The organism is Aporhodopirellula rubra, from assembly GCF_014192335.1.
GTDB lineage: Bacteria > Planctomycetota > Planctomycetia > Pirellulales > Pirellulaceae > Rhodopirellula > Rhodopirellula rubra.
In genome coordinates this window covers 230686-288356 of the sequence record NZ_JACHXU010000006.1, presented here as the reverse complement: position 1 = coordinate 288356, position 57671 = coordinate 230686, and the positions used below count along the sequence as shown (strand labels likewise).

The 57671-nt window shown below is 56.3% G+C and carries 46 protein-coding genes and 1 tRNA gene (2 of these 47 only partly in view); 17 read left to right on the top strand and 30 right to left on the bottom strand.

Translation table 11 applies throughout. The annotated features are described in order from the left end of the window. Both FHS27_RS10740 and FHS27_RS10735 read right to left on the bottom strand, forming a co-directional pair. On the bottom strand, positions 1–276 hold the 5' end (the start) of the coding sequence (locus FHS27_RS10740; RefSeq protein WP_184304946.1) for a cysteine desulfurase family protein. It extends 906 nt beyond the left edge of the window; 276 of the gene's 1182 nt are visible here — the first part of the coding sequence; its start codon is at positions 274–276; the stop codon falls past the left edge of the window. Between the two features lie 85 nt (positions 277–361). Continuing rightward, positions 362–874: an SET domain-containing protein gene (locus FHS27_RS10735; protein ID WP_184304945.1), complete on the bottom strand. Its 513-nt coding sequence runs from the start codon at positions 872–874 to the stop codon at positions 362–364. Between the two features lie 435 nt (positions 875–1309). Between FHS27_RS10735 and FHS27_RS10730 the strand changes: the two genes are divergently transcribed. After that, a complete protein-coding gene (locus FHS27_RS10730) occupies positions 1310–2125 on the top strand; it encodes a sugar phosphate isomerase/epimerase family protein (protein WP_009104283.1) in 816 nt (271 codons plus the stop codon). A 49-nt stretch (positions 2126–2174) separates the two neighbouring features. Here the strand turns inward: FHS27_RS10730 and FHS27_RS10725 are convergent, their stop codons facing one another. Together FHS27_RS10725 and FHS27_RS10720 are read right to left on the bottom strand one after the other, a co-directional pair. Further along, positions 2175–4556, bottom strand: coding sequence for an efflux RND transporter permease subunit (locus FHS27_RS10725; RefSeq protein WP_184305038.1), 2382 nt, complete (start codon positions 4554–4556; stop codon positions 2175–2177). Positions 4557–4629: 73 nt separating this feature from the next. Next, positions 4630–5280 (bottom strand): signal peptidase II, encoded by a 651-nt coding sequence (locus FHS27_RS10720; protein ID WP_184305037.1) that lies wholly within the window; start codon positions 5278–5280, stop codon positions 4630–4632. Positions 5281–5689: 409 nt separating this feature from the next. Here FHS27_RS10720 and FHS27_RS10715 point away from each other — a divergent pair, with 409 nt between their 5' ends. The 6 genes from FHS27_RS10715 to FHS27_RS10690 all read left to right on the top strand — a co-directional run bounded on the left by FHS27_RS10715 (position 5690) and on the right by FHS27_RS10690 (position 13001). After that, on the top strand, positions 5690–7597 hold the full coding sequence (locus tag FHS27_RS10715) for a sulfatase family protein (RefSeq protein ID WP_221225008.1): 1908 nt from the start codon (positions 5690–5692) through the stop codon (positions 7595–7597). Positions 7598–7746: 149 nt separating this feature from the next. Then, positions 7747–8469 (top strand): 1-(5-phosphoribosyl)-5-[(5-phosphoribosylamino)methylideneamino]imidazole-4-carboxamide isomerase, encoded by a 723-nt coding sequence (gene hisA, locus FHS27_RS10710; protein WP_184304943.1) that lies wholly within the window; start codon positions 7747–7749, stop codon positions 8467–8469. Positions 8470–8763: 294 nt separating this feature from the next. Further along, positions 8764–9828, top strand: coding sequence for a potassium channel family protein (locus FHS27_RS10705; RefSeq protein WP_184304942.1), 1065 nt, complete (start codon positions 8764–8766; stop codon positions 9826–9828). A 772-nt stretch (positions 9829–10600) separates the two neighbouring features. Continuing rightward, entirely contained in the window at positions 10601–11323 is a 723-nt protein-coding gene (locus FHS27_RS10700) for an N-acyl amino acid synthase FeeM domain-containing protein (protein ID WP_184304941.1), read from the top strand. A 23-nt stretch (positions 11324–11346) separates the two neighbouring features. After that, a complete protein-coding gene (locus FHS27_RS10695; RefSeq protein ID WP_315854523.1) occupies positions 11347–12039 on the top strand; it encodes a class I SAM-dependent methyltransferase in 693 nt (230 codons plus the stop codon). Next, positions 12036–13001, top strand: coding sequence for a hypothetical protein (locus tag FHS27_RS10690; protein WP_184304939.1), 966 nt, complete (start codon positions 12036–12038; stop codon positions 12999–13001). Before FHS27_RS10695 ends, FHS27_RS10690 begins: the two co-directional genes overlap by 4 nt. Here the strand turns inward: FHS27_RS10690 and FHS27_RS10685 are convergent. Then, the gene (locus tag FHS27_RS10685; protein ID WP_184304938.1) at positions 12949–14019 is read right to left on the bottom strand and encodes a helix-turn-helix transcriptional regulator; all 1071 of its coding nucleotides are present in this window, start codon (positions 14017–14019) and stop codon (positions 12949–12951) included. The two genes, FHS27_RS10690 and FHS27_RS10685, sit on opposite strands and share 53 nt — an antisense overlap. Before the next feature lie 456 nt (positions 14020–14475). On the opposite strand from FHS27_RS10685, the gene FHS27_RS10680 reads away from it, so the two are divergent. Then, entirely contained in the window at positions 14476–17997 is a 3522-nt protein-coding gene (locus tag FHS27_RS10680; protein ID WP_246419436.1) for an NACHT domain-containing protein, read from the top strand. 281 nt (positions 17998–18278) lie between these two features. After that, positions 18279–18830: a hypothetical protein gene (locus tag FHS27_RS10675; protein WP_184304937.1), complete on the top strand. Its 552-nt coding sequence runs from the start codon at positions 18279–18281 to the stop codon at positions 18828–18830. Between the two features lie 257 nt (positions 18831–19087). On the opposite strand, the gene cls is transcribed toward FHS27_RS10675, so the two are convergent. The 4 genes from cls to csrA form a co-directional block, all read right to left on the bottom strand. After that, positions 19088–20620 carry a cardiolipin synthase gene (cls, locus tag FHS27_RS10670; protein WP_246419433.1) on the bottom strand — a complete coding sequence of 511 codons (1533 nt, stop codon included), beginning with the start codon at positions 20618–20620 and terminating at the stop codon, positions 19088–19090. Positions 20621–20699: 79 nt separating this feature from the next. Further along, on the bottom strand, positions 20700–21959 hold the full coding sequence (locus tag FHS27_RS10665; protein ID WP_246419427.1) for a PQQ-binding-like beta-propeller repeat protein: 1260 nt from the start codon (positions 21957–21959) through the stop codon (positions 20700–20702). A gap of 455 nt (positions 21960–22414) precedes the next feature. Beyond that, positions 22415–22487: transfer RNA gene (locus FHS27_RS10660), tRNA-Glu, on the bottom strand. A gap of 330 nt (positions 22488–22817) precedes the next feature. Further along, the gene (gene csrA, locus FHS27_RS10655) at positions 22818–23021 is read right to left on the bottom strand and encodes a carbon storage regulator CsrA (RefSeq protein WP_009104248.1); all 204 of its coding nucleotides are present in this window, start codon (positions 23019–23021) and stop codon (positions 22818–22820) included. A 208-nt stretch (positions 23022–23229) separates the two neighbouring features. Here csrA and FHS27_RS10650 point away from each other — a divergent pair, with 208 nt between their 5' ends. The 4 genes from FHS27_RS10650 (at position 23230) to FHS27_RS10635 (ending at position 26258) form a co-directional block, all read left to right on the top strand. Next, positions 23230–23607 carry a hypothetical protein gene (locus tag FHS27_RS10650; RefSeq protein WP_246419423.1) on the top strand — a complete coding sequence of 126 codons (378 nt, stop codon included), beginning with the start codon at positions 23230–23232 and terminating at the stop codon, positions 23605–23607. 287 nt (positions 23608–23894) lie between these two features. Beyond that, a complete protein-coding gene (locus tag FHS27_RS10645) occupies positions 23895–24110 on the top strand; it encodes a hypothetical protein (RefSeq protein WP_009104244.1) in 216 nt (71 codons plus the stop codon). Positions 24111–24196: 86 nt separating this feature from the next. Next, complete coding sequence (locus FHS27_RS10640; RefSeq protein WP_184304932.1) at positions 24197–25951, top strand: TlpA family protein disulfide reductase; 1755 nt, start codon at positions 24197–24199, stop codon at positions 25949–25951. Between the two features lie 61 nt (positions 25952–26012). Next, positions 26013–26258, top strand: a complete 246-nt coding sequence (locus tag FHS27_RS10635) for a hypothetical protein (RefSeq protein WP_236625123.1) — start codon at positions 26013–26015, stop codon at positions 26256–26258. Between the two features lie 171 nt (positions 26259–26429). Here the strand turns inward: FHS27_RS10635 and FHS27_RS10630 are convergent, their stop codons facing one another. The 7 genes from FHS27_RS10630 to FHS27_RS10600 form a co-directional block, all read right to left on the bottom strand. After that, positions 26430–27725 carry a glycosyltransferase family 4 protein gene (locus tag FHS27_RS10630; protein WP_184304930.1) on the bottom strand — a complete coding sequence of 432 codons (1296 nt, stop codon included), beginning with the start codon at positions 27723–27725 and terminating at the stop codon, positions 26430–26432. Between the two features lie 123 nt (positions 27726–27848). Beyond that, on the bottom strand, positions 27849–28667 hold the full coding sequence (locus FHS27_RS10625) for a FliA/WhiG family RNA polymerase sigma factor (protein WP_009104237.1): 819 nt from the start codon (positions 28665–28667) through the stop codon (positions 27849–27851). A gap of 132 nt (positions 28668–28799) precedes the next feature. After that, entirely contained in the window at positions 28800–29039 is a 240-nt protein-coding gene (locus FHS27_RS10620) for a hypothetical protein (RefSeq protein ID WP_009104235.1), read from the bottom strand. Positions 29040–29322: 283 nt separating this feature from the next. Further along, positions 29323–30516: a flagellar biosynthesis protein FlhF gene (gene flhF, locus FHS27_RS10615; protein WP_184304928.1), complete on the bottom strand. Its 1194-nt coding sequence runs from the start codon at positions 30514–30516 to the stop codon at positions 29323–29325. Next, positions 30516–32567, bottom strand: a complete 2052-nt coding sequence (gene flhA / locus FHS27_RS10610) for a flagellar biosynthesis protein FlhA (RefSeq protein ID WP_009104231.1) — start codon at positions 32565–32567, stop codon at positions 30516–30518. The genes flhF and flhA overlap by 1 nt, the downstream gene beginning before the upstream one ends. A 329-nt stretch (positions 32568–32896) precedes the next feature. Beyond that, positions 32897–33871, bottom strand: a complete 975-nt coding sequence (locus tag FHS27_RS10605) for a hypothetical protein (RefSeq protein WP_184304926.1) — start codon at positions 33869–33871, stop codon at positions 32897–32899. 190 nt (positions 33872–34061) lie between these two features. Continuing rightward, a complete protein-coding gene (locus FHS27_RS10600) occupies positions 34062–35849 on the bottom strand; it encodes a serine/threonine-protein kinase (RefSeq protein WP_246419420.1) in 1788 nt (595 codons plus the stop codon). Positions 35850–36120: 271 nt separating this feature from the next. Here FHS27_RS10600 and FHS27_RS10595 point away from each other — a divergent pair, with 271 nt between their 5' ends. Beyond that, positions 36121–37077, top strand: a complete 957-nt coding sequence (locus FHS27_RS10595) for a 3'-5' exoribonuclease YhaM family protein (RefSeq protein ID WP_246419418.1) — start codon at positions 36121–36123, stop codon at positions 37075–37077. Beyond that, positions 37065–37775 (top strand): 7-cyano-7-deazaguanine synthase QueC, encoded by a 711-nt coding sequence (gene queC, locus FHS27_RS10590; protein ID WP_184304924.1) that lies wholly within the window; start codon positions 37065–37067, stop codon positions 37773–37775. The genes FHS27_RS10595 and queC overlap by 13 nt, the downstream gene beginning before the upstream one ends. Positions 37776–37916: 141 nt before the next feature. Here the strand turns inward: queC and FHS27_RS10585 are convergent, their stop codons facing one another. From FHS27_RS10585 to FHS27_RS10550, 8 genes are all read right to left on the bottom strand, one after another. After that, entirely contained in the window at positions 37917–39476 is a 1560-nt protein-coding gene (locus tag FHS27_RS10585) for a bifunctional GNAT family N-acetyltransferase/carbon-nitrogen hydrolase family protein (RefSeq protein ID WP_184304922.1), read from the bottom strand. Positions 39477–39737: 261 nt separating this feature from the next. Beyond that, positions 39738–40703 carry a hypothetical protein gene (locus FHS27_RS10580; RefSeq protein WP_184304920.1) on the bottom strand — a complete coding sequence of 322 codons (966 nt, stop codon included), beginning with the start codon at positions 40701–40703 and terminating at the stop codon, positions 39738–39740. A 57-nt stretch (positions 40704–40760) separates the two neighbouring features. Next, entirely contained in the window at positions 40761–41669 is a 909-nt protein-coding gene (locus FHS27_RS10575) for a UDP-N-acetylmuramate dehydrogenase (protein ID WP_184304918.1), read from the bottom strand. Between the two features lie 110 nt (positions 41670–41779). Beyond that, positions 41780–43390, bottom strand: coding sequence for a polyamine aminopropyltransferase (locus FHS27_RS10570; RefSeq protein WP_184304916.1), 1611 nt, complete (start codon positions 43388–43390; stop codon positions 41780–41782). 5 nt (positions 43391–43395) lie between these two features. Then, the gene (locus FHS27_RS10565) at positions 43396–43689 is read right to left on the bottom strand and encodes a DUF350 domain-containing protein (protein ID WP_184304914.1); all 294 of its coding nucleotides are present in this window, start codon (positions 43687–43689) and stop codon (positions 43396–43398) included. Positions 43690–43792: 103 nt separating this feature from the next. Further along, on the bottom strand, positions 43793–43960 hold the full coding sequence (locus tag FHS27_RS10560) for a hypothetical protein (RefSeq protein WP_009104210.1): 168 nt from the start codon (positions 43958–43960) through the stop codon (positions 43793–43795). A 1-nt stretch (position 43961) separates the two neighbouring features. After that, positions 43962–45581 carry a DUF4178 domain-containing protein gene (locus FHS27_RS10555; protein WP_184304912.1) on the bottom strand — a complete coding sequence of 540 codons (1620 nt, stop codon included), beginning with the start codon at positions 45579–45581 and terminating at the stop codon, positions 43962–43964. Further along, entirely contained in the window at positions 45578–46006 is a 429-nt protein-coding gene (locus FHS27_RS10550; protein WP_184304910.1) for an S-adenosylmethionine decarboxylase family protein, read from the bottom strand. The genes FHS27_RS10555 and FHS27_RS10550 overlap by 4 nt, the downstream gene beginning before the upstream one ends. A gap of 266 nt (positions 46007–46272) precedes the next feature. Between FHS27_RS10550 and FHS27_RS10545 the strand changes: the two genes are divergently transcribed. Both FHS27_RS10545 and FHS27_RS10540 read left to right on the top strand, forming a co-directional pair. Next, the gene (locus FHS27_RS10545; protein ID WP_184304908.1) at positions 46273–48333 is read left to right on the top strand and encodes a thioredoxin domain-containing protein; all 2061 of its coding nucleotides are present in this window, start codon (positions 46273–46275) and stop codon (positions 48331–48333) included. Positions 48334–48449: 116 nt separating this feature from the next. Beyond that, positions 48450–49472 carry a hypothetical protein gene (locus FHS27_RS10540; protein ID WP_184304906.1) on the top strand — a complete coding sequence of 341 codons (1023 nt, stop codon included), beginning with the start codon at positions 48450–48452 and terminating at the stop codon, positions 49470–49472. A gap of 24 nt (positions 49473–49496) precedes the next feature. On the opposite strand, the gene FHS27_RS10535 is transcribed toward FHS27_RS10540, so the two are convergent. The 6 genes from FHS27_RS10535 to FHS27_RS10510 form a co-directional block, all read right to left on the bottom strand. Continuing rightward, positions 49497–50228: a YebC/PmpR family DNA-binding transcriptional regulator gene (locus tag FHS27_RS10535; RefSeq protein ID WP_009104202.1), complete on the bottom strand. Its 732-nt coding sequence runs from the start codon at positions 50226–50228 to the stop codon at positions 49497–49499. Positions 50229–50255: 27 nt separating this feature from the next. Then, complete coding sequence (locus FHS27_RS10530; RefSeq protein WP_009104200.1) at positions 50256–51398, bottom strand: hypothetical protein; 1143 nt, start codon at positions 51396–51398, stop codon at positions 50256–50258. Between the two features lie 69 nt (positions 51399–51467). Further along, complete coding sequence (rbfA, locus tag FHS27_RS10525) at positions 51468–51950, bottom strand: 30S ribosome-binding factor RbfA (protein WP_184304904.1); 483 nt, start codon at positions 51948–51950, stop codon at positions 51468–51470. A 231-nt stretch (positions 51951–52181) separates the two neighbouring features. Beyond that, positions 52182–55142, bottom strand: a complete 2961-nt coding sequence (infB, locus tag FHS27_RS10520) for a translation initiation factor IF-2 (protein WP_184304902.1) — start codon at positions 55140–55142, stop codon at positions 52182–52184. Positions 55143–55455: 313 nt separating this feature from the next. After that, a complete protein-coding gene (gene nusA / locus FHS27_RS10515; RefSeq protein WP_184304900.1) occupies positions 55456–57006 on the bottom strand; it encodes a transcription termination factor NusA in 1551 nt (516 codons plus the stop codon). Between the two features lie 216 nt (positions 57007–57222). After that, positions 57223–57671, bottom strand: partial view of a hypothetical protein gene (locus FHS27_RS10510; RefSeq protein WP_246419414.1) — the 3' portion only. Its footprint extends 1876 nt past the window's final position; only the last 449 of its 2325 coding nucleotides appear in the window; its start codon lies beyond the right edge, outside the window; the stop codon is at positions 57223–57225.

Genomic DNA, 57671 nt, shown 5'->3' with positions numbered 1-57671 from the left:
GGGTTCGCCTCCGGCGTGGCACAGCATCGCGGCGCCGAGCACGCCGAGGTTGTTCGCCTCGGTCCCGCCGCTGGTGAAGACGACCTCAAACGGGTCGCATCCGAGCAACATGGAGACGCCCTCGCGAGCGTTTTCGACCGCTTCACCGACGGCCGATGCATGCACATGTGACTGCGAAGGCAGCATGAAGTGCGTGGACCAGAAGGCCTGCATCGACTCCACGACCGAAGGGGCCACGGGAGTCGTTCGGTTGAAGTCGAGGTAGATCAGCGACACGGGCGATTTGCAATGCGGAATCGGAATTTAGATCCTAGAGCCCCCAGGTTAACTCCGCCGCGTCTTTGTTCCAGCCGGTTGGACCTCAACGAGGCTTCTTTTTTCGGTTCTTGGCCAGCCGCTTCATTTTTTTGACCTCGTCTTCGGCTACCACCCATCCGCGGCAATTCCTTGCGCCGCATTGGCAGCGCGGGTTCCAGTCGAACGCTTCCCATGCGTAGTCAAATGTCAACTGAGTGTCGGCTTCGATGTTGCAAATCGCGACAACACCGAGCGAAGTTTTGGTCAGTTGAATTAATTCGCAGTTTGGACTGCAGGAATGGTTCATGAAGGCCCCCGGCGTGCTCGGTTCGAGATACCATTTGGTATCCAGGTCCATCACGTACTCGCTGCCCTCGTAGCCTTTTTTGCTGATCAGTTGACCGGTGACTTCCATCACCAGTTCGCCGGGCAGGAATTGGCGGGCGGCAAATACACCGTATCCGCACTTGCCCGTCGCACGAACTTCCACGTCATCGTCGTAGTACGAGCGATAGGAGTAATCCTTGTCGACGACGGCTTGTAATTTTTTTCGGCGTTGTTTGTCCAAGGTGATCATGCAGAAGTATCGAAGGGAGAAGCGGCGATTGCGAAACGCATGCCAGGTGCGGTTAGTGCCATGGGTACCTTTCCATACCACGTGGGCATTGCGATTGGACCTTTCCGGACCAAAGCCCCCTTGTGAACGAAACTTTTCGAGGACAAAAGGGATGGCTGTGGGCGACGCGTTCGATACGTGTGGGGTGCGTTCGAGTCGCCAAGCCGGTTCCGACGGCGGATTCGCTAGTTTCACTAAACGATTGCCAAGCGTCAACGCAACAATTTCCGGATTTGTGGAATTGACGACTTTGAAAACAAATCTTTACATGCAACGAACTTCTCGGCATACTCCCAAACATCTCAGTGCATCGCGATTGCCGCTCGACATGGAGCGGCTTTTTTTGTCGCGACTGCGTCGTTGTTATTGCTTCATTCCAAGTGATCCGAATTGATAATGAACACCCTCGCGGTCAATCAGTTGTCGACGTTTCGGTGGGACCTGGAAGAAGATGCTCAGGCGTATGCGGCCCACGGGTTTGCTGGTATTGGGTTGTTTCGTCCCAAACTCGATGACTTCGGGATCGAACGCTGCATCGAGTTGTTAGACGAAATGAATCTCGCAGTGACCTCGCTCAGTTGGGCGGGTGGTTTCACTGGCAGCGACGGTCGAGGATTCGTCGACGCGATTCGTGATGCGATGTCGGCGGTGACCGACGCCGCCAACCTGCGTGCGGATACTCTCGTCGTTTTGGCCGGAGGACGTAACAACCATATTCGACGGCACGCGCGGCGAACTCTATGCGAGGCTCTCGCTAAGATTTCAGTTTTTGCCGAAGAGTTCGGTGTGCAGATCGCACTCGAACCGTTCCACCCCGGGTGTGGCAATGAATGGTCGTTCGTCAACGATCTCGAATCGACGATGCAGATCATCGAGATGGTCGGCAGTCCCAACCTTGGATTGGTATTGGATACCTATCATGTCGGGATGGACGACGACGTGTTGCGATGGCTGCCGCACGTCAGTGAGCACGTGCATCTGCTACAACTCGGTGACGGTCGACACAGTCCGCTCGGTGAAATGAATCGCTGTTTGCTCGGTGAAGGTTGCGTGCCCATCGAAGCAATCGTTCACACGCTACTCGATCACGGCTATCAAGGGCCGATCGAAGCCGAAGTGATCGGCGAAGATGTCGAGCCGCTCGAATATGAAATGGTGCTCGACCACACGCGACGCTATCTCGATCAACTAACCGGATCGAAGGTTCACTAGAAACCTGCGCGTCCGCGTGTTCTCCGGGACGTGTTCTCCGGAACGTGCTCTAAGTGGTCTCGGTGTTTCCCGGTTTCGACCGATCCATCCACACCACCAATGCGGGCAGAAGCGTAAGGTTGGCGACTGCGGACAACGCGAGTGTCGCCGCCACCAGCAATCCGAACGTCGCCGTTGGTATGAACGGACTGGTGACCAACACGGCAAAGCCGATCACTAGTGCGGCACTCGCTAGCAGGATCGGAGCACCGAGGTCCGCGGCGGAATTAATCGCCGCCTCCGATGACGATGACGCGCCGATCAATCGACGTTGGTAACCGCTCAAGAAATGAATCGATCCGTCGATGGACAGTCCGATCGATACCGCTCCGATCGTTGCCGATCCCAAATCCAATTGTCCACCGAATAGCCCCATCAACGACAACACGACTAGGATTGGTAGCGTGTTGACGATGAGCGCCGCGATCATCAGTGTCCATTGACCGCTAGCAATCCAAATCAACAGTCCGACGACAACCAGAGCAACAGCCAAAGCTTTCCATTGGTCACGGATCAAACTCGCGACCAATCGTGACATGAGTACCGAGTAACCGGTGACGATCTTCTCGGATGGATGCGTTTGTTGCGTAGGGTGATTTTCGATCACACCGGCAGACCATAGCTGCACCACGCGCCGTACCCGGCTCATCAACGCCGCCTTGGCTCGGCCGGACAGGGACTCGTCGCTGCGGAGCATGATCCGCAGACTTCGCGTCGTAGTGGCGGTCTCATCGAGAGACGTTCGTCCGGATGTTGATGACGACGGGGGGCCGTTTTCGGGGATGTTGGGGAACGTCAGCAAGGCTTCGGCAAACGTCGGAATTGCCGCTCGCATGCCGGCCAAACGGACGTCCGGAGTCACAAACGAAAGCACCGTCACTTGGCGAGCAACTTCGTCGGCGTCGGCAAGACTGAGTACCTTGCTCAGGCGTACTGTTTTTGCGGGGAGAGGATCGCCAGATGGATCGGTCGCATTGGTCACTTTGATTTCGATCTCCCGAAGTTGCGTTTCGAGTTCACGAACACGTATGAAGTATTCCGGGGTAATCGTCGTCGGTGCCGGTAGGATCACATCCCAAACGCCGGCGCCTCCCAGACGTTCTTCCACTCGCGAGTAAGATTCGACAATGGGGCTGTCGCTTCGGAAGTTATCCAGGAAGCTCGAGTTCGTTTCGAGTCGCATGACATAGCCGCACGTTGCGACCAGCCCGAGGATCGATGCGAATCCGAGCACGACGTGATGCTGAACACTGAACGCAGCCGTTCGTCGCAGGACGCGAGACGGTAGGTTGTGCTGGCTTCGTGAGGCCGGCGCGAATCTTAAAAAGCGTTCCGGTAAACTCATCACCATAGGCGAAAACAGGGTCAACGAAACGAGCACACAGCACGCGGCCGTTGCGGTCATGAATCCGAACTCGATCACCGGTCGCACTTCCGAAACCATGAGAGACGCGAAACCTGCCGTGTCGGTTAAGCATGTGCAGGCAATGGGGATCGCTAACGACGCGATTGTGCCGACCAACGTGACGCCGGCTTGGTGACATCGGACAGCGATGTGCATGATCGCGGCGACCACGACCACAGCCACCAACGCCAACAAGATTGCCGACACGAGTGAAAGTTCGACACCACAGGCGACCATGATTGAGCGTGTCGCGACGGTGGACCAAACGATGCATGCAGCCGATAAAACCACCACGCGGAGGTCTCTGAGTGTGATCAGAATCACCAAACACAACAGGCTGATCGTGCCCACTGCCAATCGCTGACCATCCGCCAAAATCAAATCGAACGCGTCTTCGAGCAGTACCGGTTCACCCACCAACATTGCGTGAGACGAAGCGGGGAATTCTGACGCCAAAAGACGCAGTCGAGACACGGTTTCGCTGATGTGACTCGATCCGTTTTCGTCGACAGGTTTGAGCATCACGACAATCGCCGCGGTCTTTTCGTCGATGCTGTGCGTGTATCCGGAAAAGAGTCCGCGAAACTGTTCTGCAATTTCGTCGTCCTGTCGAAACAGGGCGATCGGGTTTTCGGATGACGCGGCCGACAGTGAGAACGAGAAATCCGGACGCAGATACTTAAACGCGTCGACTAGTTTTGCGACCGATAACACACCCTCTACACCGTCAATGCTCTCGACTTTTTCTGTCCACCCGCGGTTTCGATGGAGGCCATCGGCGGTCATCAGTTGGTCGTCGTCATAGACCAACATCACCACGAGATTTCCACCAAACGTGGATTGCAGATGTTGGTAGTCCAGTAGAGTTTCGTCATCGTCGGAAAACATTGCCGCGAGCGAGCGGTTCATCGTCAGGCCCGACTGGTAGTAGGCCAGCGGCAGAAAGCTGAGACAGCCGATAAGCATCCACAACACACGCGTTCGCATGAGTCGTTCTGCGAAACGATCGACCGTTTGTGCGAGCGGGGATAGGCTCGTCTTCGATGGCGGAGAAGGCGTGTTAATCTTCGTCGCTGTTTCCTTTTTGCGATGTTTTCTCATCGGGAGCGGGGAGCATGGCCGCAGGAGGAAAGAAGATTGACTGCACGAACAGCATGATGGCACCGGTCACTAACAATGAGTCGGCAATGTTAAAGTTCGGCCATTTCCATTGTTCGGATGCCTGCCACAGAATCCAATCTCGCACACCGCTGCTCCACGCCTCGGGATAGTTTGGTTGCCACCACATTCCCAATCGATCGTAGAGGTTTCCGATGATGCCGCCGGTGATGCATCCGAGTGCAAAGGTCAGCCATGCCGACTCGGCAGCACGGAATCGAAACAGCCAGACCAGGATGGCGACTAACGCGACGACAGATATCGCGGCGAATACGAGGCCTTTGCCAGCGCCGATTCCGAAAACCGCACCGATGTTGACAGCCGTTTCGATCCCAAAATAGCCGTCGATGACCCAGTAAATGTCACTTTCGCCGGGTAGCCCTCGCCACGCGAAGACGGCCGATTTTGACCACAGGTCAATCGCCGCGCCGAAAACGGCGAGACAGCCGAAAAGCACGTAGCGTGATAGACCGACCGCGGAATGGCCGTGCTCGAGTGGGCCGCTGGATAACGAACCGGCGTCACTCTGCGTTGGGGGCGAATTCGATGACATAGGGGTAGCAGAATTGTCGAGCGAGAACTGGCTGACCGGCGACCGACCGCGTTCGCCGTTGCCTAAAGTTTCAGTTTGGAAGAATTTACGCAAGCCCACCTGCAATCGGTGATATCCGCGTGCCATTCCATAGAGTCATTTTGAAAAGATCAAATCGCTCCGTTTCGCTCACAAAATCGCCCGGTCGCCGTTTTCGCAGCCTCGGCTTCGTCGTAGACTGTCGAGCCAGTTGCACCTCACGAACCAGAGTGGCATTGCCGCCTCCCCATCACACGCACCCGTGCATGTTCAGGGACAAGCACGGTGTGTTGTCAGTCCTGTTTTCCAGGGCAACTGGCGTCGTCCGAACGGCCCCCCAAACCTTCCATTTTTTTGCGGTGACGAATTGTTTGTCAAACAGTGTTTCGTGATGTTGACCTCGGTCTCGTCGGTTCAGTTTTCTTTGGCCGTGTTGTTTCTGACGGCGATCGCTTTCGAGATGCCTGCCAAGGCAGAGCCTCCACGTCCCAACATCGTTTGGATCATGTCGGAGGATAACTCCAAGCACTACCTCAAGCACTTCGATATTAACGGTGTGGCAACACCCGCGATCGAATCGATGGCCAAACACGGTGTCACGTTCGATCGAGCGTTCTCAAACGCGCCGGTTTGTTCGACTGCTCGATCGACACTGATTACCGGATGCTATGGACCGCGGATTGGAACGCAGTATCACCGCCGCAGCCAGTTTGTGCCGTTGCCCGAAGGCGTGGAAATGTTTCCCGTTTACCTTCGTGATGTCGGTTATTACACGACCAACAACAGCAAAACTGACTACAACGCCTTGATCGGCGAAGAACCGTGGGATGAGTCGAGCAAGAAGGCCTCTTGGAAAAATCGTCCCGAACCGAGTACTCCGTTCTTCCACGTTGAGACCCATGGGCAATCTCACGAGGGGCAATTGCATTTTAACGAGGCCGCAACCGAAAACCCGACATCGTTTTCTCAAGAGGATGTTCATGTCCCACCATACCTGCCCGATACGAAACTGACGCGGTTCACGGCGGCCTATTACCGCGATCGGATTTCGATTATCGACTCGAAGGTCGAACAGACACTCGCTGATTTGAAGGCGGCTGGACAACTCGAGAACACGTTCGTGTTTTACTTCGGTGACCATGGCGGTGTGTTGCCGCGATCGAAAGGCTACGTTTTCGAGAGCGGTTTGCACGTTCCGTTGGTCGTTCGTGTTCCTGAAAATTATCGCGATCTCACGGATCGAGAACTGGGGTCACGCACGAACGGGTTCGTGTCGTTCATTGACTTCGCGCCGACCGTACTCAATCTCGCCGGCGTCGAACCGCCCGAATCAATCGATGGAACCGCTTTCCTCGGTGAGGGCGTTAGTTCGGTCGTGGTGGATACTCGCGATACGACGTTCAGCTATTCCGACCGGATGGACGAAAAGTATGACCTCGTGCGAGCGGTCCGCGTTGGGGATTGGAAGTACATCCGCTACTTCGAAGCTCAATATCCCAACAGTTTGGAAAATGAGTATCGCTACAACATGTTGGCGTATCAGCAGTGGAGAAAGATGGCGGCGGAATCGAATCTCACGCCTGAACAACTCGCGTTCTTTCGACCTCGTCCGGTTGAGGCGTTGTTCGATTTGTCGAAGGATCCTGATGAAGTCGAGAATCTCGCGTTGTCGGGTGAACACGGCAGTCGGTTGATGGAGATGCGTAAACGCCTGCTCGATCATTTGAAGTCGACGAACGATTTAGGATTTTATCCCGAGGCGGTTTTCTTGCGAGAAGGACGCGACAACCCGGTTCAGTTCGGTGTCGAGAATTCGCAAAAAATTGCGAAGTACATCGACACCGCCAACATCGCGTTGCTGCCGTGGGATCAAGCGACGTCGCCATTGATCGCGGCAATGAACTCGGGCGATCCGTGGGTGAGGTACTGGGCGTTCTGCGCCGCCAGTGCCAAGGTGGCCAGCGATCCGGCCGCGCGAACGTCAGCGACCTTGGATGACTCACTGCTGAAGTTGGCGTCGCGTCAAACACTCGACTCCGAACCGCTCGTCGCCGCACGTGCGGTCGAGTTTCTCGCGATCCTTGGCAAAGTCGATCCACGCGAAGTCCTGAACCGTTGTGTGAAACGCAGCCAGGACGAAGTCGAGACGCTGCAGATCCTGAATATCGCCGCGTACTTTCATGCCAACGGGGACAGTGATTTCCCGATCGATGCGGACGCGTTGGAGTTCAACTTTCCGATTGATCCCAAGGGGGAAATCAAACGCCGACTCAATCACTTCGCGAATCCGCCACGATAGCCCTACTGCGGTGAATTTCGCTCGGTTAGGCGGGTGAGATTTTTTGTGTGACTTGAAATTTCATCCGCTTTGGATCATGGTTCCTCGCAAGCAACGCGTCTGGCAATGATGCGTTTTTGCAAGAACCCACTTCTTAACGGAACCGACGGATGGAAATTTGGCCCGCGATCGATCTACGTCATGGCAAACCCGTGCGGCTTCGCCAGGGCGATTATGACCAACAGACCACCTTCGGGGATGATCCCGTTGACTTCGCTCGTCGGTGGCAAGACGCGGGTGCCGATCGACTGCACTTGGTCGATCTCGATGCCGCTCGTGGCGATGACCCCGAAGCCAACCGTGCGGCGGTTCGGCGGATCGTGGAGGCGACCGGGTTGCCGTGTCAAATGGGTGGCGGAGTTCGTGATGAGGAAACGATCGTCGCGCTGATCGACGCGGGCGTTTCGCGATTAATCGTCGGTTCTCGGGCGTTGAAAGATCCCGAGTGGTTTACCGCAATGTGTGACACGTATCCGGGCAAATTGGCCGCCGGGATCGATGCCCGCGACGGGCTCGTCGCAACGCAGGGTTGGCTCGAAACGAGCGAAGTCACCGCGATTGAGTTGGCTAAAACGCTACGCGAGAAAACGGCCAACATCGCCGCAATTATCTACACCGACATCGCCCGTGATGGCATGATGCAGGGGCCCAATTTTGAAGGGCTCGCCGAGATGGCCGCTGCGACCGACATCCCACTCGTCGCGAGCGGGGGAGTGACCACGTATGAAGACGTTGAAAAACTCGTTGCAATGAAGATGCCAGCCGCGATCATTGGACGTTCGCTGTACGACGGTGTTATGGATTTGACTCGCGTGCTCGCGATTGCTGAGTAAGATGCAGACCGCGACCGGTGACTGTGGGATTCGCTCTGCCCGCCGTGTTGGCCGCACGTGGGCGCCATTTTTCTCGGTCGTGATGGAGTAATCGGTCCTCCGCTAGCACGTGGGGGCAAAATGGGCCATTTTAGATAAGGCGATAGGCGGACGAATCGCATTCGGCAGCGCTCATGGTGTTGCCGTCAAATGGGGATCCCTCCCACCCTGAAAACCGGAGGCAGGACTCGAGAGATGTCAATTCTCGAGAGTGTCTGAGATCCACGTTCGATAGTCGACAACAAAGTCTCGACGATGCCGCCTTCACCCTTTCGCCGCATTCTCGCCGGGTTGATCGTTTTTGTATCGATCTGCGTGGTAGCGTCGTTCGGTTACGTCCGCGAAGGATGGACTGTCGGTGACGCATTCTACATGGTCGTGATCACGATCTTTGGCGTCGGATATGGTGAGGTTCATCCCGTTGAGACGACGTCTCTTCGTGTTTTGACGATCCTTGTAATCGTGTTTGGATATGGTGCTGCCATCTATACCGTCGGCGGCTTCATGCAGTTCTTGATTGACGGTGAATTACACAGCGCTTTCCGGAGTCGAAAAGTGAGTCAGGGCATTGCGAAGTTGCGAGACCATACCATCCTCTGTGGTTACGGTCGGATGGGATCAATCGTCGCCAACGAGTTGAAAGAACGCGGGCATCCGTTCTTGGTGATTGACGAAAACGAGGCCCGTGTTACCGAAGCGCATGATGCCGGTATGCTCGCGATGATCGGCAACGCGACCGAAGAGGAAACACTCAGGGAGGCCGGTATCGAGCACGCGAAATCGCTCGCGACCATGCTGCCCGATGATGCCCTCAACGCATTCATTTGTGTTACCGTTCGGGACCTGAATCGCAGCGTCGAGGTTGTCTCGCGAGGGGAATCGCAATCGGCTGAAAAACGTCTGCGACGATGTGGGGCCGACCATGTGGTGATGGCGGCCGCCATCGGTGCGAAACGAGCGACTCAGTTACTTGTTCATCCGTCTGCGGAAAGTCTTTTGAAATCGGATGACGCCACTCACCAACTCAAGGATGAGTTGTCGATGATCGGTTTGCAGATGGACGAACTGCAAATCGGCAGGACTTCGGTGCTCGTTGGCAAGAACCTGCAAGACATCGAAGTACGCGGTAATCGGGGGTTCCTGATCGTCGCGGTTCGTTCAGTCGATGGCACCGTGGATATGAATCCATCGGGATCACGCACCTTGGCCGCCGGAGACAAGGTGATCGTCGTCGGGCATCGCGACGATCTCGCGGAACTCTGCTCCGCACACACATTGAAGCGACAGCAGATTACTTACCGAGGGGCAACGTTGTCCTAGCAGGCAATGTGAACTTACCCCCTCATCTTTACGAGGCACCCCGAGGGCAATCCTACGCTCTCGACTGAGCGGCCAGGTGCCGAAAAACAGTCTGGGTTGCCGGTGCGTCAGCAAGCAGGGCGCCGATGACGCCGAGCTGCGCAATCTCGGTGACTTTGTCTACTGGTGGATGTTGCCGGGGTCGTATTTGGGGGCTTTAACGCCCGATGGACCAGGATCGAAAAGGCATCATTTTCCACGTTGGCCGGTTCGAGTGCGGTAAACCGGCGACTTGCCCAAAAGACCCTGCGCAGAAGGCTGTCCCAGGGGGGATCGAGAGGGGCATTTCCCGATCCAGACCGAAGTCTGACCCCTGAAACAGCGTCTTCATTCTAGCAAACCGATCGAATGCAGCTATGCGGGCAACCCATAAAAACCGCAACTCTTCTCAAAAGGGACAAGAGACGTTTGGTTGACGTGAGCAAAAGATTGTCGGTTTTTCTGTCCGCCCATGCGAGGGGGGGTGAGGCCCGGCGGTGGCGTCCCGTGTGGCGGGCGCGGTGCGGCTGAGGATTGGTTCGGACGCACTTGATGGGCGGCCGCGTTCGGTTCGACGACAGCGATATGGCCGGGACATCGATCTGTCTCGGCCGTGTCTCGCCGTGTCACTTCCTGCAAAGGGTGAGCGGCGATCGATCATCCTTCCGTGTCGATAGCCTCACGACGTTGATCCGAATCAACCGTCTGCTCTGGAACGATTGCGAACGGAAGGTGATACCACCATGTGATCAACATGCGGAACGGATCCCAAGTCGCGTCACCGTCATTTCGTTTGCTCTTGGATGATCCCGAAGACGGATTGTCAATTCAGCGAGACTTCGGAACCGAAAATCGATTGTACGAACAAATCTGTTCGGTCCGGTTCGGAGTCGAAGGCGAGCAGGCGGCGTTTGACTTTGACCGCTACAGCTACCACTACGGTTTGTTCGTTGACGATCAACCTGTCGGAACGATGACCGCGACGCGGCTGTCCGATGGCGAGATCGATTGTGCACATGCCTATCCACCCGATGTGATGCGGGTGTTTCATGACGAAATCTACTCCACGTGCAAGTTCCGAATTCAACGCAGTCGGTGTTCATCAATGAGGACCTTGCGTGCGATGGTCCGAGCCGTCTGGCAGGATCAACTCACGTTGGGATCGAGGTTGGTTTTAATCAACGCGGAACAGAATCTCGTGCCGTTTTATCGACGTATGGGATTCCACTTAATCGCAGGTTCAGATTTTGTGCACCCGGTTTTAGGGACGCAAAGCGTCGCATTGATGATGTCGGCTGACCCGACACGTCGTTCCTTCTTCACAGATCAATTTGAAAATCTGTGTGACCCTCTTTGGTTGGACATCGTGTTGCAGCAATGTGATTCCGAGGAGAACGATCGTTTAGGATCGAATCGCGAACAAGCGTTTTCGGTTGAGGCTGTTGAAACGCCGCGATCACATGGAGGCATTCAGTGACGGTCTATCATTGGAAAAATTGCGTGTCCAAAAAACCGGTTGTCAATCAGATTCGCGACTACTACGACTCCGTTTATCGGTGCCATGAACTCGCGTTGCAAACGCTATTGCGGGAACCATGCGAAGCGGCATTGGATATCGCGTGCGGACACGGTGAATCGACGAAGAACCTCGAAACCTATGCCTGCTCGATCGTGGGGATTGATCAGTCTGAGGATTTGATCGACATCGCCATTGCACAAAACGAACATCCTCGAACACAGTACTACTGTTGCGATTTTCGCGATTTCGAAGTCGAAGCCGGATCGTTTGATTTGGTCAGTGCGGCTTGGTATTGGAATCACGTTCATAGCGAAGATGAACTGGAGAGTGCGGCGCAAAAGATTTGTTCGTTGCTGCGTCCAGGAGGATGTGTCGCTTTCGTGGTGCCGGGAGACGCATTCACGTCGCGGCGAATCCAGGACATCGCCCGTCAAGATTTCCAATGGAGTCAGGCTTGGACGCATGAGCGACCTGAGTCGACCGAAGGTGTGTTTGCCTATGACGAGACCTGGGTCCGTACAAAAATATGGCAGCCGTTCTTTCTGCTCCGCAAATTCAGTCGGTGGTTTGATCTTTCTACTTGGGACGTGAAGGCAACGCTTGTGCGTGAAGGACGTTTGCCGAACCTCTGTTCCGAACCGCCGTTCGAAATTCTGTACGGGAGAGTGAGATGATTCGGCCTGGTGTTCGCGGCGTCGATTTGGGCGCCAATCAATTGTCTTATGCTGCCGGGTCGTCCTCGTTGACGCCCGACGGGTTTCGTATTCTCGGTGAATCGGATCGACGTCGTCTGGGCCAATTGGTGGGGACCTTTCCGGCGCTTTCAGGGTGGCTCAATGAAGATTCACTGATAATCAGTGCCTATCCCGCCTCGTTGGGGCTGCAAGGTTTGGCGCCATTTGTGGACACCTATCTGCATCCGCCGACGTTCATTCGATCGATGCGTTTGGCGGCATTGGATTTTCGTCCGGTCGTCATGGCGGCACAACCGCTCGTCGGCGCGGAGATGATTTTGCGGACGATTACGGCAGGTTTGGAAATGCCGAAGGCGATCCTGTGGGCTGTCGGCGGGTATTACCTGCCCGGGTCTCTGGAGTCATTTATTGCCGATGAACTGGCACAGTGCGGTTGTCGATTGGAGGTGCTGCATTGTTACGGTGTTGCCGAAATCGGGCACACCTGTTTTGCCGCGATGAATCGGTTCGAGTCAGGGGAGCCACGCTATCAACTCGTCGCCGATGATGTCTTCTCGACCATCCAACGTGAGAGTGGATGCTTGGAACTGCGACGCGGTGATCGCACTCTCGTTACCGAGGACCTTGCTGAGGTCGTCAACGGCGACTGGAAGATTCGCAACGGTAAAGGCCGAATGTGTCCCGACGTGATGCGAGATTTAGAATCGTGGTCTGCGACCGATTGGCAACGACGTACCGGTTACCTGCATGCAGACAAAACGCGTGTGATCTACCAACTGCGGGAATCGGCTGGGGCGAGCACGTCAACCGTCGAGATGAGGTACTATCGATTCTTGGAACGCTTTGGAGGGTCGCTCCAATGCAAACCGAAGTGGCATCGAAAGGAACTTACGCGACGTGTGAATCCGAACTGTTCGTCGCAACGTGCCGCATTGGCTTAACGGCCGGTTGCATCGCACGCAAGACGTGTGTGAGGATCCGCCGTTTCGCGCTAATTCGAGACGGTGCTTTACAGAATCTTTTGAACAGGTGAGCGTAGTGGGTTGTCGTGGTTGACTGCACATACGTGCCATCGGATTGCTCGTTCTGATCAACTGAAAAGTGACAAATCGGATACTGGAATTCGGGCATCGTGCTGCCGGAATCTTGAAAACCGATCGAGAACAAACGTTTGATATTCAGGGGACTGGCGCCGAACGAAATCATTCGGAAGTCGTCTGCCGTTGGGTCGATCGACAGCATCGCGATTTGGCAGAATACGGAGTAACTCAGGCTTTCGGTAAATCGGTACCAGGCGGGGTTCCCGGTTCCGCAAAACTCAACGGCATGATCCAAGACGAGGTTCTGGCTTTCGTACAACACGTCTTCCTCGGTCAGATCCATGAACGAAACCTCACCGTTGTAAAAACGTTCGTAGGCATCGTCGGTCACGGGTAAGACGACGCTCGCCCCGCGACGTTCATCGCCGTGGGTGGCGAGCATGAGAGTTGCTGGATTCTTGTTCCAGATGTCGAGATAGCGTTTCTCATACCGAAAGTAGTGCTTGTTGAGCTGTTCATCGGCTTCAAAGAAAATGTCTTCATTTTCTTCGGGGGTCGTGTTGCCTAAGTGAACACTCCAACTCTCTCGCATGAGTCCGAGGACGGCTTGCGTGTCAGCTTCGTCGCGACAGAAGGCTTCGTGACTGGGGGCGACCCGTTTTCGGATGAACCGGGACATGGACCACGGCAACTTGTCAAAATCGTCTTCTGAAAGCGCTTCGTCGTGGTAGCAGACATCCTCGAGACATAGTCCGAGGGCATCCGCAATCCGTTTGAGGGTCTTGTCGGAAACTTCGTCTTTACCGCCCTCGGCCAACTGTAACGTACGTACACCAACTCCCGCATTGAGGGCGAGTTGAAGCTGCGACTGGCCGAGCTTTTTTCTCGCAGTCCGAATTTTGCTGCTGCCACGAGGCATTGAAGTTCCACTTTTTACGAAATTGCGACAGGATTTTACTGAAGCTGCGCTTTTCTTGCGCACATCGAAATCACATTAACATTAATTTTTCTCTCTCAAGGGGCCGGACGGATTGAGACGGGTCGATGACAGGTCTTTTGGGACCTGGTTTTGACAACTCGGGGCATCTTCTCAACCGTTCGGTTTCCTTTTTTTACCCGCCTGGGGTAAACCGTCTAGCGGCAAAGGTTCTCTTTGCGAGAGGCTCATCTAATGTAGTTGGACTTCGGAGGGATTGGGCAAAATAGGTTGCCCCTGATCTGCCTGGACATTCGTACTGGGGCCATGCACTGGGGCCAGGAATGCGTATTCTTAGGTGCGCCGCGGTTTTGATACCGCCGGAGGAGTGAGCCCATATCCACGATGGATTTCGGGGCTGAGTGACGATTGATTGTCCACGACACGTAGCAAAAGGATTTGGCCGCTTCTGGATTTGCAGACCATCGTGTCGACGAATTGATGCCGGTCGTTGAAGGAAACTTCTTGCGGTTCGGCGACCAAGGACGCAACGGTGTCGACGCAAGATCACGTTCGGCGTGCCCCGCTGACATGAACACCTCAAAAAAAATTGCCCTCGAGCAGGCGTTCGTATTTTTGGCTGGAATCGAGACGGGAGAAGCACCCGCTTGGGAGGGGCCAAGTGATGAGAGCTCGCTCCGAATTCGAGTCGAGACTCTTGCTGTTCTGCTCAATTTGATACCGCCACATTGTTGCGACGAGGTGGATGCGATTGCGGATCATTGGTCGGAGCAATTTGGAAACGACGAGCGTCCTTCGGCTGTTGATTTACGAGAGAGTGCCCGCCGTTATTTACGGAGCAAATTCGCACTTCGCTCGACCGTCAACGTTCCCGCCGCAATCGCACGTTTTCTTCAGGGGGATCTGGTCCTGCAAAGTGATTTGGTGGACGTTTGCGAGAGTGGTTCGGCGGACCCTTCTTCCGAGCGATCCGGCGATCTCGATTCGAACCGCCATTTTGAGATCGGGATCAAATGCTGGCTCGAGCAATTGTGTACCAGTAGCCAGTGGACACATCTGCCATCTGCCGTCCCCGGCGAATTGGCTGAGCCACTCGATCGGATGTACGTCGAGCTTTTTGCACGTGAGGAGGTGGTGGACGCGGATCCGAAGTGGATCCAACCACGTGTTGATATCCCGAGTATTGTTGCACGTACGTTTCGGCGCAGCGTCGTGGTAGGTGGCCCGGGTAGCGGGAAATCAACCCTGATTCAATGGTTAGCCGCCGCGGTAACGCGAGGCAGCGTTCGTGATTTTGACATTCCGGTTGTGGTGGATCTCGGTGAATATGCGGCCTGTTTGGCGGAACACCCGGAGTGTTCGATCTGCGAATTCTTCTTCGACTCGCTTGCGTATCCTGGTTTGAACGGATCCATCGCGGCAGAGCGGTTTCGTGAATTGTCGTCGGAGCATGAGCGGTTTCTGTTGTTGCTCGATAGTTGGGATGAAGTTCCTGAAACACTTCGGCCCATTATTGCCGAACGTATCGAAGAGGAATCACGGCATTGCGTTACGCTCATCACATCCCGCCCATCGGGTTTGCCACGTTTGCTGTGTGAGGAGCCGCACGTTGGTGTTTATCGCCTCGATTGTCTCAATGTGAAGGAATCTGAGACGTTGGTTGGAAACTTGCTTCGCACACGTTTCCCCTCTCGGTCGCCGCAGTCGATACTCGATTCGATTCGTTCTTCCCGGCAATTGGATGAGTGTACCACCAACCCATATCTGCTTGCGTTGTTGGTGATGTATCTGGCCGATCACGCTCCCAAGTCGGTGCCGATCAATGAGGGAACGGCTCTGCAGCAAATCGTTGCTTGGGTTCGCAAACGCGAGAACTCAAAACCGTCTACGGTCGCAACACTGACAACCGAACACGTGCGTGCGATCAGCCGGATGGCGTATGAGACTTGGTTTAAGTCGCGCTCCGATCGCGACGTTTACTTCGGATGTGACTTGGAGTGGCGCGTTGAAAAAGTTGGCCTCAGTGAAACACCGATCTTACGGAGTCGTTTTCTCAACCGCGCCGACACGGTCGTGGATGAATATCGATTTCTACACGATTCTTTTCAAAAGTTCTTTGTCGCGTTGTACGTGGTCGAAGAACAGAGCGAGGAAGAACAAGCGGAATTCTTTGACCAATCAATCGTATCGGTCAGTCAGTTTGAGATATTGCGGTACGCCGCCGCACTGCCGGGGACTTTCCGCGAGGTCTGCTATCGATCGGTAGAGCGATGGTTCGGCAAAGACGATCGGTTCCATCAAATTGCCATTCGGTTGGCGCACGTTGCTATTGCGGCAGGGTGGAGAAGAGATCAATCAACGGGTTTAGTTTCGTCAATTTGTGAGCGTCTCTTGCATCTTGTTCTGCGAGGGACTTCATCACCGATCGGAGTTCAAGCTCTCAAGGCGCTCTCCGAGTTGGACGCTGATTTCCTGTTGCGGGCGGCTCACACGCGTCGTGATCTCGACGTCGAGACTCTCCGGCAGATTGTGAAGTACGCGCCGTTAGAGCTCGTGTGCGAGTATGGCCTCAATGAGTGGGTTTCCGAACACAATTGCGACCGGGACGCCAATGTTGATTCGACCGAGACGCTGAGTTTGTCTTCAAAGAGTATCCCGTTGTTGGCGCCACGCGAGCGAGATCGGATGGTCCGTTGGATCGCGTCGGTTGACCCGGGAGATCCTGGTCTCGTCGAATATTTGCAGCGACTAGAGGGACAGCCATTTCATGTGGGTGCCACCGTCATTTCACAGCTCGCTCGCTCCGAACACGTGCCCGCGTCGACGCGAGCTGCCGCGGTTGGTGCGTTGTTGTCCGCGTCGGTACGTCCGCCGATCGAGTCGCTCGCCCGTCTCGTGGACGTTCCGCAAAATTCGCTGGTTGCCAACGCCGTGGTTCAGTTGTCTGCGGTCCGTTCGGTTTGGCTTGATCGAGCGTGGTTGGAGAGGCGAATCAAACGTGCGGACGACTCTCGCGACCTGCGTCTGGCACTGACGGCGTATTGCCAAAGTGTTTCGAGGCGGTCGCATGAAGAAATGCAACGGAAACAACGTTTTCTCGCTCAATTAACGTTGGACGCCCTGCAGCGTTGTGATTGTATTTTGTTGAATGAGATCGCCGCGGTCGCGCGGTCCTCCACGGGCGTCGGAACAGGTTTTTTGGCTGATCATCATGTTATCGATGAGTTGATGCGTTACATGAACCGCTTTATCAGTCAGGTTGATTCGCCCGTTGAAGATTGTTTGTTACCGGCGATCAGGTTGTGCGGAGAGGGAACCTCTCCGAACGAGTTGCTGCGATGGACGACGTTATTTGAAGAGGCATTGTCGGCCACAAACGATGCCGCTGATGCGGTGCGAGATCGACATCTGGATCTTCTCATCGAACACCTTGGTGAGCGATTGGCGAGGTGGGATGCGGGGCAACTGTTGCAGCGGAGTGTCGAGTGTGAACGGATCGATTCCGTTTTGGAGATAACCTCATTTCGGCACCAGTGGCTTGTGTTTGGTGATCGGATTGTGAATTCAGATGGCAATCAGATCGCCTGCCGATCGAGCGATCCGCTTTCGTCCGTACGGTTTTCAACGCCGGAAGCAATTACTGAAATTGCTCAACAACTTCCGCCCCGACAACGCAGTGATTTCTTGAGCTATTGGCATGTGGTTTCTGAAGCGGGACAGGGACGCGAGTTGGCCGACCGAGAGACGATCCATCGTGCGATTTGTGCGGTGATGGAGTCAGAGTATGAAACTTCGCTCGGTGAATCGTTGAACGCGTGCTACGAAAACGGCCAGCCGCCTAGTTTCAGTTCATGGAAGAAAAACTTGGCTCGTGTTGTCGAACGCTATCGTCATGACCCCGAGCTGCTCGCTCATTTGCAGCAGATTGGGCTCGGAGCAAAAAAAACAAAGCCCCGCTAAAATGGGGCGTGGGATGCGGCGGTGTGCCGAATTCTATAAGGCGTCTGGGATGCCTGGGTAGAGCCTACGAGATCGTTTCGGTCTGGAATTGCATGCAATGGATCGTTCGCGTGAGTAGCGTCTTTTTGCAGATTGTGTGCTTCCAGATTGCTGCAAGGCGATCTAGTCTTGGTGAAATGAGGAGGCGGGCAAGGCTAGCCGGCTGCAGAGTTTTTCGGTCGAGAGTGCACGTTGTCGCCTACCTTTTTTGTAACAGTCACGCTCGCATTCAAGGAATTGGAATGATGTTGAAGTCAGAACCGCTGTTGGTCGTATTGATGATTTGTTTTTGCGTGGTCGGTTGTTCCAGCGATTCGCAAGACGGCGATTCGGCAGAGACCGCCTCTGACGAACTCGTGATCGATGATCTTCCAATGTTGACGGAGGAATCGGGGCATCCCGAACATGGTCCTCATGGAGGGGAATTGGTCGAACTCGGCAAGGAAGCATTCCACATCGAAATGTTGCATGGCAGCGATGGGGTGCAGTTGTATGTGCTCGACAGTGCTGCAACGGGCACGGTTGCGATCGAGGCCGACCAGTTGACCGTCAGCCTGAAACACAACGATGAAGTTAAATCGTTTGAGTTACCCGCGCAGTCACTCGATGGCGATGAAGGTGGAAAGGCATCGTTGTTCAGTTCGGAGGATCCGCAGTTGAACGAGTGGCTCGAAAGCGGAGCCGAGGGGGCGGTCACGGTTCAGATTCAAGGGAAATCCTTCACCGGGAAGATCATGCATGACCATGACCACGAAGGACACACCCACGATGATCATGCAGGTCATGATCACTGATTCGCGTCTTCATGACGCAGTTCGATATTTGCGTCGTGGAAATCGGCAATGGTTTGGGCTGGTATCGGTGTTTGCTGAATATTTTGACGGCATTCTCTCCAGCCCGAGCCGAGTTCTTAGCGGTGACGAAGTGCAGACGCTTTGTTAAATCTCGATTCAGTGTTTTTCAAATTAGAACGTTCGCTGACTGCTGGTGAATAGCTCTGCAACGGCGCGAGTCGTAAGGTCTCGTTCGAAGGTTAAAACGCTGTAAACCGCTAGAGAATCGGGCTAAATAAGCGAGCGATCACGGTTCCGGCACGGACGTACCATGGTTGCAAGTGTGGGCCGCCGGTGCCGGTAACTGTCGACGCCGCGAAGTCGTCGGTCAGCATTTCAGCGACTTGGTGTACGAAATCAGAATCATCGATTGCGAGCATCATTTCGAAATTCAAATAAAGCGATCGGTTGTCCAAGTTGGTGGATCCGATCATTGCTAGTTTGTCGTCGACCAGCACGCACTTCTGATGTAAGAAGCCATCGGTGTAGCGGTGGACCGCGATGCCGAGCGATTTTAATTCGGCTTCGTAATGGTACCCGGCTAAGTAAACCAGCCATTGGTCAGGCGTATTGGGAATGATCAAACGGACATCGACACCTCTGGCGCGGGCCATCGAAAGTGCCGTGAGCGTGGTGTCGTCGGGGACAAGGTAAGGTGTGCTGATCCAAATCCGTTCCGTCGCGGCGTTCGCTGCCGCAGCGAACATCATCGTCGCACGGGCTCGGTTGTCGGCAGGCCCTGTCGCACACAACGCGGCCTGCCCGCCGGCGCTAGACGGCGATGAGTCGCCGGGCGACAAATCGACCGAAGCGAAAGCCTCAGATGAAGTGTTGGAAGAGGTCGCTTCGGCGTTTGATGGGGGTGGTTGCCACTGTGCTTCCGGGAGCCCCTTTCGTTCGGCCCAGTAGTAATCGGCCGCGAAAACGGCTTGGATTTTCCGTGCGGCGTTTCCTCGGATCGCCACGGAGGTGTCCCGCCACCGCGTCACCCAGTCGTGGTTGCCGAGGTATTCGTCCCCGATATTCAGCCCACCCATCGTCGCCTTCTGTCCGTCAACGACCAGCAGTTTTCGGTGATTGCGAAAGTTCAGTTGAAACCGGTTTACCCAACCCTGACGGGTGTTGAATGGTTTGGCATCGACTCCGCCCTCGTTGAGTCGTCGAAGATAGGATGCCGAGAGACTCAGGCAACCGACTTCATCGTAGAGCAGCCGAACCACCTTTCCTTCCTTTGCTTTCGCGATCAACGCATCAGCAAATCGGTTTCCAAACTCGTCATCGCGGATGATGTAGAACTCGGAGTAGACGTAATGTTGGGCGGAATGAATTTGTTCGAGCAACGCGTCACAAAACTCGTCGCCGTCGATCAACAAGCGAAATTGGTTGTTGTCACTAATTGGAGTGTCGAGAACGTCGGCAACTTGCTCGAGCGGGGTGGTCAATGACGTGGTGCGTGTGTCCGGGGGCGTGCGCAGTTCACGCTCGATGCAGCCCACCGACTCACGATGCTGGCGATCAACGCTGCGAATGGCCTCGCGGTATCCGGCAAACCGACTCCGCGCCAAAATCCAGTACGCGGGCAGGACAAAGTACGGCAACGTGAGCAGCCCGACCGTCCAAGCAACCGCACCTTGGCTGGTTCTCACGTTGCGAATCGCATGAAGCGAGGACAGCACCGCGAACGCTTGGATCAGCAGGAAAGTCGCGGGGATCAACACTCCCCACCAATCGGTGAACGTTTGGATCAGCATTGGCGCCATTGATAGCCAAGTCAGCGTTGGAAAGATTGGGAGATTCCGGCGTCTCTAGGATACGAGCGGCATCGTTTTGCTATTGGTTGAGTTCAACCGCGATCAATTCGCTCTCGGTGGAAGAGAGGTTTCTGCGGCAGTAAAGCGTGCCATCGGAAAATGCCGGCAAGGCTCGGTAGGTACCGGCGGGCAAGTCCATCGTGGCGAGGGAGCGAAACGCTTTTGGTTCAGCGGCGAACAGTTCGAGTTGGCCGCTCACACGCTGCGCCAGTATTTTGTTTCCGAGTCCCATCAGATGTGCGGTTTGAAAACCGGGGCGACGCCACGCGACTTCACCGTCGGACCAACGCACGCACAAGAGTTCACCGGTGCCGAAGTCTTCTCGCCCAGTGATCGCGTACAGCCACTGGTCGATTAAGACAGGCGTGACGTATTGGCTGCTGATGACATCGTCGGAGTTCCAGGTGTTTTTCAATGGCGTGGAGTTCATGTCGAGCATGCGGCATCCGACACCGTAGGACGCGGTTAAAAAGAGTTTGCCATCTCTCGTTATCGGGGTCGCGGCATTGACGGTCGGGCCGCGCTGGCCGAAATCGAACTCGCCGAGGATTTTGCCCGACGCTGGATCGATCATCACGGTTTGAAGTCGAAGGACGGCAACAATGCGGGTTTGGCCTTCGATTTCGATGGCTACCGGCGACGCGTAGGCGGCTTCTTGGTCGACCGCCGTCCAGCGGGTTTTGCCGCTTTGGGTATCCAACGCGACTAAGCCGGATCGTTCGTTTCCTCCCACGGCAACAATCAGCGTGGAGCCGACGATGATGGGTGAACTGCCTGCACCGAAATAGCCATCGTCGGCGTCATATTCAGTCCGCAGTTGTCGTGTCCACTGAGTTGTTCCGTTGGAGACCGCGACCGCGCTTAAATCACCACCGGCACCATAGAGGAAAACTTGATCTCCCGAGACGAGCGGAACGCAGCGCGGACCCCGGTCCGCGTCGACTCCACCGCGATAGATCGCGGGAAAGTTTGCCTGCCAGAGTGAGCGGCCATCGTCTGTAGCGAGGCAATCGAGCGTCTCCTGTTTGTCGTTGCGGTGCCAGACAAATACTTTGCCATCGGATACGGCCGCCCCTGCGTAGCCAGCTCCGCACTTCGTTCGCCACCGAATCTTGGGAGCGTTTTCCCAGGCCGACACGGTTTCATCGACCGCCAGCCCGTCGCGATTCGGACCGAGGATTTGAGGCCAATCGCCCGCCGTCACCGCGTTGGAGGGTTGGTCAAATGAAGTGATCGCAGCGAGGAGAGCAACTGTCAGAACAAGGGGCCGTTGAAGCATGGGGGATGCATATCGTTGGTGCGAATTCATTGGGTGGGTGCCCGAAAGGAGGGGGATCGAGGGCGGTATTGTAGCACTCGGGATGCCAATGACGCGGAGCATTAGGTTTGGCGCACTGAGTTGCCACATCGCCATTGGTCGCATCCAACGCCGCGAATTCCACTGGGAATTCTCCGGCTGCTCGGCATTGTTCTGCGTGATCGGGCTCACCCGAAACTGGCATTCGCGGCCGCTGTGCTAGCTGGCCCGGGGACAGCGTCTATAAGATCGCTCGTTGCGGCTCGTGCTAGTTTCGAGTGGGCGAATGAGGGCACCGGATTTGCCCGTTGCCCGCGCAGGTCATGCGATGGGCTTCGCCGCTGCGGAGTCCTCCCGCAATCGGTGAAAAGTGCACAAAAAAACCCAACGTTTGGGAGCTGTGAACAACTCCGAAACGCTGGGTAAATTTGAAACGATGATCCCTACGGGACTCGAACCCGTGTTGCCGCCGTGAAAGGGCAGTGTCCTAGACCGCTAGACGAAGGGACCGTGTTTTTAGGTTGTGATGCCGTTTCCTGTCACAAAATAAGCGACAAATTGAAGCACCAAACCAAATTTGCTTCACATTGCTGCGGAGCTGCTCACGGCTTGATTGCCGTGAGGGGCGAGTTTTAACAAGGAGACGCAAGGTACGTCAAGGGTTCAGGGAGGAGTAGTTTAAGAAAACTACGGCTCTCGATTCCTACCGTTGGTTGCCAAGTGGAATCGAGCAGGCCAAAATCGCTGAAACCAGTCTTTCAGCTAAACACTGACAGAGGGTGACAACGAATAAACGACAGCGACCCCAACCAAGGCTCGGCGACGCGAAAGCTCGGCGGATTAGTTGTCGACCGAGCTGTCGGTGGCTTCCGATGCTTCGTTTGACCGTTGAATGGCTTCGTAGACTTCGTGTCGGTGAACGGGCACTTCGCGGGGGGCTTCGACGCCCAGGCGGACTTTATCGCCGCGAATCTCAACAACAACGATTCTGATATCGTTGTTGATGACGATGCTTTCGTTCTTTTTTCTTGACAAAACCAACATGGATTAATTCCTTTTCAAAGGCCGCAGTACCTCTCACAAACGACCCTCCATTTCATCAGTTGGAAGGACAGGTCGTTAAGCTCGTAACAGCGGACGGGGATCCTAGAGAACTTTACTCTAGGACAAAAATGGTCGCGGTCAAGGAATTCTGGGTTGACAAACCAATAAAAATCTTCTTTCCATCCAAACTACGCGCGATTTTGTCGAAATGCCAGCTTATTTTTCCTTCCAAGCCTACGTCTATCACGGCGAAGGCAGCCCTCTCGGCCGCACCCTCGAGCAGATTGCCGAGAACATGAAAGCCTTACCAGGACTCTTTTTTGAGTGGGATGGTTCACTGACGTGGGCGAATCAGGCCGGCGGTTGGCAGATTGATGCGACCGTTTTTGATGACGGAACGCAGGTCCAATATGTCGATCTGCACGGTCGGGCGGCATCGCGGTCCGGGTGCGAGGTGCTCAATCAACGTCTGAACGATCTTTTCCAGACCTGGGGAGATCCCGCAGAACTGCGTTTAATGCGTTTGCCCGATCGCCGATGGCAAGATTTACAACAGTTTGCAAAAGAGTCGCTTTCGGCCGACTGATTGGTATCCAACGAATCAGCCGTGGTGGCTTTTTCGCCATGTCAGTGGCGTCGGCGTGGCCGCGTCGGCGTGGAGGGGTATCGTCCTGTTTAATCGTGTTTTATCGGCTAGGACGGCAAATCCGAAGTTCGGAGATGGGATCAGCAGGCCACTAAAAACGAGAAACTCTTTGAGGTGTCTGGTTTTTGGCACGGAGTCTGCATTAGGTGGAATCATCGTTAAAAACGGAACCGGATCTTTTAAGCATTCGGAACGACTTAAACATCCACTTTTCAGGAAGAACTCCCATGTCGACTGCAACGGCCCCAGTTAACGAATACGTCTCGTCACTCACCGAATCGGCTCAAAATGAGACGGCGCTCTCGGATGTTGAGATTCTTCGCCGTGTTCGCCGAATCCAAAGCGGATGGTCGGTAACCGAACGGATGGACCGTCGTCGTGAGGCGGGAAAGCGTTTCGCCAGCCTGTTGGAAACTCTCGCTTTAGATCACCACGCGGCCTAATTTGGCAATCCGAAGCACGCGGGTTTCCGCCGGGTTCGGGATCGGTTTAGACTGCCGGTTTTTGTACTTCCAGTGGGTTAATCAGCGTGCGAAATCAATTGTCGATGTGCCCCGTGTCGATCGGGTTTGTTTGGGAAGTTTGCGTGAAACCGTGTCTGCGGTCTGCCTGCTTCGCCGCAACGCTTGCAGTGTTGTGCCTCGCCGGGTGTGGGCGATCGAACACAGGCGATGCCGCCGCAAACCCGGAAATGGATTTAGCACCCGCTGCTGAAGAAGACACAACGCGGCCTAGTGAGCAACCGCAGGCGTCCGCACAGGGTTCCGGGCAGACCCAAAATTCAAACAGTCCCCCGCCATCGATTGCTGGCCCCGCAAATTCGATAAACGATGTGACGCGTGGTAGTACGCCCGTCAGCGATCCGGGTGCCGTCATCGAGACGCCTCAGCGAACGTCGGTCCCGTACGATCCCGGGCTGCAACTGAAAGCGGACCTGAGTCCAGCGAGATTGGTGGATTTTCTCGGTGAAGCAGACCGAGAGCTTCGAGCCCTCATTAATGGACAGTCTGGAATTACTGACCCCCAAGCCGCAGAGTCGGAAATGAAAAGGGTCGTTGCTCTTAAGCGTGCCGCTTCGCAGCGATTGATGGAGCACCCCGATGTCCCCGCGCCGGATCGGGTCACCGGTCAACGAGGTTTTCTGCAATCGCTTTCCCATCAAGCATCGATGGGGGATTTGAGAGCGGCTGAAGATCTGCAGGATTTTGCCGAAAAGTTTCGCGATGATCCAAACGCACAATTGCGATCCGATGCGCAGTTGGTGTTAATCGGTTTCGCGATCGAATCATTGCGTCACGGTAAAAGCAATGCCGCTGAGCGAGTGTTGCAATTGGTGGAAGAGTTAATGGACGATGAACGGCCAGTTGATGTCGCATCGTTAATGGTGCTGGGGCAGGCTAAGGATACTTTATTGCAATATGAACGAATCGACGAAGCGTCGGAGATCCGAAAGTTGATTCTTGCTAAGTTTGGCGATTCGCAGAATGACGAAGTGGCACGCATGGCCGCAATGATTGCGTCATCGGGTTTCTCTCAGGTCGGGTCCGCAATCGAGCGTCTCGATCAACTACGCCAGCAATTTGTCGATGATGCTCGGTTAGCGGCCGAAGAGAGTGCAGCATCATCACCAGAAGTAACCGTGCCGATGTGGACCGAAGCGGTCGAGGCTGTGGTGTCCCAGTCCGCTGATTTGCTCACCGCGGAGTTTCTCGCCGGCGTTGCGCTGGAAGCCGAGGTGGTCGGTCGTGGCGACATTGGCAATGCGACTTACGAGATTCTTAGCGCGAAGTTTTCCGATCGGAAAGACGCATTGGGGCGGGTTGCACGGACTGCATTGAAGGCTCGGGAAAATCGGGTGAATGTTGTCGGTGAGTTGTTTGATCCAGACCTCCCATCGGTCAGTGGCAAGCCTTTGAAAATGTCGGACTATCGCGGCAAGATTGTGTTGATGCCGTTTTGGTCTACCGCATTTCCGGATTCGTTGATGGTGCTGCCGAATTTGTTGGAGATTCAAAAACGTCATCCCGGCCAGGTTGAAGTGGTGGGGATGAACCTCGACGTGGAGGGGACGAGCGTATCAGGTTTCGTCGCACGAGAAGGGCTCGATTTCCCTAGCTTTCGTAGCGTATCGGATCCGAGTGCCGAGATTGTTAACGAGGTTGCGTACCGCTTTGGCGCCGTAACTCTGTTGTTTGTTGCGGTCATCGACCAAGAGGGGCGGGTGAGCCATCTTGATTTTTCCGGCGGAGATTTGATGTCAGAGGTCGAAAAGCTAATCCGTTGAACTAGAATCCAGGGGTGCCCCACGATCCGTCTGATTCGATTTCATTAACCATCTGAATGCCATGTCGGCCACCTCAGTCATGCAATTCATCGAGCTTACCGGCAAGACGTTGTTAGACGTTATTAACGAAGGCGAAATCGACATGCGTTCATTGCGTGAGGCGGGTGTCACCACCGATTCTATATTGCGTATCAATAAATTCGGTGAGATCGAATTGCGCGATCGTAACGAATGGGTGATGGTCGGTGGTTTGATCGGCAATTTCGAAGAGCGGCTACGGAAGCTTACCAATCTCGATTGGCTGTAGACGTCTCGCTTTTTTCTTCACGTGATGTTTTCTTATCTCGTGGCAAACTCTGGTCTCGCTAACGTCATGACTCGTTGAGTCGTGAGGACTTTCTGTTGAGACGTTTTATTTGGCGGTCGTCGGTTCGACGGATCTAGTGATCACTGGCGAATTCGTCGGGTCGCTTGTCGATCAACCTGAAGTGTGTTGGTCGAGCCAGGCGGTATAGAGTTTCCGGATTTCGTTAGTCATCGTTTGATGACGAAATTGGTCGGTGAACCGTCGTTTTCCGGTTTCCCCTTGTTGTTGACGAACGTCGGGGTTGGTCGCGAGATGAATGATCCGATCAGCAAGGTCGTCTTCGTTGCCGGGAGGAATGAGGTAACCGGTCTCGTCGTTGATGACGACTTCCCGTGCGCCGTCGATGTCATAGCTGATCGCAGGTTTACCAGCAATCAACGCTTGAGGGAGTGCGCGAGCGAGTCCTTCGCGGTACGAAGTGTGGACGAGCAAGTCCATCGCACCGATCATTTTGGGGACCTCGGTTGGCGGGACTAATCCGGTGAAGATGAAGTTTTCCGATAGCCCCAGTGCAGCGATTTGTTCTTGGAGCGGTTGTCGGAGGATTCCGTCGCCGACGAGAAGGAAGCGAATGTTCGGGCAGGCGTTGGCGACAACGCGTGCTGCGCGGACGAGGTCTTCGTGGCCTTTGAGATGAAACAATCGGGCGATCTTGCCGACCACGACGTGTTCGTCCTTGATGCCGTAGTTTTGGCGAATCCGTTGGCGGTGTTCGTTTGCGTGTACGAACGGTTCGACATCCATCCCGCTGCTGATGGTTGTGAATTTCGCACGCGGTGCGACACCAGCGTCGACCATGAGGTCGGTCATCGCATCGGCGACCGAGATCAAATGATGGCAGCGTTGTGCTGCCCATTTTTCGCACGCGATAAAAAATCGTCGTGCCGCCGCGGACTGATAGTCGTGAAACGGCGCTCCGTGAACGGTATGGATGACGAGAGGACGGTGTTGGGTGGACCGACGATAGAGTCCCCATCCGACGTGTCGTCCTAGCAAACCGCCTTTGGCACTATGCGTGTGAATGACATCCGGGCGAAATTCACTCAGCACGTCGCGCAATGCTCTGGACGCTGTCCAATCGTGAGCCGGGTGAATCGCGCGGCGGAGCGAATCGATGATGCGCACGGGAACACCGTTGCAGACGAATCGATCGGGTGTGTCAGACGTAGGGCAGGGTTGAGCATTCTGGTCCAGGTCACCACTGCCCTGCCCTGCTCTGCCCTGCCCCGGTCGCATATCGACGGGATTGGGGGTGCGACCAAGTAGGTCACCCTCGGGGCCTGTCTCGGGGCCGCAAACGAGCAAGACCTCGTCACCGTGATCAGTAACGAGGTCTTGGCAATTGAATAATGTGTTTTCTTGTGCCCCGCCGATGATCATTCGAGTGATCACATGGGCGATACGCATAGGAGGGGCAACGGCTACAGGTGACGGGGTGCAGGTGAGGGTACCTTTATAGGTGATTGACTGACGAGAGTCACCACCGGGCGAGATCGGCCTGCGAGCCAGTGTCTGTGTCCTTCGGCAGTGCTAGGCACCAAATTCGAGTCGTCGAACACCGAGTTGTTGTTGCAAACGGGTCACGATCGAGGTGTGCATTTGGCTGACGCGTGATTCGGAGAGATCGAGGGTGGCACCGATCTCTTTCATCGTCAATTCTTCGTAGTAGTAGAGAATGATGATGAGTCGTTCATTACGGTTGAGGCCCTTGGTGACGAGCCGCATCAGGTCGGTTTTCTGTACGCGACGGGTTGGGTCTTCACCCTTCTTGTCTTCGAGAATGTCGATCTCGCGGACGTCTTTATAGCTGTCCGTTTCGTACCATTTCTTGTTTAGAGAGACGACGCCGACTGCGTTGGCCTCGGTCTGCATCTTCTCGACTTCCTTGATGTCGAGTTCCATATGTTTGGCGAGTTCGGCGACGGTTGGAGCACGACCAAAGCGTGTTTCGAGAGTCTTGGTCGCGGCGCCGAGTTTGCTCGCTTTGCTGCGGACGAGTCTTGGCACCCAGTCCATTGTGCGGAGTTCGTCGAGCATGGCTCCACGAATTCGGGGCACGCAGTACGTTTCGAACTTAACGCCACGATCGCGGTCGTAGGCGTCGATGGCATCCATCAATCCGAAGATACCGGCGCTGATCAGGTCGTCGAGTTCGACGCCATCAGGCAGGCGTTGCCAGATGCGTTCCCCGTTATACCGTACGAGCGGCATGAAACGTTCGACGAGTTGATTACGCAAGCTTTCGTAGTCAGGATGGTCTTTGGTGATGGCTTTGAATGAATCCCAGACTTTGGCGATTTCTTCGTCGACGGGGGCAGCGGCGGGCATCGAATCCTCCATGATGATCACTGATCGACAGATGAATTTGGCCGAACCTTGGGTTGGTCAAAATCGTCTGGCGATGGAATGTTTCTACTTAACAATTCGTGTGAAGCGTGTTGCATTGGAACGAGGCGGCCTTGCCTCGGTTTCACTGCGGCTTCAGGTTGTGGGTTCTTTGGTTGAGACGGCGAGGCCAGCTTCTTGTTTGGCGACTTCGTCTCGATACCATTGAACCCGGTTGCGATACAAGGTTTCTACGGCATCGCGTACTAGGTAGTCCGCGATAGCACCGGTGATGGCTCCGATACCCGAGAAGATGATCAGTGTGGCGATCGCTTCTTGGGCCACGTCGGCTGCCAGTTGACCGTGAAGCACACCGCGAAGGGCAACAATTCCCATTGCGAGTGATCCAAGTGAAAGGGCAAGCGTCCGTGTCAACAGTCAACTCCGGTCACCGAGTGGTAGGTTCGTGAGAACGTTTCCGCTCGGATGCGTCTTGTTTCCCAAATTCGTTAAACGGACTCGTGAAAAAAAGTCTCAAGTGACTTTTGCATTTCACGTTCCGCGTCAGTTCATGTTATCGGCCAGGGTGTGTTTGATTCTTTAGTTGAAAACGGTTGTTTTGTATTTCCGTGAACGGTTGTCTTGGCAACGTTAGCCATTAGTGAAAACTTAATGGCGTCTATGCCGCCTCGCCAAACGAGACGGTTTGTGGAGTCATTGGCAAGAGCGAGCCGACCAAGTGTGGCGCGTCGGCGACAGCGATGTCGTCGGGAACCTGTTGGCCGTGAGTGATGTAGCTCAGTGGTGTCGACAGGTAACGTTCGCTCGCGGTGAGAGCGGAGAGCACACCAGCGGTGTGGGGTGTCTCATCGAGTTTTGTCAGGATGACTGAGGTGGCACGTACCGGGGCAAATCCGCTGAGTGTTGCGAGAATGTTTTCGCTCGAACTGGTTGCGCTGAGCACGAGGTGTGTTTCGTCGGGATGGGCGGCGCGAAGGAATTCGGCTAACTGATCGATTCTCGCGTCGCTGCGTGGACTGCGTCCGGCCGTGTCGATCAGTACCAGATCAACATCTCCGAGCAGGTCCATCGCGGATTGCATTTGGCCGGGTTCTTCGACGACCTGCATCGGCAGGTCCATGATCTCGGCGTAGGCTTTGAGTTGTTGAACGGCGGCGATCCGGTAGGTGTCGATCGTCAGCAGGCCGACCCGTCGACGGGCTTCGATTCGAAAGCCGGCGGCGAGCTTGGCGACCGTGGTGGTCTTGCCAACACCCGTCGGACCGACAAGTGCAACGACGTGGCGTTCGCCAGGCTGGGTCCGAATCGGGCCACACAGATTTAATTCACGTGCGATCGCACGCTGCAGATGTTCGAGTCGTTCGGTCGGATCGTGCGGAGCGTTATTGCCGTCGCCCACATTGGCAGCGAACCCCGTCGCCGATGCGAGCCAGCGGCGGATCACCGGTTCCGGTACTCCCGCTTGGCGAAGCGGGCCGACGAGTGGGTCGACCACGAGGGGATCGGTTTCAGCCACGTTGTCGCTGAACCGACCGGCCATCGAATAAGAGTCTCGAGCCTGATCCGACGCACCAATGCTCATGCCGGGATCGGTAACCGAATGCCGATTTCCATGGATGGAACGGACGTCTTGAGGGCGTTGTTCTCGCGATTGATCGGATGTGGAAGGGGCGGGGAATTCACCGTTGTTGCGGAACCCTGCGATCACTTCGACTTGCGTGCGACCAAGCCAACCGAGCCATCCGTCACGGATTTGGCGCGTGTGCAGCACCGAGGCATCCGGACCCATTTGTTCGCGGATGTCGGCTAATGCGGCTTGCAGGTTCGCTGCTTTAAAAGTTCTTATGGACATCAATCACTCACCACGCCGTGCGACTGGATTTGCGTATCCTGCGTGATTTCGTTGTAGGAAAGGATACGTACGCGGGGCATCGATGTCGCAATGATCTGACGCAAACCGGGACGAATCCGCGGGCTGACCAAAACGACGGGGTGATGCCCCAACGTGATTAGTTTCTTAACACCAATGGAGATTTTTTCGCAAGTCGAGTCGACAGCAGATGGACTCATCCGGACGAAAAGTCCGCGGTCGGTATGTTCGATGCCTGCCGCGATGCGATCTTCCATGGCGGGGTCGAGCGCGATCACATGCAGTTGCCCGTACTCGTCGCGGTAACGTGTGCTGATCGTACGTGCGAGGCGATGTCGGACGTACTCACTCAGGAATACAGGGTCTTTTGTTTTCGATGCGTGATCGCCGAGAGTTTCGAGGATGATCGAAAGCTGTCGGATGGGGACGTCTTCACGCAGCAGCGTCTGTAGGACTTGCTGCACGTCGCTGACCTTGAGAACTCCCGGAATCAATTCATCAACAACGGCCGGGGCGGCTTCCTTGAGTTCATCGATGAGGTGCTTCGTCGCATCACGGGTCAACAATTCGTCGGCGTGGCGACGGGCGATCTCTTGTAGGTGAGTTGCCAGGACGGCGCCAGGTTCGACGGTGGTGTAGCCATAGATCGCAGCCTGTTCACGTCGGATCGGGTCAATCCAAACGGCAGGTTCACCGAATGTCGGATCGCGTGTGGGGTCGCCGTCAATGACGCCTGTGGTATGCCCACTGTCGATGGCGAGTAATTGGTCTGGTGAAACGCTCTCGGTCGCGATGGGGTTTCCGGCGATGCGAATCTCGTATTGATTGTCGCCGAGATTCATGTCGTCGCGGATGCGAACTTTCGGCAGCACGATGCCGATGTCTCCAGCCATCGAGTTGCGGACACTTGTGATCCGCTGCATCAGATCACCACCGCGAGCGGGATCGGCCAACGACAACAACCCGAGCCCGATGGCCAATTCCATGGGATCGACGGCGAGGAAGTCTTCAACCCGTTTATCCGGTGGCGCTGCCGCGGCTGCTGCTTCGGCGTCTTCGTTGGCCTGTTCGTCGACCCGGTCTTGTACGTTTTGGCGTCGCAGGACCACTGCCAAACCGATACAACCGGCACCAAGGGTGGCCATTGGGATCGTCGGCAAGTTGGTCATGATCAACAACGAGAGAAAGCCACCAGCGACCGCGAGGGCTTTCGGATTACTGAAAAGCTGTTGCAAGAATTGTTCAGGCAGGTTCGCTTTGCGGGCACTTCGCGTTACCAACAAACCGGCTGCCAGGGAGATCAAGAGCGCGGGCACCTGGCTGACCAGTCCGTCGCCGATCGTCAGTTTGGTAAACAGTTCGGCGGCCTGGGCGATGGTCATGTCATAACGCATCACGCCGATGTAGAGACCGCCGGCCACGTTGACGAGCGTGATGACGATGCCCGCCACAGCATCGCCCCGAACGAACTTACTCGCACCGTCCATCGCCCCGTAAAAGTCGGCTTGCGAGGCGACCTCTTCGCGGCGTTGTTGGGCCTCTTTCTCGTCGATGATTCCGGCGTTGAGGTCGGCGTCGATCGCCATTTGCTTTCCGGGCATCCCGTCGAGCGCAAACCGTGCGGCGACTTCACTGATCCGGGTTGCACCTTTGGTGATCACGATGAACTGAATCAACACAATGATCACAAAAATAATGATTCCGATTTCGATCCTGTCTCCGGCGACGAACTCGCCAAACCCCTGAATCACGCCCCCGACGGCAGAGCTATCTCCAGACTCAGTGCTGGTGAGAATCAGCCTCGTCGTCGCGACGTTGAGCACTAACCGGGCGAGAGTGGTGGCCAGCAACAACGAAGGGAAAATGCTGAATTCGAGCGGTGTTTGCACATAAACCGTCGTCAGCAGCACGATCACACCGACCGTGATGTTGGTCGCCAACAACAAGTCCATCAACAATGGTGGCAATGGCACCAGGATGACTACGAGACAACCAATGATGCCCATCGGCAAAACTAGATCGCGGTAGCGCATCACCCAATGCATGGACGGTCCTTCGTCGAAAAATGGAGTCGGTGGTTGTCAGAATAAATCACCACCCTGCCCTGCCCCCAGGCTTCATTGCCCGGCGCGGGATAGCGGTATCGGTGGAGAAAATCGAAGGTAGCAAAACTGGGGTGTTGGGGGCCAGATCGTTCGCAATGGCAGCCGAATGCTGCATTACGACGTGGAAGACACCGAGTTCAGGAACAGAATCGCAGCCAGAAGCGGGGCCGGCGAGGTGGACATGACCTTAGAGGCGTTGGCCTCGTCATTTGATGGTGCCCACGAAACGCCTGCGTCGAGCGGTGAGTTGCCGCGATCTATGCCTGGACTTTGACGCCCGCGAACGCTTTGCCGAGTCCCAGTGCTTTGATCTCTGATTGGATCATCGCTGGATCGGGGGTCTCGAGCGTTTGAGCCACCTCGTCTGCAATCTGCTGGGCAAAACGGATTCGAGCCAATTCGAGTTGGTTTTGAGCTTCCTCGGGTTTGACCTTTCGTCCCGTCGATGAGGTGACGCGTCCGGCCCAAGACTCCAGCGATTCGTTCGGGTACGACATTGCCACGCGCAGGACGTCGTGAATCAGATCCTCGCGAGGGGCCTCATCGCCCGCGGGATGCGGATGAGTGATGCGATCGTAGCGTCGGGCGTGTTGGTATCGTTCGAGTGAACGCCAACTCCGCTGTAAAATTCCGTCTCGCCAATAGGCCCGCCATTGCGGTGATTCGACCTGGGCCAATTCCATCTTGGGAGGGGCTGGTTTCTCCTTCGGTTCGGCGATCTCGAGTGAATCGTTCTTGCCGCGTTCCCCGATCGCTTCGTCATAGCCGGCTTTGGCAGCCGAGCGAATTCCGCGAACCAAAAAATCGCGCAATCGACCTTTGTCGTGACCGCTGAATCCGGCCTTCACGAGGTGTGCCACTAAGATCGCGAGCGCCCGATCGGCCTCCTTTTCGCCACCGACGATATCCAGCATCAACCGTCGCATTGGCGTTAAGTATCGCAGGACATAGCCTGCGGCACTACCGGCGCCGGTCCAGGTTTGTTTTGACCGGGCCAAGTGAACGCTGCTCGACGTCGTGATCCACTGGCTCAGCGACAGGGGCGAACCGGAAGAGATGCCAGAACCGGAGGAAATCCCTGAACCGGAGGAGATCCCAGAGCCGGACGATTGGGCTGCCCCCGAAGTGATACCCGACCCCGAGGAGCTAGAACGTGAACCTGACACACCCGAGCGTTTGCTATCGGTTGTGCTGTCGGACTTATCGAGAGAGGAGGCCGGCGCGTCGTTCATTCGCGTATTCTAACCCCGAATCCACGCCAATGGTTGGCGGATTGAGCGAAGAGGGTGTTTGAGGCGGTATTCTTTCAAAATATTTCGGATTGGGTAGGGAGGGGGAAAAACGAATTCGCCCCCGATGATCCGGTGAAGGTTGCAGCAGCAATCGTGCCGAGAACCCATCTGATTAACAACGTGCGACTAACTAACGACGTGCGATCGTCAGTTCGGTATCGATCTCGCCGGTTTTCCGCCCCGACGGCGTCTGCAATTCGAAGCGAACGGTGTACTTCCCCGGTGTGAGGTCTTGAGTCAGAAATTGTACGGCGACGGAGGTGGAGGCTCCCCGTTTGGGCAGCCGTTTCGCGGAGAAATGCTGCGGAAACGCGGGCTGTTCCACTTTCGAGCTGCCATCCTGCTGGAGGTAAGTGATCAGCGTTGCGACCTTTTTGACATCCTTGTGAATGACGCGCGGGTCGTCGTTTTCCGACGTCGCTTGGTTGATCAGTTGGAGGTTGAACAATGCGAAGTTGCCCGCGGTCGTTTTGCGTTCACCCTCGATTTGGTCGCTCAATACAATCGGAGCGATCGTCGCAGCGGTGACTTCTTTGATCGCAGCGACTGAAGAATCGATGTCGGTCGCCGCAGAGTCGAGTAACGAAGTTTCCCCGATCAACGCGGCAGGTGTTGGTTCGGAAGAAGAGGAATCGTTTTGGATCACGCGTGCTTCTTGGGCGGCACGATCAGGGCGCCACCACAGATAACCGCCCAAGAGCGTGATCAAGGTTACCGCTGAAGCGATTGGCACGATGGTCCACTTGCGATCGACGGGGAGTGTTTCGCTCTCAGTCGGTTCGCCTTCAAGTGGCAAGGTTTCGGGGAGTTCTGCTTCGGTAGTTTCGCTTTCGGCTAGCTCGAACGTTTCGATTTCCGTTGACGTATCGGACGGAGCAATCTCAGTGGTTTCCAGGGAGACGGGGGCCGCCGGGGTTGTTTGCGTTTCCGAGAAGGGGGCAGACAGCGCTTTTGACAATCGGCGTTTTGATCGCTTGCGAGACTTCGCTGAACCGGGGTCTTCGGGGGCCACTTTGATTTCCAGCGATCGTTCGTTGTTTGATCGGATTTCCTCCGCAACATCGCTGAGTCGCTGTACCAGTTGCATTGCCGTGGGAACGCGGTGGCTGGGATCCTTGCTCAAGAGCTGAATGATTAATTCACTCAGCGGAGTGGGAATATCGACATCACGATTGGCAAACGGGATGGGCGGGGTGTTGATGATGGCGATCAACTGCGAGGCGACGTTCGTGCCGAGGCAAGGGAGTTGTCCGGTACAAAGCTGATAGAGGACGACGCCGAGGCCGTAGAGGTCGGTTCGTTCGTCGACCGGATCGTTGCAAGCTTGTTCGGGGGACAGATATCCGAGTGTGCCCACGACGCTGCCGACACCTGAGAATTGGTCGATGCCGTTTCCAGCGAGGGCGAGTCCGAAGTCCAGAATCTTGATGCGATCCTGTGGCGATTGCATCCACAGGTTGGCGGGCTTGATGTCGCGATGCACGATGCCACGTTGGTGGGCGGCATCGAGTCCGAGAGCGGTTTGTTTGGCGATCTCGATGATCTCGAAATGGTCGAAACGCCTTCCGTTTTGAATCTGCTGTTCGACAGTGCAGCCTTGCAACAATTCCATCGCCATGAAGGGCGTCCGGCGATGTTGCCCGACTTCGAAAATCATGGCGACATTGTCGTGATGGACCGCCGCCATCGATCGAGCTTCCTCGACGAATCGTTTGCGACTGTGGTTGGTCGACGCGAACTTCCTGTTCATGACCTTGATCGCTACGGTGCGGCGTAGCCGCGTGTCCTCGGCCTGGAAGACCTGCCCCATCCCGCCAACGCCGAGGACGCCCGTGACCCGATATGGCCCGAGCCGACCCAGCTCTCCATCGAGCAAGGCAGGGTCCAGGAATTCGGTATCGGCGGTCGAAACGGCCATGGCGGCCCCAGTGGATCGGTCGAGCGGTAAGTGTCATGTGCAGGGTAAATCGGCGCCGTTGGCGAATCCAGTCTCGGAGGGGGGAAGTCAGGAATTCTTTTTGCGTTAGGCCTGCGGTCTCGCGTCCGCTCCCCCTCCGCTTTTCCAGACTACGGGTCGCTTGGTAGGCTCTTGGCGTGCCTGCGTTTGGCAAACCGCCCTGCCCTGCCCTGCGTTTTGCTGACAACCCGGTTTTTGCCACCCCCTGTTGCCTTTAGCCCTTCAGTCTCTCTTGCGTACACCAATTAACGAACTCGCCGACGGCATGACGTTGGCCCAAGCGTTCCAGGCTGCTGACAAGCAGCTCCGTGTTAACCGCCAAGGCGGCAAATACATCTTGCTCAAGCTGTCCGATCGCACCGGAACGATTGCCGCGATGATGTGGAACGCGGATGAGGCGACCTTCGACCGGTTTGACCGTGGCGATTACATCTATTGCCAGGGCCGAACCCAAGTCCACAACGGTGCATTGCAGATCATCGTTACCCAGCTCGAACGGATGGACGCCCATGAAGTCGACGCGAACGACTTTGACCGTTTCGACTCGGGGCAAGCGGATCAACACGTCGCACGATTGCAGGAGCTCCTCGCAACGCTGACTCAACCGTTTCTGCAACGGCTCGCTGCGGCGTACCTCGAAGACAACGACTTCATGGATCAGTTCCGACTCGCCGCGGCGGCGGTGTCAAATCATCATGCCTATCCAGGCGGGTTGTTGCACCACACTGTCAACATGATGGAGTTGGTTCGATTGATTTCGCCTCGCTACTCCGAGCTCGATACCGATCTGTTGATGATGGGCGCGTTCCTGCACGACCTCGGAAAGATCGACGAACTCAAAGCGAGTGGAGAGATCAGCTACACTGATCGTGGGCAATTGCTCGGACACATCGTGATCGGCATCCAATTGCTCGGTGAGAAGATTCAACAAGTCGAACGCGACAGCGGTGAATCGTTTCCGACAAACCTGCGGTACCATCTCGAACATCTGGTGGTCAGTCATCACGGAACTCAAGAGTACGGCAGTCCCAAAATACCGGTCACGCTCGAAGCGGTGGCACTGCATCACATTGACAACTTGGATGCGAAGCTCGCCTCGTACACCTCAATCATCGGCCGTGACGTCGCCGCCGATGGGAATTGGACCAACTACAATCCAAGTATCGGACGGAAATTATGGAAGGGTTGAATGCCGTCGTGTTGCTCTCAGGCGGCCTCGATAGCGCCACTTGCCTCGCGATCGCGAGAGAACGTGGGTTTGCCGTCCACGCGATCAGTTTCCGCTACGGACAACGACATGACGGAGAGCTTGAACGCGCGAAGTGGCTGGCCGATTCGATGGGGGCCTTGTCACACCGAATCATCGATATCGATCTCGCTCAACTCGGCGGGTCTGCACTGATCGATCCTAACATCGCAGTCCCAAAAGCGGATCGCGTTGAGGATATCGGTGACGAGATTCCAGTGACCTACGTGCCCGCACGAAACACGATCTTTCTGTCCTACGCGTTGGCTGTTGCCGAAACGAGCGGAGCGACGGACATCTTCATCGGAGTCAACTCGCTCGACTACAGCGGCTATCCCGATTGTCGTCCGGAGTTCATTGCGGCGTTTCAAACGATGGCACGGTTGGCCACCAAGGCGGGCGTCGGTTCGGGGCCGGAGTTGGAAATCCACACGCCGTTGATTGATCTGACCAAAGGTCAGATCATCGCCGAAGGACTGAAACTGGGCGTCGACTATTCGAAGACGTTGTCTTGCTACGACCCTGTGGAATCAGGCGATGGCGAAGCAAACGTGCAGCCGTGTGGCCACTGTGACGCGTGTTTGTTGCGAGCGAAGGGCTTTGCCGAAAACGGCATGGCGGACCCCGCGATTCGCGGTTAGGCGTCTCGCGATTGCGGCATGGATTTTTCAACGGTTGTCAGGCAGGGCGTTGGTGCCGCCCTGCCCTGCCCTGCGCCGCCCTGCCCTGCTCTGCCCTGCCCTACCTTGCCCTGCCCCTCCGACTCGCCGTCGCTTTGAGGGTTAAACCTCGAACGTTTTACCGTCTTCGACATAGACGACTTTGTACAAATCTCGTTTGCGGTCGTTCCAGTTTTGCACGGAACCTTGCTCGCGGTGACGGCGAAGTTGTTCGAAATCGAGGTCGTGTACGATGAGCGTTTCCACGTTCGGATTGCACTCGTCCGCGATCGCGTCTCGTGCGAACTCGGCGTCGGCGGGGGTGAAAATTCCTGATTGTGCGTAGTGGATATCGGAGTTCTCCACGAACGGAAGGTTGCCGGTGCAACCGGAGATCGCCACGTACAAATGGTTCTCGACACAACGAGCCTGGGCACAGTAGCGGACGCGTAGATATCCGTGCCGCGTGTCGGTATTGAACGGAACAAATATGATGGATGCCCCTTTTTGAGTCGCGATGCGAGTCAGTTCAGGGAACTCGATGTCGTAACAGATTTGGATTGCAACTCGGCCGCAATCGGTGTCGAAGACTTCGACCGCGTTGCCCGGATTCACGCCCCACCACTTTCTTTCACTCGGGGTGATATGAATTTTGTATTGTTTGCCGATCGAACCGTCGCGGCGGAAGAGATACGCGACGTTGTATAGCGTGTCGTTCTCGATGACGAACTGGGATCCTCCGATCACATTCAGGTTGTATTTGACCGCCATCTCGGTGAACATGTCGAGGTACTGCGGCGTGAACGCGGCGAGTTGCCGGGCGGCTTGTCCCGGGCGTGTCGCGTCAACGCAGGAGAGCAGTTGGGTCGTGAATAGTTCAGGGAACAGAACGAAGTCGCACTTGTAGTCCGAGGCGGTGTCGAGAAAAAACTCGCATTGCTGAGCGAACTCGTCAAAGCCGCTGATGGTTCTCAGTTGATACTGCACCACACAAACGCGGATCGGCTCGATCACGTGATGGAAGCGACGTTTTGCGCCCGGGACGTATTCCAGGTTGGTCCAAACCGCGTGGGTTGCGTACCCGCACGATTCGGTGTCCGTGGGAAGATAATTGGCGGTCAATCCGCGGACCACGAACCCGTTGGACAACTGCGCCGTCAGTACGGGGTCGTAGACGTTCTTTTCCAAAACGTTATCGATGTATTCACGCGCTGACATTTTGTCAGCGTGTTTGTGGTATCCCGGAATCCGGCCGCCGATGATGATTTGTGAAAGGTTCATCCGCCGGCACAAGTCTTTGCGGGCGTCGTAGAGTCGTCGCGAAAGTTTCATGCCCCGGAATTCGGGATCAACCATGATCTCAATCCCATACAGCGTGTCGCCTTTGGGTTTGTGATTGCGGATGAATCCGGAGTCCGAGATGACTTTCCAATTGTGCCATTCCAAGCCTTCATCGTATTCGAGGATCAAACTGGAACAGGAGGCGGCGAGTTTGCCTTCGATCTCAACAACGAATTGCCCTTCGGGGAACACGTCGAGCTGGCTTTCGATTTGATCGCGACCCCACGCTTCCATTCCAGGAAAGCATTTTTGGGCCAGGGCTAACAACGCGTCGTAGTCGTCAATCGTCAGCGGGCGGACAATTGTTTTCCATTCAAACTTTTTGAGATCCAGCGGTTCCATCAAATCGGACTTTCGGAAGGGTGATTAAGGTCGCCGAGCTCGGAATGAGTTCGGTTCGCCTTGCAATTAATAGACACAAGGTTTCGATTCCTTAATAGCGGTCAATTTCTTAGGTTTTTGACCGCTAAACCGCACGACCCGATGCGTTGGAAGAGCGAGAGAATTTGGTCACTCATGCGGAGTGAACGTTGCCGCTGAGTTGGTGGTCGCGGGAGTAGCGTTCGCGGGAGTGCGGTGCGAAGTGTGTTCTCGTGCGAGTGTTTACCGTGTGGGGGCCGCGGGCGAGGAACCGATCCGTGACGTTTGGATAGACGGATGGTTGTGCACGATCGGTGCCGTCACGTACTGGACTTGTCGCAGGTCGCTGCCCGGAGGGGCTCCGTCGATCAGGCTCTGCAGTTTCATCATGGCCGGAGGTTCGGTTTGGGCTTCGGCACCGGGGGGACTGCCCCAGAACCAACGTTCGTCCTTCTCGTCACCGGCGATCTCGAGCTGCGCGATCGGGTTTTGGCGTAGATCACCATGCACTCCGATGCTCGTGACCCCGAGTTGTTCTCGGTAGGGATGCAACAGGTGTGCGAGCAGAGCAGCGGCCTGCACACGTGAGTCACCGAACTCGGAACCGACGCCGCCGGTCGGGTACGCACCGGGGACGATAATATGCAGGTAACGCATCGTTTCGGAGGGGGAAAAATCGGTGTCGGGTAGCAACACTCCCTCTCCGTCGATGGCAAAAAATCCGGCCCCGTTTCGATCCGGGTGGCGGCTGATGACGTGGACCATGGCGACCGGTTGGCGATATTCCAATCGTACGTCGATTCGGCCTCCCGCCAATTTACGAACGCCGACGACACGGCGAACCCAAGCATTGGATGAGAAGGCCGATGCGATTTTGGCGCAGGCCTGCTGATCCATTAACGACATCTTGTCCATCGCCGCGTCGCGATAGACGGTTTCGATAATATCGGATCGAACGTAGTCCGGCGGCTGCGTCACACTGATCGCGCTGGCTTCGACGCCGTAGTATTTATGGGCGACATAGTGACTGCCCCACTGTTGCCACGCCGCGTATCCGACGACTAATAAAATGGCGGGCCATAGGATCGACAGGATCACCGGCGCAGCGACCAGCGAAGCGATCCATCGGATCTTCGACGGCGATGCGTCTTCATCGGGTCCCCGCCGACGACTCGACGAGGTGCGTTTCGATTGAGGCGATTCGGTCACGTCGCGGCTCTACATCCTTGCAGCAAAAGCGACTCGGGCTGGATTCCAGCCTTCGAATTACCATATTTGCAGGTTCAACCGCAAGTCGATCCCGGTCTGCAGGAGGACCTGTTCTCGGACCCGTTCGATCAATCGGAGGCATTGGTCGCTGGTCGCGTTTTCGTGAGCGACGAGGTACTGCGGGGCGGACAGGTCTAGCGAGACATCGCCCTCACGCAATCCAGATAGTCCGGTGTTGACGATCAGCTCTCGCGTCGACATGGAGTCCGGGTCGATGAAAGGCATCACAATCCGCGAGGTATCCGACGGGCGACGTTGCCCCCGGTGGATCCACAGTTTTTGCATGCGTTTGGTCAGCGCGGTGACGTCTTTGGGTTCGAGTTCGAATTCGACGCTTAACACGACGAGTCCGTCGAGGGTCGATTTGCGGTGAGAAAAACCGGCTTCTTCTGCTGTGATCGTTTTCGGCGTACCGTTTTCGTCGAGCACCTCGATCGAGCGGACCACCGATCCGATGTCCCGGCCCTCCGCAGACGCGTTGCCGACGACCGCGCCACCGACGCTGCCGGGGATTCCGACCAAATGTTCGAGCCCGCCGAGGCCTTCGCCGACGGTCTTGATCGCCGCGTGGGTCAATTTGACTCCGGCGCCCGCTTTGAGTCGGTTTCCGTCGATCTCCAGCCCCGTGGTGGCCGGGCCGCTGAGCGAGATCACCAGACCATCGAAACCGGCCTCTCGCACCAAAATGTTGCTACCGTGGCCGAGAATGCGTACGGCGAGATCGTGCGATTTAGCAGCTTTGACGAGTTCCGAAACTTGCTTGATTTCGACAGGTTCAGCCAAAAAACGAGCCGGTCCGCCGATTCCCAGCCAGAGGAATTCATGCAGCGGCTGATTCTCGCCGACGAGATGCTGCAAATCTTCAGGGAACACGTCGACAAGCGTTACGGTAGAAGGAACTGACACGTCGTGGCCAACTTGAAAACAGGGGGAACGGAATGGCATCGAATTACAGCCGTTTTCGTCACCGGCTGAAAGCACAGTTTTGCAGGCGGTGGTGAAATTCGCAATCGAGTCTAACCGCGGCCGCCCCATTCTTGATCGTACAGTCGTACCAAAATCTGATCGTTGAGCCGATTGGACGGCATTTCGAGAGATTGTTGGTCCTGTGGCAGATGAAACAGCCCCCGCATGGTGGCGTCATTGAGAAATCGTAAGCCGGCGATTTCGGGGGCCAGGGAGGGTGGCAGGATCCATGGCGAATCGGATCCCGCATCCGGATCGGCCCGCCGGTCGGCTTCTTCGGCACCAATTTGTCGGGCCAGAGCGAATCCCCACACGCCGAACGTCGGCACGCTCGCGTGGTAGGGAGTGACGTCGAAACCCGATTGTCGGAGCGTGTGGAGGATGCACCAGTAAGACTTAGGGGCCACCAACGGCGATGTGCACTGGATCGCCATGCCCGCGTGCGGCGCCAAATGGCGGCGAAGCGATGTGTAGAAATGAGTGGTGTAGAGTTTGCCCACCGAATAGCTGCCCGGGTCCGGGAAATCGATCACGACGGCGTCGTACCGAGGGGTGTCGTACCGAGGTGCGTCGGAGCCTGAGTCCGCGTTGTCCTCGGTCGCCCACACAAAGGCGTCTCGGTTGATCACGGTCACCTTGGGATCGCTCAGCGCCCGCGCGTTGAGCTTCGCCAACGGTTCAAACCCTGTTGCGAGACGTGTCATCGCGGGGTCCAGGTCCACCAATGTGATCGATTCGACGCGGCTGTATTTCAAGATTTCACGGACCGCCAAACCGTCCCCGCCGCCGAGAACCAGGATTCGCGTTGCGTCGGAGCAAACACTCATCAGCGGATGAACGAGCGACTCGTGGTAGCGGTATTCGTCGACGCTGTTGAATTGGAGGTGGCCGTTGAGGTACAGCTGAAACCCCCGGTCACTCTGCGTGACCGCGATGCGTTGGTAGGGCGACGTGTCGGCATAAACGATTTTCCCACCGAGCGTGTTCTCTTCGGAGAGTGTCGTGATCGAGTCGGCCTTAATGAACCCAACGACGAGCAACCCGATCACTAGGATTGCACGCCCTCGTAGACCCTCGATGCCACGGTTGGCCAGCAGTGGACGCAGCAGATACGTGCCCCACAATCCGACCACCGCGTTGAGTAATCCGAACAGAATTGCCGTTCGGGTGAGCCCAAGTCGCGGTACGAGAAAGATCGGAAACAACAGCGATGCGAACAGGGCACCGAGATAGTCAAACGCGAGTACACGCGACACCAACTCGCTGAAGTCCAAGTGTTCTTTCAAGATCCGCATCAACAATGGCAGTTCTAGTCCGACGAGGATGCCGATGACGACGACGCTGCCAAAAAGCAGCACGTGAAACCAATCCACCAACGGGAACGCGAGGAACAGCAGCGGCGTTGAGAAGCCGCCGATCAGGGCGAGCGCGAGTTCGATCTCGATGAACGTTCGCGCGAGTCGATCCTCGATGTACTGTGACAACCACGCGCCGATTCCCAACGCGGAGAGGTAAACACCGATGATCAGCGAAAACTGCGTGACGGAATCGCCGAGAAGATAGCTCGCCAACGTGCCGGCAACTAATTCATAGACCAAACCACACGTCGCGATGATCAACACGTTGACGTAGAGAAGGCCGAGCGGGGCGCGGTCGATCAAGTGGTCTAACCTAAAATCGCGGCTGCGATGATCACCGAGATGCCCAACACGATGGCGGCGACCACGATCGATACGGCCATGTTGTGTTCTTCACCGATCTCATGAATGATCGAAAACGGCGTCAATTTCTCCGCCAGGATCAAGCAAACGACAAACACAATGATTCCGACGACCGAGAAAACGAACGCCGCGATCAGGTGTTCGAGCAGGACATCGATGCCGGTGCCGCCTGCAGGCGAAACGAGAACGTGTTGGGCGCCGGAATTGGCGGCGTTTTCGATTTGTGCGAGAAGATTCATGAGAGGATGTTGTTGAAGGAGGGAGATGGGTTGTTGATCGATTCGGCCCGCAGTGTGTTCGACACGACATGATGCCGAGACCGGTTGTTGATCACGTGTGTTCCTATTTGCCGCCGCCCCAGGAGCCGCCATAACCACGCCCGCCGTAGGTGCTCGAACCGCCGGAGTTGAGGAAGCCGGTGTCGATTGCACGCCAGCCGCGCGCAGTCGCGATACTGAACCAAACGCAGATCAGCACGCCGATGATGAGGTAAGCCTGAAGCAATCGCATCTCAATCTTCCGATGACTGGTAAGGGCTGTAGTCGCTGTCTTTCCAGCGTTTGACTTCGAAGTTGTATTTGTAGAACAGGATCCCAATGGGCATGAGCGAGATGAAGATCATCGCGTAGAACCACATCCAAGGGTCCGGTCCGAGCTGCGTCGGCAATCGAAAGATTGATTTACCGAGGAGATGTATTGTGGTGATGAAGCCCATGAAGCCGAACCAGGAAAGCCAGACTCCGAAATGAATCGGAGGTGACGGTTGGATCACGCCAACGCCCCAGGGACGCGTGATCTTTTCAATCCCGAATGCTTCTTCAATCTCGTCGACGGTGAGGTAAACGCCTTTCGAAACGTTGATCTCCTCGCTGTCGTCGGTTCGCGACATTTCATACGAGAGCATGTAGGGCGGGCTGATGAAATCGCTGGTTGCGACTTTGTCCCCGTGATTGACCTTCCAATAGAATTCGCCCATGCAAGATCGAACGTAGGCGGTGCCACGGTCATAGAGACGATACGTGCGACCGTCGTGGGTTCTTTTATTGAATCCGTTGTTGATTTGTGTGGTCGCGATCGGTTCGACGAATGACCAGTGGCGATCGTTCTCAACGAGCCATCGGAATCCGATTTCGGGATTGTGCAGGAGGTATTCACGCCACGGATAAGCGGTGCCCTGATACAAGGCGTATCGTCCCATGCATCCGATCACCGTGAATTCATGGTCGCTGACTTTGTCGGGACATTTGAATCTGCCGACTGATCCCAATGGGATATCGGGATGAACCTGCCGTTCATCAAGCGTCTTGAGGATTTTGAGTTTGCCTTCGTTGACATCAAGCATCGTGCCGCAGTTGGGGCACCCCACTCGCATCGTCTGGTCCGGGGTTCTTAACGCCAACGGCCCACCACATTGCGGGCAATTCAGATTGAGGACGTCGACCTTTCGAATCGCATCGAACTCGGACGGCACCACCGCGGGCGGGTCGAGGCTGAGTTCGTCGAGCGAGATGGTTTTCCCGACCGATAATCGCTTTTCCGCGTCGTCGTCTTTTGAGTCGTACTCAATCGTGGCGAACCATCCTTCGTCGCCTTGCAGGTCCGCGTAGACATGGTCGTCACCGGGGCGAAACGCCCACGGGATTTCACCTTGGGCGGCAAAGGCCGTTGCGGTTCCTTTCTCGGTCACAACAAGATGGTTGTTCCCGAGATTAATTCCCTCGCCAAGGCTGAGTTGGGCAAACTCCGGAACATCCATCTTTTTACGAATCGGACGCGGGAACGTGAGATGCAATTGTCCTTGGGCATCGGCCAGCCACGCCATCTTGTCGCCGGGAAGACGCAAATACCACTCGTCCCAAAAACCACCTGCCGCATGACGATACTGAACCCGGCCGACACATTCGAAGGGTTTGCCGCGATAGTTTCCGGTGGATCCGAGGTGCATCACACTGTCGGTTTCGACGAGTTCGGAAACCTTTCCGATCAATTCAATGTCGCGATCGTTTCGTGCGATCGCACTTTGGCAAAACTCGCAGACGGTCACCATGGTGCCGCCAAATCGGAACTCCACCGGGCCACCACAGCTCGGGCATGCGGCTCCCTTTTTCTTCAGTGTTCTTGCACCGATCATTGGGAGGCCCCCGGGATCGACTCAGTGGCCGGTTCGTTCGACCAAGTCCCGCGTCGCAGAACTCGCTGGAAGACATGGTTTGCACCCAGGACACGGGGCAGTTCGTCTTCCCATGGCCACTCGGCGTGATCACGGCAACAAACGAAATTGAATGTCGCCAATCCGTGTTCAGGATACGTGTGAACGGCCAGGTGTGATTCGCTGAGCAGATACAGCATCGTGACGCCGTGAGGGGCCGCGAAACGATGCGACGCTGGACTGCCGATGACATGCAGCCCGAGTGAATCGATGACCTGCTGACAGATGGATCCGATGGTTTCGAGAGACTGCAGTTTGATTGGATCGCATCCGCATGCGTCCACCACCCACTGAGTCCCCACCGAAACGATCGGGGCGGAGTCATTCGATACGATACTCTCGCGCATGTCCAAGTTATCTACCAAAGAAGCCACGTTTTCGAGTGCACCGACAGGGAGTCAGTTGTACCCCATTGGAGGATGTGAATAAAGGTAGCAGGTCGTGCCGGGACGATGACGCTCCGGCGGCGGTGAACAACTGCATTAAAAAGTCTATGATGTCGCGACCGAGAGAGGTTTCTCGGAACGTGTTCTTTTGGGACGCGTCGTTGCAGGCGTTTTCTTCATCCGACTTCGAGTGCGGTTTCGCCTGACCTGTGTCCCGCTGTGAATCCATGCCTAATCAACTCGCCCAATCGCTCAGTCCCTATTTGTTGCAGCATCAAGACAATCCGGTCGATTGGATGCCGTGGGGTGAAGAGGCGTTTGATATCGCTCGTGAACGCGATGTGCCGCTGTTCCTGTCGGTGGGCTACGCCGCCTGTCATTGGTGTCATGTTATGGCGCACGAGAGTTTTGAAAACGATCAGGTGGGTGCGTATCTGAATGAGCATTTTGTTTGCATCAAAGTGGACCGCGAGGAACGCCCTGACATCGATCAGATCTACATGAATGCGGTCCAGTTAATGACCGGGCACGGTGGTTGGCCGATGAGCGTGTTTCTGGATCACGACGGCCGCCCTTTTTACGCGGGAACGTATTGGCCCGTGATTGCTCATGGTGGGATGCCGAGTTTTCCACAAGTGCTCGATGCGTTGGTCGATGCATGGGCCAACCGGCGTGAAGAGATCGCCGACCACGCTGCCGAAATTACTGAGGGGCTCCGGCAACTCGCCGTCGGAACGGGCGAGACGGCAGACAAGACGCCGGGCCCAGATCGCGTCGGAGTTGCCATCGAGCTGTTGTTGAAAACCGTTGACGGCACGTGGGGTGGTTTTGGCGAAGCACCGAAGTTTCCACACGCGACCGACCTGGAGTTAATGCTACGCGTGGCCTCGCGAACCCAGGATTCGCGACTAGTCGAGGCGGTCGAGTTGACCCTCGACAAAATGGCGGCCGGCGGGATTCGAGATCATATCGGCGGCGGCTTTTCGCGTTACAGCGTGGATGGAAAGTGGTTGGTGCCCCATTTTGAAAAGATGCTCTACGACAATGCCTTGTTGGCGGAGGTCTACACGCGGGCAATGCAGGTCACCGGTAACGCTCGGCATGGTGAAGTGGCAACTGAAATTTTGGATTACATCCAACGTGACATGGTTGATGTCTCGGGCGGAATTCACTGCAGCGAAGACGCCGACAGCGAAGGTGTCGAGGGCAAGTTCTATGTTTGGGACCCGGCGGAAGTGATCGAGGTGCTCGGCGAAGAACGGGGGACGCGTTTTTGTCAGATTTACGACATCACCGAGTCGGGGAATTTCGACGGGCATTCGATCGCAAACCTGCCTCGGTCCATCGCGGATTGGGCGGAGCAGTTATCGATTGCGACTGAGACGCTCAGTAAAGAGCTCGCGACGGATCGTAAACGATTGCGGGTCGCTCGCGAGAAACGGGTAAAGCCGCAACGCGATGACAAGATTGTCGTTGCCTGGAATGCGTTGGCGATCCGTGCGTTTTCCATCGCGAGTGTTGCCCTGTGTCGTGACGACTATCTCCAAACGGCCGAGCGAGCAGCACGGTTTCTCATCGATTCGATGCGAGACTCCAAGGGGCGACTGCTGCATGTGTATCGTGCGGGAACCGCACATGGGGATGCGTTTGTGGATGATCATGCGATCTTCGCGGACGCGTTGGTGGGGCTCTATGAGGCGACTGCGGATCCCGCGTGGTTGGTGGAAGCGGTGTCGCTCGCGGAGCAATTGGTCGACCGATTCATGGACGTACGCGATGGCGGTTTCTATTACACCGCGAGCGATTCGGACTCGTTGATCACGCGCAACAAGGATTGGCATGACGGATCGCTGGTCAGCGGAAACGCGGCGTCGGCCATGGTGTGTTTGAAGCTATCGCGGATCACCGGAAACAGCCGTTTGCTCGACGCGGCGGTCGGCACTCTGCGATGCGGTGAGACGGTGATTCGCACGCAAACACGGGCATGTGCCGCGCTGATCAGCGTGATCGATGAATTGCATCACGACCAAGGAGAATTGGTGATTGCGGTCGGACAACGTGCGGCGGTTCCGGAAGTCGCGCGTCGTGTCCTCGGCGGTTTTCAACCGGGGCTGACGGTGGTGTGGTCGCTGCCAGAGAATGGCAGCGAAGATGTCTTGCCGAACAATGCGGCGGCAGTCTCGCCCGTACCGTGTGAATTACTCGAGGGCAAAGTTTCGTTGGGAGACGCGTTCACTTTGTATCGCTGCCGCGATTTTCATTGCGAGTCGCCGGTCGTGGATCCGTGATTGTGCGCAAGAGGATGCTACGTTAGTTTTTTGGTACGCGTTTCGACGCGAGAAGATGCCGCATTGAAGCGGCATTGCAAACACGCGTGCTCGGCTGCCGATTCGAGATTATCCCCATGGCAATTATCCGTCCTTTCCAGAACTCCGATCTGCCGGGGGTGTTCGAAGTTTGGATTCGGCACTGGCATGCGGCACGCCAAGATCCACCGGTGAGTGTGTCGATCCTCGAGCGGGCGTTGATGTCGAGGAGCTTCTTTGAGCCCGCGAATTTGATGGTGGGTCTGGCTGACGGACGTGTGATCGCATGGGCACACTGGTTTCGTGACGCGGTGCCACCCGGTGCGGAGCCGGCGCCGGATGACGAAGAACCATCATCCGCTACGATCGCGGGCTTGTGTTTTGCAGATGAACCGGGCCTCGCGATTTGTGATCAACTGCTCAAAGCGGTGGAGGAGAGTTTGCGACTGGCCGGTATCGAAAAGGTTCACGTTGGCGTGATTCGAGACGGGCGAAATGGGTATGCGGGGCTCGCTCCGATCGGCCACGGGATCGGTATTCCCGTATCCGATGCGAGAACCGGATCGTTATTGTCTCGCAGCGGGTACCATGTTGCTCGCACGGTTGACCGGATGGTGGCGCAAACGTCGACCTATCGGCCTCCGGTGAACCGTTCATTCTTGCAGCTTCGGCGGAGCACTCGTTTGGATCATGTGCCGGTCTTGCCCACCGATCCGAGGGTTGCCGCGGCGATGAGCCATTTTGATGTTGAAGCTCATTCTCTGATCGACCATCAACAACAACAGGCGATCGCGATGTGCGGGTTGTGGATGGGTGATCCAGAAGTCCAGGTGATGGAAAGTTCGAAAGCGATCTTGTCGCTAACGTCTCTCGAGGCCCATCGTTACGATGGGGCGCCGGTTCAGATTAACGCGAACGTCGAAATGGGAACGCCCGACTGCGAGTTGTCGATGGAGGAGCAGTTCCTGATCTCGTCCCTCGTGCAATCGCTGTCGAACCGGCAGGTCTTTTCGGTTGAAACGGCAGTCGATTGCGATGATCGAAAATTGCTGACGCAGCTCAAAGATTTGAAATTTGAGTGCGTCGAGCAAGGCAAGCAGTGGATGAAGAATCTCTCGTAAGAGCCTCGCCTTTTTTAAGTAACGCTATTCTTCTTCGGGGAAGTTTGCGTTTGTGCTGACGGTTTGGACGTCGTCGTGGTCGTCGAGAACTTCCAGCAGTGACATCACTTGTCCGGCGACGGACTTGTCGAGGTCGACGTTTGTCGAGGCGATCTGCGTCACTTCACTGACGTCGGCTTTCAGTTCGGCCGCGTCGAACGCATCGGAAAGTGCGTCATAGTTTTCCGGGGCACAGGTGACCTGGATTTGCCCGTCGTCATCGGTTTCAACGTCTTCGGCGCCATTTTCCAGAGCGATCTCAGTGACGCGTTCTTCGTCCGTTCCGGCGGCGAAGATAAAGAGTCCCTTGCGTTCGAAGAGGTATGAAACGCAGCCGGTTTTGCCGAGTTCACCGCCGTGTTTTCCGAACAGGGTTCGCAGTTCTGGGGTGGTACGATTGCGGTTATCGGTCAGTGCCGAGCACATGACCGCGACGCCACCGGGGCCGTAACCTTCGTAGAGGACTTCTTCGACGGCATCACCACCGAGTTCGCCGGTTCCGCGTTTGACCGCACGCTCGATGTTGTCTTTGGGCATTGAGACGGCTTTGGCGTCATCAATCGCTTTGCGAAGTTTGATGTTGGCAGCCGGGTCGCCGCCGCCGGTTTTTGCGGCGACGATGATCGCTTTGCTGAGTTTGCTCCATTGCTTTCCGCGGGCCGCGTCAACGCGTCCTTTGCGGTGCTGGATATTGGCCCATTTGGAGTGCCCTGCCATTTCCGTGATTCCTTCGGTCGGAAGACCTTAGCGTGGTTTACGTTTGGTCAGTTTTCGGTTGGCTGCTTTTTTGCCGCTGGTGCTCTTGGAGGCTTCCGCGTCGGCGGTTTCCCCAGCGTCATCCTTCTTTTTCTTGCTGGCGGTGTCGGCAGCGCTGGTTTTTTTGCTGGCCGATTTCTTCGTCGACTTTTTGGCTTTGGCGGTTTTGGCCTCCTCCGCTTCGTCGGCTTCTTTGGTCACGGCTGCTTTTGCTTTCGTGCCCGCATCGCTCGTTTCGGCGCTGGCTTTGGGAGCAGCGGCCTTTTTGGCGGCTTTCGGTTTGTTGGTGGTCGAGGTGGCTTTGGCGGCCGAACGAATTGGTTTCTTCTTTCCTGCAGGGGCCTTCTCGACAGGTTCTGCGACTGCGGCGGCCTCGGCTTCTTGTTTGGCGGTTTCGCGTTCTTCGGCTTTGCGTTTGGCGACGCGTTTCTTCGCGGCTTTCTTGCTAACGAGCCATTCGTCGAGGTCAGCGGAGCTGCCCTTAGATACGGATTCCAACATCGCGCGAGCGGTTTTGTCGGCTGGATCCATCAGCAACGCAACGGCGGGTTGGTGCAGGAGGTTTGCGAACTCAACTCCCTTACTCTTTGGGATTGCCCGTTCGAGTCCGGGGACGCGACCGTCGGCCGCCTCCGCTTGGCTGGCGATGCCGCTGACGAGCATGATCACCATCGCGGAATAGTCGATCGGGATCGAGTGACCGCCGAGGCCGTGTTGGATGATGTAGCTAAGCACGAACGGCGTCATGCCCGGCAATTTCTCGAACTTGGCGACCGCTTTGCCAAGGTTTTCCTTCTTCAGGTGGTCGAGATCGAAGGAGTAGAACTCTTCGAAGATGCCTTGCAAGTTCGACTTCAGGCGGGACGCGGCCTTGTTGGGGTCAGGCAAGCTCGACAGAACGTCGGAGAGTTCCGTCACGGTTGTGACCCGGACTTCGTTCCAGTCGAAGTAGTCTTGTTCCAGTTTCGCGAGGCCTTCGTCAGCCAATTCGCCGGGGCAATCTTCTAGCAGGCACGCGTAGAGGGCGTGTTCGAGTAGCGGGCGTGAGGGGCTCGCAGGCGGGACGCTGTAGTTTTTCTTGAGAGCTGCGTGCAGCTTAGCGATAAGTTTTGAGCGATTCGTGGCGGACATAGAGAATGAAATTCGGTGTTCAGGTGGCTGAGATCAGCAGGAGCATTCAGGGCGTTTCAGGGAATGCAGTTAGGATGATTGCCCGCTGTCGTCTTTGTTTTGCTCGTCGTCGGTTTGCGTTTCATCGGCGGTTGCCTCTTCGATGGATGAGGATTCCGCAATTGTGTCGGTTGGCGTCGAGGAGTCGTCGGCGACGGGTTCGCCGTCTTGTTCGGCTCGGATACGAGCCAGGATTTCGCTCACCGCGAGTGCGTTTTCTTGCCCTTTGTCGAGCTCAAACGACAGCCGAGGTGTGTAGCGCGTATCGAGACGGTTCGCAATTTTACTTTGCAAAAATCCGGCGGAGTTCTGTAATCCGCGAATCGACAATTGTTTTTGCGCTTCGTCTCCCATAACGCTGACGGAGACTTTGGCTTCGCGCATGTCAGGCGATACGCTCACTGAGATGATCGTGACATCTCGGACGCGTGGGTCCCGGATATCGGTCAGGACAGAAGTGGCGACGACTTCGCGGATCGCTTCGGCGGCTTTAAGTTGGCGGCGGCTGGACAAAGGAGGGTTGCGGAGTGAGAAGTGATGGCTGAGAAGTTAGGCGACTCGCGGTGAGTCGCCTCGGAGCGTTGAGCCGGGTCGGGAACGTGCCGGCGCCTCGGTGGGTGTGGGACGCTGGGCTGGGGCACGCCCGTCGCTTTCCAGGGCACGGCCACCACGATTGGATGGTGGCGAATGAAACGAAGGGTTCACGCGACGTTCCGGTGGCTCGGTCATGTGAGGTTCACGCGATCAATCGAGCTTTCGTGCGACCTCTTCGATGCGATAGGCTTCGAGGACATCGTCCTGTTTGATGTCGTTGAAACCAGACAGCCGGATACCGCATTCCATGCCGCGCGGCACCTCTTTGACGTCTTCTTTGATCCGACGCAGCGTATCGAGCGGGTATTCGCCGATAACACGTCCGTCACGGCTGACGCGAATGCGACAACCGCGAACGATCGAACCTTGTGCGACATAGCAACCGGCGATGGTTCCCACGCGGCTGATGGTGAAGACCTGTTTGACCAACGCTCGGCCGAGTTCGACGACGCGTTCCTCAGGTTTGAGGCGGCCTTCGATCATCATCCGAATGTCATCGGTCAGTTTATAGATGACGTTGTAACGACGGATCTCGATATTGCGCTGATCGGCGAGTTGGCGTGCCTTCTCGTCCGGAATCACGTTGAACCCGAGGATCACCGCATCGGATGCACTCGCGAGTGTTGCGTCGGCGAGCGTGATGCCACCGACCGCACGTTGCAGCACGCGTAGTTCGACTTCAGGGTGGTCGAATTTGCTGAGTTCCTTGTCGATGGCTTCGAGCGAACCACGAGCATCGGCGCGAATGATCAAGTTCAGCTTCGCACGCTCTTCGCCGCCGAGGGTACCGCCGGCGAGCATGTCTTGGAACGAATCGAAGGAAACCTTCGTCGTGATGCCCGAGAGCGACTGGCGACTCGATTCATCTTCACGGCTACCGGCGATCTCGCGTGCTTGCGAAATATCCTTGAGCACGTGGAAGCGATCGCCTGCACCCGGAGGTGTGTCGAGTCCGGTCAGACTGACCGGTGTGCTAGGTCCGGCCTCGGTGATCGGTTTGCCCGTGAGGGTGTCGTGCAGCGAACGCACGCGACCGTGGGCTGGACCGCAAACGATGATGTCGCCGACTCGCAGCGTTCCGTTTTGAACGACGAGTTTGGCAACGACACCCTTGTCGCCGTGTTGTTCGGATTCGAGGCAAACGCCGAGGGCCGAGCGGTCCGGGTTGGCGCTGTACTCGTTGAGTTCTGCCACGGTGAGCAGGGTCTCGAGGAGTTCATCCATGCCTTCACCGGTCGTGGCACTGGTTTTGACGATTTCGACATCGCCGCCCCATTCACTCGGGGTCAGGCCGTGTTCGGTGAGTTGGGTCATGACGCGGTTGGCGTCGACGCCTTCGAGGTCGATCTTGTTCAGTGCCACCACGATCGGCACTTCAGCCGCCTTGGCGTGACTGATCGCTTCTTCGGTTTGTGGCATGATACCGTCGTCGGCGGCAACGACGAGCACGGCGATGTCCGTGACGTTGGCACCGCGGGCTCGCATTTCGGTAAACGCTTCGTGACCAGGCGTGTCAACAAACGTGACTCCGCGGCCGTCTTTCTCGACGTTGTACGCGCGAATGTGTTGTGTGATCCCGCCTGCCTCGCCTTTGACGACGTTGATGCCGATCAAGTAATCGAGAAGGCTGGTCTTTCCGTGGTCGACGTGGCCGAGGAAGGTCACGATCGGAGCACGTGGAACGAGCGATTCGGCTGTGTCCTCGAGGGTTTCGATTTCGGTGATCAGCTCGTCTTCGAGCGATTCGGCTGCTTTCAGCTCGATATCGATTCCGAGTTCGGTCGCGATCAGTTCGGCGGTCTCAAGGTCCATTTCCGAGTTGATGTTGATCATCATGCCCATGCCCATGAGTGTTTTCATGACATCGGACATCGCCACGCCGGACGCTTCGCAGAAGCTGCGAACGGTACACGGCAGTTCCAACTGGACGCGTTCTTTACGAGGCGCCGCGGTGTTGGTGCCTTTGCGGCGGATGCGCGGACGGTTTCGCCGCATGTGACCACGGTCGTTATCGCTGTTGCCGATAACGCGACGTCCGCCACCACCGCGTGCACGTTCGGCACGGGCACTCGCCATTCCGGCGAGGCCTTTCTTGCCACGTGGTTTTTCGTCTTCATCGACGATCTTTTTGCGACCGGCGAATTCACCGACAACGGCGGACTCTTTCTTGTTGCGTTTCTTCTCCGCGTCGTCTTTTTCGAGACGAGCGAGCGGGGCCTTCATGCCTTGCTTGTGACCTTCGATGACATCGCGGGTCAGTTTGATGTCTGGCTTTTGAGCAGGTCCGGTCGAGGAGACGGGGGCCGCAGGAGCCGGTGCGCTCGGCAATTGAGCGAGGTTGACCTTGATACGCGGTTCGCGTTTGCGTGCTTTCGCACCGTCGGCGGGTTTTTCACCGCCCGCACGAGTCGAGGCGCGGTCGAGCGAACGCATTTTGCCGCCGCCGGTAAGGGCTTCGCGACGAACCGGTTCGCCTGGACGATTTGGGACGACCCGACCGCCGGAGTTGCTGGCCATGCGGTCTGCGATTCGGCTCGCCATTCCACCTGCTGGAGCGGCGGGGGCGTTTTCGGAACCGGATGGTTTGGGTGCGGGCGCTTTGGCAGCAGGTGCTTTGGGGGCCGACTCCTGTTGAGCCGGTTTGTCAGTGCGAGCCGCGGGCATGACGTCCTTCAAACGCACTTCCGGTTTCGGCGAGCTTGGCTCGGCCGGAGTCGCCGGAGGCGGTGTTGGTTCTGCCGGTTTGAGGACCGGAGTGCGCAGGACGGGTGCCGGGCGTTTGGTTTCGGGAGCTTCCGCGGGGGCACTTTCGCGGGATTTGGGGCGACCGATTTGGATGGCGGCAGGACGCCGCGTCGAAGCACGATCCAAGTCGCGAACCGGAGCGACCGGTTGTGTCGGTGCCTCTTTGGTTGCGGTTGCAGCAGGGGCGGCCTTCGGCGCTGCCTTGGATGCACTCGAAATGGAATCGCGTACTTGTTGGGCTTCGTCGTCGCTGAGACTTGCTAGCGCAGAGCCTTTACCGGTGATTCCGGCTTTCTTTACCAGATCAACGAGATCTTTGCTGTCGAGGTCGAGTTCTTTGGCAAGCGCGTAAATGCGTACTGGCACTGGGGGGGGATCCTGTCAAATTCGATAGATGAAGTCCGACGGCCCCGCTCGGGCTGCTCGGCTTCATTTTGTTTTGTTCAAAATCGCATAAAAAGACCTCCATCGACATTAAGTCTGGTCCCAATCGACTATTCGGCGGGCGAGCTCAAACGAGCTGCGTGGCTGAGAATAGGGGGATTGAAACCGTCACAATGTCGGGGAATTTCATAGCGGTCAAAAAAATGGACTGTCCGTGAAAGGCACGGATGCCCGAACGCGGAGACGATAGGATAACGCAAAGGGAGGAAATATGAAAACGGCTTCCTCGCTAGTCTTACGCGTTTCCCCCGGAATCTTTCTCAGATTCGCTTGCGGAGGCCGATTCACCAACCGTCGCGGGCTCCTCGGAGGATGTTTCTTCCGGGGACGCGGCCTCTTCGGTCGACTCGGCTGCCGTTGGTGTTTCGGCCGTCGAATCAGCGTTGGGGGCGTCTTCGGAGTTCTCTACGGCAGATTCAGCAGACGGTTCATCGGCTGTTTCGCCAGCTGCGACTGATTCTTCTGCAGTCTCCGTCGCAGCGTTTTCGGTTTCGGCTTCTTCGGTCGCGGTTGCCTCGGTTTGCTCTTCAACCGGAGGTGTTTTTTCGGAAGCCGGCATGTGGGCTTCCATTTCCGCCCGCTCTCGGTCGAGTTTTTCGGTTTCGCGTCGAACGCGGCGTTCATCGGCGGCCGCCCGCTCAGCCTCTTCGGCTTTTGCTTCGGCCATTTCCACGATTTCGTCGACCTGTTCTTCGGTCAAGCCGGCCATTTCGGCAAACTGATCCGGTTCGATCACGGACAGGTCATCGTAGGAGAGATAGCCCTGCTCGACGAGCGTTTGGGCGATTTCTTCGGTGATGCCTGGAATCTGGCTGAACCCAGTGACGGCTCGTTCGATTTGCTCTTCGAGTTCGCTGCCGGTCATGATCTCGATGTCCCAACCACACAACTTGCTGGCCAGTCGCACGTTTTGTCCGCGTCGGCCGATGGCGAGCGACAGTTGGTCTTCTTTGACCAAGACGATCGCGCGGCCGATCATGTCGCACAGCAGGACCTGGTCGACTTCGGCCGGTTGCAACGCGTTCGGGATGAGGACTTCCGGGTCGCTGTCGTAGCGAACGACGTCGATGTGTTCACCGGCGAGTTCTTCGCGAACCGCCTTGATCCGGCTGCCACGATAGCCAACGCAGACCGAGATCGGGTCGATATTCACGTCATCGCTGCTGACGGCGACTTTGCTGCGATAGCCAGGTTCGCGAGAAATCGATTTGATTGCGATGACTTCGTCGTTGAGTTCAGGGATTTCCTGTTCGAAAAGCCGTTGAACGAATTGGGGGCGTGTACGGCTGAGCACGACACGAACTCGGTTGCCGCCTTGAGGACGCACTTCGTATACGATTGCGCGGACGCGTTCGTTGGCGTGCAGGCTTTCGCCAGGGATTTGTTCGCTGCGTGGCAGGATGGCTTCGACATTTCCGAGGTTCACCGTCGCGACGCCGCCATCGGCGCGGCCGATCATGCCGCTGACAATTTCGCCGATCTGATCGCGGTACTCGATCATCAACGCGTCACGCTCGGCTTCGCGGACTTTCTGGATGATCACCTGTTTCGCGGTTTGGGCACCGATGCGACCGATTTGATCGTCGCCGAGTGGTTTGCCTTCGAGCGTGGCGGAAATCTGTCCGTTCTCGCGGCTGATCGATACGACGACGTCAGATTCTTCCCCGTATTGACGTTTCGCGGCACTTTGCAGAGCCGATTCGATTGCTTGGAAAAGCAGTTCGGGGTCGATGTTTCTGTCGCGATGGAGCGAATCGACGTAACGCAAAATGTCTTGCGGGTTCATGGCGACAAAGAGGGGCGACGAGGATGAAAAGAACTAGGAAATCAGTGGGGATACGACGGGTCAAACACAACCTTAGGTCTATTCCCGATGAAGTATGGGATAAAAAATTAGCCCGGACCGAAAAGGCCCGGGCCAACAAAGGTTTGCCTGAAGTCTGTGTCGACGAAGCTATCGAAAGAGCGACTCAGTGTCAATGCTTCTGAGAGCAGATCGCGGCTATCGGAGGACCCTTTGGGCCGCTGTGGCTAACACGTGGGGCGTGTCGAGCCCTTGGAGGAATCCGCTTTCTCCCTGGATCCGGACTTGGCTGCCGAGGTGTGTCTTGAGGTCCACGCCGGGAGCCGGTGTGACGTATGCGACCGTTTGTCCGCCCCGGTCCGTGATCGCGTAAGGAGGCCGGTTCGGGTCGGCGGAATACACCTCGACCAACACGCCGGTCTGTTCCGAGGTGGAGGCCGGCGGGATCGTTGACGGCCCGGTGGGTACCGATCCCATGGTGACCGTCTCAGGATTCGGGGAAGCGAACGATTGAATGTGTGAGGTCGGCACGATCGAGCCGCTCGGTTGAGCCGTTCCCGTTCCGACGCGGGCAACGAAACTGCCGCCGTTTGTCGGAGCGTCGTTCGACTGGCTCGGTGTAGACGCCATGGATGAGATGTTCATGG

Excerpts from the sequence above, each read along its gene's own strand:
- FHS27_RS10560 (WP_009104210.1), bottom strand. The coding sequence starts at position 43,960 with ATGCGATTGCTTCAGGCTTACCTCATCATCGGCGTGCTGATCTGCGTT.
- FHS27_RS10550 (WP_184304910.1), bottom strand. The coding sequence starts at position 46,006 with ATGCGCGAGAGTATCGTATCGAATGACTCCGCCCCGATCGTTTCGGTG.
- FHS27_RS10715 (WP_221225008.1), top strand. The coding sequence starts at position 5,690 with ATGTTGACCTCGGTCTCGTCGGTTCAGTTTTCTTTGGCCGTGTTGTTT.
- FHS27_RS10665 (WP_246419427.1), bottom strand. The coding sequence starts at position 21,959 with ATGCTTCAACGGCCCCTTGTTCTGACAGTTGCTCTCCTCGCTGCGATC.
- FHS27_RS10620 (WP_009104235.1), bottom strand. The coding sequence starts at position 29,039 with ATGGGAATTGTTGCCCTTCGCGGTGTGCTTCACGGTCAACTGGCAGCC.
- queC (WP_184304924.1), top strand. The coding sequence starts at position 37,065 with ATGGAAGGGTTGAATGCCGTCGTGTTGCTCTCAGGCGGCCTCGATAGC.
- flhA (WP_009104231.1), bottom strand. The coding sequence starts at position 32,567 with ATGCGCTACCGCGATCTAGTTTTGCCGATGGGCATCATTGGTTGTCTC.
- FHS27_RS10735 (WP_184304945.1), bottom strand. The coding sequence starts at position 874 with ATGATCACCTTGGACAAACAACGCCGAAAAAAATTACAAGCCGTCGTC.
- cls (WP_246419433.1), bottom strand. The coding sequence starts at position 20,620 with ATGCTGATCCAAACGTTCACCGATTGGTGGGGAGTGTTGATCCCCGCG.
- flhF (WP_184304928.1), bottom strand. The coding sequence starts at position 30,516 with ATGTCCATAAGAACTTTTAAAGCAGCGAACCTGCAAGCCGCATTAGCC.
- FHS27_RS10685 (WP_184304938.1), bottom strand. The coding sequence starts at position 14,019 with ATGCCTCGTGGCAGCAGCAAAATTCGGACTGCGAGAAAAAAGCTCGGC.
- csrA (WP_009104248.1), bottom strand. The coding sequence starts at position 23,021 with ATGTTGGTTTTGTCAAGAAAAAAGAACGAAAGCATCGTCATCAACAAC.
- FHS27_RS10650 (WP_246419423.1), top strand. The coding sequence starts at position 23,230 with ATGCCAGCTTATTTTTCCTTCCAAGCCTACGTCTATCACGGCGAAGGC.
- FHS27_RS10645 (WP_009104244.1), top strand. The coding sequence starts at position 23,895 with ATGTCGACTGCAACGGCCCCAGTTAACGAATACGTCTCGTCACTCACC.
- FHS27_RS10700 (WP_184304941.1), top strand. The coding sequence starts at position 10,601 with ATGCGGAACGGATCCCAAGTCGCGTCACCGTCATTTCGTTTGCTCTTG.
- FHS27_RS10585 (WP_184304922.1), bottom strand. The coding sequence starts at position 39,476 with ATGGAACCGCTGGATCTCAAAAAGTTTGAATGGAAAACAATTGTCCGC.
- FHS27_RS10675 (WP_184304937.1), top strand. The coding sequence starts at position 18,279 with ATGATGTTGAAGTCAGAACCGCTGTTGGTCGTATTGATGATTTGTTTT.
- FHS27_RS10705 (WP_184304942.1), top strand. The coding sequence starts at position 8,764 with ATGCCGCCTTCACCCTTTCGCCGCATTCTCGCCGGGTTGATCGTTTTT.
- FHS27_RS10725 (WP_184305038.1), bottom strand. The coding sequence starts at position 4,556 with ATGCGAACGCGTGTGTTGTGGATGCTTATCGGCTGTCTCAGCTTTCTG.
- FHS27_RS10540 (WP_184304906.1), top strand. The coding sequence starts at position 48,450 with ATGGCAATTATCCGTCCTTTCCAGAACTCCGATCTGCCGGGGGTGTTC.
- FHS27_RS10630 (WP_184304930.1), bottom strand. The coding sequence starts at position 27,725 with ATGCGTATCGCCCATGTGATCACTCGAATGATCATCGGCGGGGCACAA.
- FHS27_RS10730 (WP_009104283.1), top strand. The coding sequence starts at position 1,310 with ATGAACACCCTCGCGGTCAATCAGTTGTCGACGTTTCGGTGGGACCTG.
- FHS27_RS10545 (WP_184304908.1), top strand. The coding sequence starts at position 46,273 with ATGCCTAATCAACTCGCCCAATCGCTCAGTCCCTATTTGTTGCAGCAT.
- FHS27_RS10600 (WP_246419420.1), bottom strand. The coding sequence starts at position 35,849 with ATGGCCGTTTCGACCGCCGATACCGAATTCCTGGACCCTGCCTTGCTC.
- FHS27_RS10535 (WP_009104202.1), bottom strand. The coding sequence starts at position 50,228 with ATGGCAGGGCACTCCAAATGGGCCAATATCCAGCACCGCAAAGGACGC.
- FHS27_RS10720 (WP_184305037.1), bottom strand. The coding sequence starts at position 5,280 with ATGTCATCGAATTCGCCCCCAACGCAGAGTGACGCCGGTTCGTTATCC.
- FHS27_RS10555 (WP_184304912.1), bottom strand. The coding sequence starts at position 45,581 with ATGATCGGTGCAAGAACACTGAAGAAAAAGGGAGCCGCATGCCCGAGC.
- nusA (WP_184304900.1), bottom strand. The coding sequence starts at position 57,006 with ATGAACCCGCAAGACATTTTGCGTTACGTCGATTCGCTCCATCGCGAC.
- FHS27_RS10565 (WP_184304914.1), bottom strand. The coding sequence starts at position 43,689 with ATGAATCTTCTCGCACAAATCGAAAACGCCGCCAATTCCGGCGCCCAA.
- FHS27_RS10690 (WP_184304939.1), top strand. The coding sequence starts at position 12,036 with ATGATTCGGCCTGGTGTTCGCGGCGTCGATTTGGGCGCCAATCAATTG.
- FHS27_RS10605 (WP_184304926.1), bottom strand. The coding sequence starts at position 33,871 with ATGAACGACGCGCCGGCCTCCTCTCTCGATAAGTCCGACAGCACAACC.
- hisA (WP_184304943.1), top strand. The coding sequence starts at position 7,747 with ATGGAAATTTGGCCCGCGATCGATCTACGTCATGGCAAACCCGTGCGG.
- FHS27_RS10530 (WP_009104200.1), bottom strand. The coding sequence starts at position 51,398 with ATGTCCGCCACGAATCGCTCAAAACTTATCGCTAAGCTGCACGCAGCT.
- FHS27_RS10635 (WP_236625123.1), top strand. The coding sequence starts at position 26,013 with ATGTCGGCCACCTCAGTCATGCAATTCATCGAGCTTACCGGCAAGACG.